Origin of the sequence: Streptomyces sp. Y7 (genome assembly GCF_043195415.1) — a bacterium.
In the GTDB taxonomy this organism is placed as follows: Bacteria; Actinomycetota; Actinomycetes; order Streptomycetales; family Streptomycetaceae; genus Streptomyces.
This window is the reverse complement of the sequence record NZ_JBIDDQ010000025.1, coordinates 56,978-108,854: the sequence shown is the minus strand read 5'-3', so window position 1 is coordinate 108,854 and position 51,877 is coordinate 56,978. Positions and strand designations below refer to the sequence as shown.

Genomic DNA, 51,877 nt, shown 5'->3' with positions numbered 1-51,877 from the left:
GCCCACCCCTCACTCGCCCTCCCACTCAGCCCTCACGCCGCCTCGGCCCCTCGCACAATCCGAGTCGCCCACCACATCCCCAGCCCTTCCAGCACCCCGCCCACGACCAAGCACCCGAGCCCGGCCCCGGTGTGCAGCAGTACGTGCAGCGGGTCGGCTCCCATCGCGGCGCCGAGCAGCAGCCCCAGGACCGGCAACCCGGCGAGCATCAGCACCGTCGATCTGGCTCCCGCCAACTGGGCGCGCAGATCGGCACGCTGGTCCCGCTCGGCCCGCAGTGCGGCTTCCAACCGGTCGAGCCCGGCCGCGAGCCCCGCGCCCTGGTCCACGGCCACCCGCCAGCACGCCGCCAGACCCAACAGGCCCTCGGCACCCGGGTGCCGTGCCGCCGAGGCGAGCGCACCCGGCACATCTCCGCCGAACTTCGCCGCAGCCAGCACCGCGGGCTGCGCCTCTCCGAGCCCACCGGAGTCCCACGCCGCCCGCAGCAGCGCCTCACCCGGCTGCCGGCCGGCCCGTACCTCCCCGGCGAGCGTCGCGCACAGCACGATCACCGCCGCCATCCGACGCTCCCGCGCCCGGCGTGCCTCCCGTGCCAGCCGCACCCTCCGAAGCAACGGCACCCCGGCCGCCCCCGCGACGACCGGCAGCACCGACGAACCCAGCAGCGCCAGCACCAGCCCGACAGCAGCCGCCCACCATTCGGCACGGATCCGCGCCCGCAGCCGCCGCAGCTCCCCTGCCAACCGCCGCCAGTCGGCGGGCCCGGCGCCCACCGCACCGCCACCGGCCAGCAGCAACTGCGCCCGTCGAGCACCGGAGTCCGGCCCGCCCAGCAGCCAGACCGCGACACCGAGGAACAGCACGGCCGCGCCGGCCGACATCTCACCCACCCCCATCACCTCGTCCCTCACGTTCACCGGGCCTCGGCGCTCCGACGCCCTCGCCCAGGAGCAGCGCCCGCAGCCGCTCCCACCCCCGCTCGTGCGCGAACGCGTCCGGGCCCCACCGCAGCGCGGGCACGGTCCGCACCAACCCCGACGGATCCCGCTCCAGGACATGCACCTCGGCGATCCGCCGACGCCCTGTCCGGTCCCGCATGAGGTGAAGTACGACCGACAGGGCAGCCGCCAACTGGCTGTGCAGCGCAGCCCGGTCGAGCCCGGCCGCCGTGCCGAGCGCCTCCAGCCGAGCCGGCACATCGGCCGCCGCGTTGGCGTGGACGGTGCCGCACCCGCCTTCGTGGCCCGTGTTCAACGCGGCCAGCAGGTGGACGACTTCAGGTCCGCGCACCTCGCCCACGACCAGGCGATCCGGCCGCATCCGCAGTGCCTGGCGCACCAGGTCCTCAAGGCTGACGAGCCCGGCTCCCTCCTGGTTGGCGGGCCTGCTCTCGAGCCGTACGACATGCGGATGGTCGGGTCGAAGCTCCGCGGAGTCCTCGGCGAGCACGATCCGCTCGCCGTCCCCGACCAGTCCGAGCAACGCGCTCAGCAGCGTGGTCTTGCCGGTGCCTGTGCCTCCGCTGATCAGGAACGACAGCCGTGCGCCGATCAGCGCGCGCAACACCCGGTCCCCGCCCGGCGGCACCGTGCCGGCCGCGACCAGTTCGTCGAGCGTGAACGCCCGCGGCCGTACGACGCGCAGCGACAGGCACGCGCAGCCGACCGCGACGGGTGGCAGCACAGCGTGCAGCCGAGTCCCGTCGGGCAGCCGGGCGTCCACCCAGGGGCGCGCGTCGTCCAGTCGCCGCCCGGCCACCGCGGCCAGGCGCTGCGCGAGACGCCGTACGGCAGCCGCGTCAGGGAAGGACACGGACGTCAGCTCCAGGCCGCCGCCCCGGTCCACCCACACCCGGTCCGGCGCCGACACCAGCACGTCCGTCACCGAGGGGTCGGTGAGCAGTGGTTCGAGGGGCCCGCTCCCGATCAGTTCGGACCGCAACTGCTCGGCGGCCCCGAGGACTTCGGCGTCCCCCAGCACCCTGCCCTGCTCCCGCAGAGCCTGCGCCACCCTCGCGGGAGTCGGCTCGGCCCCGCTCTCGGCCAGCCACTGCCGCACCCCGTCCAGCAGCTCCGACGGCACGCCTCCCTCGACTGTCGGCGCCTCCGCCCAGTTCCCGGCCGACGGACCGGTCCGTACCACCGCCCCTCTCCGGCCGCCCGCACCCAGCGCGCCCTGCGGAACCTGCCACCCGGCAGCGGCGCCACCAGAGCCACCCGTACTCGCCTCGCCTTGCGACACCTGCCACCCGGCAGCAACGCCTCCCGAGCCGTCCGCACTCACCGCCCCCTGCTGCACCCGCCACCCGGCAACAGCGCCACCAGAGCCACCCGCACTCACGTCCGCCTGCGGCACCCGCCACCCAGCAGGCGCGCCACCCGAGCCACCCGCACTCACCGCCCCTTGCGACACCCGCCACCCCTCAGCGACGCCACCCGAGCCACCCCTCGCAGCCGTTCCCTCCCGAATCCCACGACCCGACCGCCCCTGTTCAGGCAACCCACCACCCGACGGCCGCCGCCCCGACGCGGCCCGCACCACCCCGGCCTCGCCCTCACACACCCGGCCCAGCCCCGACGTCGTACTCATACCGCCCTCGCCTCAAGCAGTGAGCGCTCCCAGAACTCCCGGCAGAAGCGCGCCAGCGGTCCCCGTCCGGCCGCGCCCGGCGGTTCGTCGGTGTCGTGCGGTCGCGTCAGCCCGGGTTCGACCGGTACCTCGCCCACCAGCGGCAGGTCCAGCAGCCGAGCCACCTCGCGGTCGTCGAGTCCGGGGGCGTAGGGGCCGCGTACCGCCACCCGCAGGTCCCGTAGGACGAGCCGGACCGCCGAGGCCACCTGCCGGGCGGCTGCGACGGCGCGCAGTTCGGCGGGGACCACGAGGATCCCGACGTCGAGTTGGGCGAGGGCTTCGGCGACCCCGTCGTCGATACGGCGGGGCAGGTCGACGACGACCGTGCCGCCCCGGCGCCGTGCCGCAGCGAGCACCGCTCGCATCGCCTGCGGCGGAACGGCGACGGATTCGCCGCGATCCCAGCTCAGGACCCGCAGGGAGTGCAGCTTCGGCAGTGCCTCCTCCAGCGCGCCGCTGCCGAGCCGCCCGCGCGAGCCGGCGAACGAGGGCCAGCGCAGGCCCTCGGTGGCCTCGCCCCCGAGGAGGACGTCGAGTCCGCCGCCCAGCGGGTCGCCGTCCACGAGCAGGGTGCGCAGTCCCTCGTGCGCGGCGGTGACAGCGAGAGCGCACGCGAGCGTGGAGGCGCCCGCACCGCCTCGGCCACCGATGACCCCGACGGTGAGAGCGGGGCGGCCGACACCCTCGACGACATCGGCGATGCGGTCGACCAGCCACTGCTCGCCGTCGGGCAGCATCAGGACGTGGTCCGCGCCGATCTCGACGGCCCGACGCCAGACCCCTGCGTCGTCCTGGTCCCGGCCCACCAGCACCACCCCGCTCCTGCGCCCGGCGGCGCGCACACGGCGTGCGGCGTCGTCGCCGACCAGGACCAGCGGTGCGGCCTCCCAACTGCCTCTGGGCTCGGGCACTCCGTGGTGGACCTCGGGCGTGGCACCGGCCGCGGCGCACAGGCGCAGCAGGTCGTCCAGCAGTTCGGCGTCTTCCGTGACGATCAACGGCCTGCCCGGCCGCCCGGAGGCGGCGGGCGGCGGATCGTGTGTGACGACTGCGGTCACGGTTTCCGTCCCCCTTCGCTGCATCACTCGCGCAGCCCTGCGGCCCCGCGATTCCCAAACGTGTGAAGAACCGGCAAACGGCCTCCATATGAACGGCCGATACGAACCGGCCAAACGCACCCGACTAACCAGAACCGGCCATCAAGTCGGCCCGAGCGGACGCGCTGGAATCACGGTGCAGCGATCCCGGAAATCGTGTGGATCTTGGTCGATAACTGTGGACAACTCGGTAGTTGTGAATATCGCCGTCACCCAAACCGGTGACCCCTGCACCGACCCCTGTGCGACTCCCGCAGAGCAGCGCGACGACTACACACCGTAACCAATCATGAGCATGCCGAACAGGCGGCCGCAGCCGCCTCGCCACAGCCCTGCGGCCGTGCTGGAAAGAGGAAAACCCACCCGGACATGCGACGACCCCCGCCGGGGGGGAGAGCGGGGGTCGTCTCCACGGCCGACTCGGGGGGGGAGGAGTCGGACCGGGTTAGCACGGTCGCGAACGATCCGTGACTTCCATGGTGTACCCGAGAGCCCTCTCAGGCAAACCCACGCGCCCACCTTACGCCGAATGGGCTCCGCCTATGCTCAGGGTCGTGGAAAACCACTCCTTGCCCCGCACAGCGGCCTTCTTTGACCTGGACAAGACGGTCATTGCGAAGTCGAGCACGCTCACCTTCAGCAAGTCGTTCTACCAAGGCGGCCTGATCAACCGCAGGGCCGCCTTGCGGACCGCATATGCCCAGTTCGTCTTCCGAGTGGGCGGTATGGACCATGACCAGATGGAGCGCACGCGGAAGTACCTCTCCGCGCTCGTCCGCGGCTGGAACGTCCAGCAGGTCAAGGAGATCGTCGCCGAGACGCTGCACGACCTGATCGACCCGATCATCTACGACGAGGCCGCCTCCCTCATCGAGGAGCACCACATCGCCGGCCGCGACGTGGTGATCGTGTCCACCTCGGGCGCCGAGGTGGTCGAACCCATCGGCGAGCTGCTCGGAGCCGACCGCGTGGTCGCCACCCGCATGGTCGTGGGCGACGACGGCTGCTTCACCGGTGAGGTGGAGTACTACGCGTACGGCCCGACGAAGGCCGAGGCCATCAAGGAGCTCGCCAAGTCCGAGGGCTACGACCTCGACCGCTGCTACGCCTACAGCGACTCGGCGACCGACCTGCCGATGCTGGAGACGGTCGGACACCCGCACGCCGTCAACCCGGACCGCGCGCTGCGCCGCGAGGCACTCGCGCGCGGGTGGCCGATTCTCGATTTCCACCGCCCCGTCCGGCTCAAGCAGCGGATCCCCTCCTTCTCCGTACCGCCGCGTCCGGCACTGGTCGCGGCGGCCGCCATAGGAGCCGCGGCGGCCACGGCGGGCCTGGTCTGGTACGCGAACCGACGCCGTGCGGCGCCTGCCTGACCTGCGCCTTCCGCTATCCGCACAACCCTCTCGACAAACCGGTGCCCGTTTGCAGCGATTTGAGAGCAAAAGTAAAGAACTGCGGGCAGGCCTTCCGCTTGGTTGTGACCTGGAGTACAAAGGAGTCAACGGCCCGCGAGACCAAGGACATCCGAGAGGATCACCTTAAATACGCATTTGGCCCCACGGACCGAGCATGAACATTGGGCACCCACGCGACGTCGACCCGTCGATTACGGGCCAGCCGCACCAGGTGACGGGCAAAGTTCCCGACCTGATGGGCAACATATCGAGGACGCCTGGTAACCCGGTGAACATGCCAGCGGCGGTACGAATACTCGTACCGCCGCAACTCTTGTGGGCACCGCGCGGGATTCCCGGAACTCGACGAAGCCTCACGCGCGCGTGCGCCGAGCCCCGCCGAGACGCCTCCCGCTACGCCGCCCCGCGCTGAAGCGCCTCGCACACCGCCGTCGACTCGCGCGCCCCGAGCTCGACCGCCTTGCCGCAGTGGGCGATCCACGCGGCCACGCCGTCGGGAGTGCCGGAGACATAGCCTTCGAGCGCCGCCAGATAGGCCGCGCGGCCGAGTTCCGCGTGGCCGACCTCCGCCGGGCAGACGGACTTGGGGTCGAGACCGCTGCCGACCAGGACGATCCGTTCGGCCGTACGGGCGACGAGGCCGTTGTGGGAGGTGAACGGGCGCAGCGCGAGGAGTTCGCCGTGCACGACGGCCGCCGTCACCAGGGCGGGCGCCGAGCCGCCCGCGATGATCAGCTCCGCGAGTCCGTCCAGTCGGCCGTGCACCTCCGCGGCACTCGGCAGCGGAAGCTCGATCAGAGGCTCGTCGACCGGCTCGCCGGCCTGGCGCGGACGCCCGACCTCGTCCTCGTTGTTCGCCGCCGCCACCAGATGCAGCCGGGCGAGCACCCGCAGCGGTGACTGCCGCCAGATGGACAGCAGTTGGCCCGCCTCGGCCGTCAGCCGAAGGGACGCTCCCACGACGCGCGCCTCGTCGTCGCCGCTGAAGTCGGTACGCCTGCGCACCTCTTCGAGCGCCCAGTCCGCGCCCGAGAGGGCAGCCGAGCCGCGAGCGCCGCGCAGGGCCGCCTCGGAGGTGATCTCGTTGCTGCGGCGTCGCATGATCCGGTGCCCGTAGACCCGGTCCACCGCCTTGCGCACGGACTCCACGGACTCGGGCACCCCGGGCAGCGAACCGAGGGCCGCGAGCGGATCGGCGGACGCACCTGTCGTACTCATGAGTACGACATTACGCGCCCACCCCTCAGGCGCCCGCCGCCCCCAACGAGCCGCGCGCCCCTTCGGTCGCCCGCACCCCTCGATCGAGTGGCCTTCTCCACCCGATTGCCACTTACAGCTATTGCTCGACTACCGTTGGTGAACATGAAAATTGCTTTCGTCGGGAAGGGCGGCAGCGGCAAGACGACCCTGTCCTCTCTGTTCATCCGCCACCTCGTGGCCACGGGCGCGCCGGTCGTGGCCGTCGACGCGGACATCAACCAGCATCTGGCTGCCGCACTCGGCCTGGACGACGCGCAGGCCGCCGCGGTGCCGGCGATGGGCGAGCAGCTGGCGCTGATCAAGGATCATCTGCGCGGCGCGAACCCGCGGATCACCTCGGCCCGGACGATGATCAAGACGACACCGCCCGGCGAGGGGTCACGGCTGCTGCAGGTGTGCGAGCCGAACCCGGTGTACGACGCCTGCGCCCGACCGGTGGAACTCGACGGCGGCGCCGTCCGTTTGATGGTCACCGGGCCCTTCACCGAGTCCGATCTCGGGGTCGCCTGCTACCACTCCAAGACCGCGGCGGTGGAGCTGTTCCTGAACCACCTGGTGGACGGCCCCGGTGAATACGTCGTGGTCGACATGACAGCGGGCTCGGACTCCTTCGCCTCCGGCATGTTCACCCGTTTCGACATCACGTTCCTCGTCGCCGAGCCGACCCGGAAGGGGGTCTCCGTCTATCGCCAGTACCGGGAGTACGCCCGCGACTTCGGAGTCGTCCTGAAGGTCGTCGGCAACAAGGTGCAGGGACAGGACGACCTCGACTTCCTCCGCGCCGAGGTCGGGGACGACCTGCTGGTGACCGTCGGGCACTCGGACTGGGTGCGCTCCATGGAGAAGGGCCGTCCGCCCCGGTTCGACCTCCTGGAGGAAGAGAACCACCTCTCCCTGCGCCGGCTGCGCACGGCCGTGGACGCGACGTACGAGTTGCGGGACTGGGAGCGCTACACCCGCCAGATGGTGCACTTCCACCTGAAGAACGCCCGGTCCTGGGGGAACGAGCGCACCGGGGCCGACCTGGCGGCGCAGATCGACCCCGGATTCGTGCTCGGGGAGAGCGTGTGCGCCCTGCCCGGGGGCAACGCCTCCCTGACGCCTACCGCTTGAGCGGCGGAGCCCCGGGCACACCCTTCGGGGCGGGTGCGGGGTGTGCCGACAGGAAGGACGCCCAGCCCTCCTGCGGGGCCTCGCCGACCTCCAGGGTGCGCAGCTTCCGCAGGGTCGCCGGGTCCTGGGCGTCGAGCCAGTCGGCGAGCTGCCGGAAGGACACGCAGCGCACGTCGGGCTTGTTGCAGACGGCCTCGACGACCTCCTCGACGGCGCGCATATAGGTGCCGCCGTTCCAGGACTCGAAGTGGTTGCCGATGATCAGGGGCGCGCGGTTGCCCTCGTAGGCACGGCGGAAGCCCATGAGCAGGCCGTCCCGCATCTGGTCGCCCCAGAACCTGTGCTTGGTGGGGTCACCCTGGCTCGTGGTGCCCGACTGGTTGACCATGAAGTTGTAGTCCATGGTGAGCTGCTCGTAGGAGTGCCCCGGGAACGGCACGAGCTGCATCGACAGATCCCACAGGCCCTCTCTCTTCAGGGGCCAGAGCTGGTTGTTGACGCCGCTGGAGTCATAGCGGAAGCCCATCTCGCGGGCCGCCTTGACGAAGTTCTTGCGGCCTTCCAGACAGGGCGTGCGGGCTCCGATGAGCTCCTTGTCGTAGTCGAAGGGCAGTGGAGACGCCGTCTTCGCACCGATGTTGGTCTTCCAGGACTTGACGAATCGTTTCGCCTGAGTGATCTCGTCCTTCCACTCCTCCACCGACCACTCGCCGACTCCACCGCCGCTGCCGCAGAAGTGGCCGTTGAAGTGCGTCCCGATCTCGTTGCCCTCCAGCCACGCCAGGCGCAGCTGCTTCACGGTGTCCCTGATTCCCTCCGCGTCGTTGAAGCCGATGTCGGAGCGGCCCGGGGAGTGCTGCGGGGGCCGGTACAGGTCACGCTTGTGGTCCGGAAGCATGTACACGCCGCTGAGGAAGTACGTCATCGTCGCGTTGTTCGCCCGGGCGACCCCGCGGAAGTGGGAGAACAGTTTCTGGCCGTCCTCACCGGCGCCGTCCCAGGAGAACACCACGAACTGCGGGGGCTTCTGACCGGGCTTGAGCCGTTCGGGCCTGGGCAGATGCGGCTGCGCGCCGGTGTAGGCGGTGGAACCGTCGCCGATCAGCCGGACCGCGTTCTGCGGCACGGGTGCCGCGGGCTTCGCCTTCTGCGGACCGGGTGCCGACTGCCCGCCCGTGTCCTGGCTCGCACATCCGGCGAGCGATACGGCGCAGACCGCTGCGGCGGCGGTACCCGCAGCAATTCGGTGTGTCGCGGCGGTTCTTCGTGGGGCGGCGAACCTGCGAGTGGCAGCCATGTTCGGTCCACCTACTTCCTTCTCTTGGAGGGCGACAGCGCCGCCAAGGTCGCACGGGACCCGAGAAGGAATTAATACGACAAGCCGACTAATTAGCCACTTCACTCATCAGGGGGATTTATTAGTCCATTTGCTCGGAAAAACTATTCCGGGCCTTTACTCTGCATTACGATCCGTTTACCGACAGTTGATGCATCCCGCCGCTGTACGCCGTGACCACACGGCCGCGACCCGACCCCCGCCCCGAGCGGGGGGACCGCCAGATCCGCGACCGCGCTGCCCGGAGGAGACGGGAAACATGTCAGCCTGCGTTCCGACCCGCGCCGACGAACCACGACGAGAAGAGCACAGCCACGATCCACACAGCCCCCCGACCCGGCCCCGCCGCCCGCACCTCGCGGGGGCCGACGTCTCGGCCTCCATTGCGGTCTTCCTGATCGCACTCCCCCTGTCCCTCGGCATCGCCCTCGCCACCGGCGCGCCCCTTCAGGCCGGCCTTGTCGCCGCCGCCGTCGGAGGCCTCGTCGCCGGACGGCTCGGCGGAGCCCCACTCCAGGTCAGCGGCCCCGCCGCCGGACTGACCGTCGTCACCGCCGAGCTCATCCAGCGGTACGGATGGCGTACGACCTGTGCCATCACCGTCCTCGCCGGCCTCGCCCAACTCGGCCTCGGCCTCCTGCGCGTGGCACGCACCGCGCTCGCCGTCAGCCCCGCGATCGTGCACGGCATGCTCGCCGGCATCGGCGTCACCATCGCCGTGGCCCAGCTGCACATCGTCCTCGGCGGCATCCCGCACAGCTCGGTCCTGGACAACTTGCGCGAGCTGCCCGCCCAGATGGTCCGTGTCCACCCCGCCGCCCTGTCGGTGAGCGTGCTGACCCTGGCCCTGCTGGTCCTCTGGCCCAGACTCCCCGGCCGGGCCGGGAAGCTCCTGCGCAAGGTGCCGACCCCGCTCGTCGCCGTCGCCGTCGCGACCACGACCGCCTCGCTCGTGGGCCTCAGCCTGCCCAAGGTCGATCTGCCGTCCTGGAGCAGCCACGCACTGGCCACGCTGCCCGAGGGGCCGGTGCTCGGGCTCGTCGCCGCCGTCCTCACCATCACGTTGGTGTGCAGTGTGCAGTCACTGCTGGGCGCGGTCGCCGTGGACAAGCTGGTCGCCGGCCGGCGCGAGTTGTCCGCCCAGGTCGAGCGCTCCGACCTGGACCGCGAGCTGCTCGGCCAGGGCGCCGCCAATGTCGTCTCCGGCGCGCTCGGCGGGCTGCCCATCGCGGGTGTGGCCGTGCGCAGTTCCGCGAATGTGCAGGCCGGTGCCGTGAGCCGGAACTCCACGATGCTGCACGGCGTTCTCGTAGTAGTCGCCGCGCTGCTGATGGTCCCGATCCTGGAGCTCATCCCGCTCGCCTCGCTCGCCGCCCTGGTGATGGCCGTCGGCATCCAGATGGTGTCCCTGCACCACATCCGCACGGTGACCCGCCACCGAGAGGTGCTGGTGTACGCCGTCACCACCCTCGGCGTGGTGTTCTTCGGCGTCCTGGAGGGTGTGGCCGTGGGCATCGCCATGGCCGTCGGCGTCGCCCTGCACCGCCTCACCCGCACCCGGATCACCTACGACGAGACGGAAGGAGTCCATCACGTCCATGTACGCGGGCAGTTGACCTTCCTCGCGGTGCCGCGCCTGAGCCGGACCCTGCATCTCGTGCCCCGAGGCGCCGACGCCGTCGTGGAGTTGGACGGGTCGTTCATGGACCACGCGGCGTACGAGTCCCTCCAGGACTGGCAGAACACGCACACCGTGCACGGCGGCAGCGTCGAGCTGGTCGGCCGCAGGTCCGGGGTCCGCATCGGTGAGCCGACGGGACCGGCCGGCCTCCAGGCCCTCACCGGGGCCGCCGCTGACGGGACGCCCGACTGCCGCTGCCACCCCTGGACGCCCTGGCGCAACCACCAGTGCGAGATCCCCGACGCCGCCCTGCCCCATGACGGGCAGCCCCGGGACGCCCAGTCCGCCGTGACCGACGGCACCACAGCACCGTCCGACGCCGCCTCCTCCGACGGCACCATGCGGACCACTGGACCCGACGACCGTACGGGCGAACCCGACAGGGTCACCGGGCCCGGCGTCCCCGACGGGCCTCACCAACTCGCCCGCGGCATCAGCGCATTCCAGCGCAACACCGCGCCCCTGGTACGGGGCGAGCTGGCGAGGCTGGCGCGTGAGGGGCAGCAGCCCTCACAGCTGTTCCTCACCTGTGCGGACTCACGGCTGGTCACGTCGATGATCACCTCCAGTGGTCCCGGCGACCTGTTCGTGGTGCGCAACGTGGGCAATCTCGTTCCGCTGCCCGGGCGGGAGAGCGGGGACGACTCGGTGGCGGCGGCGATCGAGTACGCGGTGGACGTGCTCCAGGTGCGGTCGATCACGGTGTGCGGGCACTCCGGGTGCGGGGCCATGCAGGCGCTGCTGACCTCCGAGCCGGGCGCCGCGCAGACTCCGCTCAGGCGGTGGCTGCGGCACGGTCAGCCGAGTCTGGAGCGGATGTCCGACGAGAGCCGGCCCTGGACCAGGCTCGCCGGGCGGGCACCCGCCGACGCGGTCGAGCAGCTCTGCCTGACCAATGTGGTGCAGCAGTTGGAGCATCTGCGCGCCCATGAGTCGGTGGCCCGGGCGTTGCGCGCGGGTGCGCTGGAGCTGCACGGGATGTACTTCCACGTGGGCGAGGCGCAGGCGTACCTGCTCACCGAAGGACACGAGGACAGGGTGTTCGACCACGTGGGTGTGGCGGATCTGTCGGCCTGACGCAGACACGTGCGCGCGGCCCCGCTCCCTCGCGGGGCCGCGTTTATGTGCGGGCCACGCTTCCGTGTGGGGCGCTCTTCCGCGCTGGCGGCACTTCCGTGCCGCTGACGCTTCCGTGCCGCCGGCGCTTCCGCCTCCCCGGCGCTTCCGTGTCCCCGCGTTTCGGTGTGGTCCGTGTTTCGCCTGCGTCCGGCCAGGATGTGAGAGGGGTTACAGACCTGAACCGCCCTCGTCCGGTGTCCGTGGAAACGGATGACCCCGGCATGGAGAGCGGCTCGGGCCTCACCCTGCTGACAGGTCTAAACCAATTTTCCGTCGACCCTTGTCATCGGACCCCCGGGTCTGATGAGCTGTGGCCTGGGACACAACGGACACCCTGGGAAAGGGAGATGTCGTGAGCAACGAAAGCCTGGCCAACCTGCTGAAGGAAGAGCGCAGGTTCGCACCCCCCGCCGACCTGGCCGCGAACGCCAACGTCACGGCGGAGGCGTATGAACAGGCCAAGGCTGACAGGCTCGGCTTCTGGGCCGAGCAGGCCCGTCGGCTGACCTGGGCCAAGGAGCCGACGGAGACACTGGACTGGTCGAACCCGCCGTTCGCGAAGTGGTTCAAGGACGGCGAGCTCAACGTCGCGTACAACTGCGTGGACCGGCATGTGGAGGCCGGGCACGGCGACCGCGTCGCCATCCACTTCGAGGGTGAGCCCGGCGACGGCCGCGCCATCACGTACGCCGAGCTCAAGGACGAGGTCTCCAAGGCCGCCAACGCGCTGCTGGAGCTGGGCGTCCGCAAGGGCGACCGGGTCGCCGTCTACATGCCGATGATCCCGGAGACCGCGGTCGCGATGCTGGCCTGCGCGCGCATCGGCGCCGCGCACTCGGTCGTCTTCGGCGGCTTCTCGGCGGACGCGCTGGCCACGCGCATCCAGGACGCGGACGCCAAGGTCGTCATCACCTCCGACGGCGGCTACCGACGTGGCAAGCCGTCCGCGCTCAAGCCGGCCGTGGACGACGCGGTCGGCAAGGTCGACAACGTCGAGCACGTGCTCGTCGTGCGCCGCACCGGCCAGGACGTGGCCTGGGACGACAGCCGTGACGTGTGGTGGCACGAGATCGTCGAGCGGCAGTCGGCCGAGCACACCCCCGAGGCCTTCGACGCCGAGCACCCGCTGTTCATCCTGTACACGTCCGGTACGACGGGTAAGCCCAAGGGCATCCTGCACACCTCCGGCGGCTACCTCACCCAGACGTCGTACACCCACCACGCGGTCTTCGACCTCAAGCCGGAGACGGACGTGTACTGGTGCACGGCCGACGTCGGCTGGGTCACCGGCCACTCGTACATCGTGTACGGGCCGCTGGCGAACGGCGCGACGCAGGTGATGTACGAGGGCACGCCGGACACGCCCCACCAGGGCCGCTTCTGGGAGATCGTGCAGAAGTACGGCGTGACGATCCTGTACACGGCGCCGACGGCGATCCGCACGTTCATGAAGTGGGGCGACGACATCCCCGCGAAGTTCGACCTGAGCAGCCTGCGGGTGCTGGGTTCCGTGGGTGAGCCGATCAACCCCGAGGCGTGGATCTGGTACCGCAAGCACATCGGCGCCGACCGGACCCCGGTCGTCGACACCTGGTGGCAGACCGAGACCGGCGCGATGATGATCTCGCCGCTGCCGGGCGTGACCGAGGCCAAGCCCGGTTCGGCGCAGCGTCCGCTGCCCGGCATCTCCGCGACCGTCGTCGACGACGAGGCGAACGAGGTGCCCAACGGCGGTGGCGGCTACCTGGTGCTGACCGAGCCGTGGCCGTCGATGCTGCGCACCATCTGGGGCGACGACCAGCGGTTCCTCGACACGTACTGGTCGCGGTTCGAGGGCAAGTACTTCGCCGGTGACGGCGCGAAGAAGGACGACGACGGGGACATCTGGCTGCTGGGCCGGGTGGACGACGTCATGCTCGTGTCGGGCCACAACATCTCCACCACGGAGGTCGAGTCCGCCCTGGTCTCCCACCCGTCGGTGGCCGAAGCGGCCGTCGTCGGCGCCGCCGACGAGACGACCGGGCAGGCGATCGTCGCCTTCGTGATCCTGCGCGGTACGGCGAACGCCGAGGACGAGAACCTCATCGCCGACCTGCGCAACCACGTCGGCGCCACCCTCGGCCCGATCGCCAAGCCGAAGCGGATCCTGCCGGTGGCCGAGCTGCCGAAGACCCGCTCCGGCAAGATCATGCGCCGGCTGCTGCGGGACGTCGCCGAGAACCGCCAGCTCGGTGATGTGACGACGCTGACCGACTCGACCGTCATGGACCTCATCCAGGCGAAGCTGCCGGCGGCGCCGAGCGAGGACTGAGCGAGGAACGTGTCCCGGAGGGCACCCGGCGACCGCGCCGGGTGCCCTTCGCGTACGTACGGTGGAACTGGACGGATGCGATCCGGCGCACCCTTAGGTAAACTAAACAAAGCAACATCACTCAAAGGTGCGCCGGGAAGTCTGGTCGGCAAGTGTTCCGTCCTGCCCACCGACCGGAGGTCTCCCCGTGGCCGCGCCCCGCACCCCCGCTCCCGTCCGCAAGGCCTTCGGACGGCTCTCGCTCCCCGAGCGGACCTTCGTCGCGGACGCGCTGCGCACCGAGACCGTCGGCGGCGTCCTGCTGCTGCTCGCCGCGATCGCGGCGCTGATCTGGGCGAACGTCCCCGCACTGCGCGACAGCTACGAGACCGTCGGCCACTACCACCTCGGTCCCGAGGCGCTCGGACTGAACCTGACGGTCCAGCACTGGGCGGCCGACGGGCTGCTCGCGATCTTCTTCTTCGTCGCCGGCATCGAGCTCAAGCGCGAGCTGGTCGCCGGCGACCTCAAGGACCCCAAGGCGGCCGTACTGCCGGTCGTCGCCGCGCTGTGCGGCATGGCGGTGCCGGCGCTCGTCTACACGCTGACGAGTCTCACCGGACACGGCTCCTCGGCCGGCTGGGCCGTGCCCACCGCGACGGACATCGCCTTCGCGCTCGCCGTGCTCGCTGTCATCGGCACCTCCCTGCCCAGCGCCCTGCGCGCGTTCCTGCTCACGCTCGCCGTGGTCGACGACCTGTTCGCGATCATGATCATCGCGATCTTCTTCACCTCGCAGATCGACTTCGCCGCGCTCGGCGGCGCCGTGGTCGGCCTCGGCGTCTTCTGGCTGCTGCTGAGGAAGGGCGTACGCGGGTGGTACGTGTACGTGCCGCTCGCCCTGGTGATCTGGGGCCTGATGTACAACAGCGGCGTCCACGCCACCATCGCGGGCGTCGCGATGGGCCTCATGCTGCGCTGCACCCGGCGCGAGGACGAGCAGCACTCCCCCGGCGAGCACATCGAGCACCTCGTACGCCCCCTGTCGGCCGGCCTGGCCGTCCCGCTGTTCGCGCTGTTCAGCGCCGGTGTCGTGGTCTCCGGCGGCGCCCTCGGCGATGTGTTCGCCCAGCCGGAGACACTCGGCGTGGTCCTCGGCCTGGTGGTCGGCAAGACCATCGGGATCTTCGGCGGCACCTGGCTGACGGCACGTTTCACCAGAGCCTCGCTCAGCGACGACCTGGAGTGGGCCGACGTGTTCGCCGTCGCCACCCTCGCCGGCATCGGCTTCACCGTCTCGCTGCTCATCGGCGAGCTCGCCTTCGCCGGCGACGCCACGATGACCGACGAGGTCAAGGCGGCCGTACTGATCGGGTCCCTCACCGCGGCGGTCCTGGCGACGGTGCTGCTGAAGATACGTAACGCCAAGTACCGCGGGATGGTCGAGGCCGAGGAGCGCGACGAGGACGCCGACGGCATTCCGGACATCTACGAGCAGGACGAGCCGGAGTACCACCTGCGCATGGCCGCCATCCACGAGCGCAAGGCCGCCGAGCACCGCCGCCTCGCCGAGGAGAAACTCGCCGCACGCCACGCGCTTGCCGAAGTGACGGGCAGGGCAGGCGAGGAGGACCACCGTCGGGCATGATCTGACGGGACGGTACAAAAGACGGAACCGTACTCAGTCAGGCAGAAGACGGATCCGTACACGACGAGGGAGACCGCGATGAGCGCACCCGACGGCAGCCCGGTCGGCGCCGAACGCAGCATCGGCCAGCTGTTCGCCTCGGCGACGACCGAGATGTCGGCGCTGGTGCATGACGAGATCGCACTGGCGAAAGCGCAGCTCAAGCAGGACGTCAAGCGCGGCGCGACGAGCGGAGGCGCGTTCACGGTGGCGGGCGCCGTGCTGGTGTTCTCGCTGCCGATGCTGAACTTCGCCCTCGCGTACGGCATTCGGACCTGGAGCGACTGGAACCTCGCGCTCTGCTTCCTGCTGTCCTTCGCGGCGAACGTCCTCATCGCCCTCGTCCTCGCGCTGATCGGCGTCGTCTTCGCCAAGAAGGCCAAGAAGAGCAAGGGCCCGCAGAAGGTCGCCGCCTCGATGAAGGAGACGGCGGGCGTCCTGCAGAAGGCCAAGCCGCACCCGCGTCCGGCCACGCAGCCGGCGCTGGAGGACCGGGCGCCGGCGGCCATCGAGGCTGTGGCACGCTCATCGTCATGACGGATCCCGACACCCCCTTCTCGGTCGTACGGCTGGACGTCCCCGGCGGGAGAGAGGTGACCCACCGGGACGTCGCGGCGAACGGCGCGCGTTTCCACATCGCCGAGCTGGGCGACGGTCCGCTGGTGCTGCTGCTGCACGGCTTCCCGCAGTTCTGGTGGACCTGGCGGCACCAGCTGGTGGCGCTCGCCGACGCGGGCTTCCGGGCGGTGGCGATGGACCTCAGGGGCGTCGGCGGCAGCGACCGTACGCCGCGCGGTTACGACCCGGCCAACCTCGCCCTCGACATCACCGGCGTGGTCCGCTCGCTCGGCGAGCCGGATGCCGCGCTGGTCGGGCACGACCTGGGCGGATACCTGGCGTGGACGGCGGCCGTGATGCGCCCCAAGCTGGTCCGCCGGCTCGCGGTCGCGTCCATGCCGCACCCCCGGCGCTGGCGCTCGGCGATGCTCTCGGACGTCAAGCAGACCAGTGCCGGTTCCTACATCTGGGGGTTCCAGCGGCCCTGGATCCCCGAGCGGCAGCTGACGGCCGACGACGGCGCGCTCGTCGGCCGGCTCGTACGGGACTGGTCCGGGCCGCGCCTGCCGGACGACGACGCGGTGGAGACGTACCGCCGCGCGATCTGCATCCCGTCGACCGCGCACTGCTCGATCGAGCCGTACCGCTGGATGGTGCGCTCGCTGGCCCGCCCCGACGGCATCCAGTTCAACCGCCGCATGAAGCGGCCGGTGCGCGTACCGACCCTGCATCTGCACGGCTCCCTGGACCCCGTCATGCGCACCCGCAGCGCGGCCGGTTCGGGCGAGTACGTCGAAGCCCCCTACCGCTGGCGCCTGTTCGACGGCCTCGGCCACTTCCCGCACGAGGAAGATCCGGTCGCTTTCTCCACGGAACTCATCAACTGGCTGAAGGATCCCGAACCCGATCGGTGACGCGCCGCCACGCCGAAGACTGCCGGGGGTCCGGGGGTCGCCCCCGGGTCAGCACAGCCCGCACGAGGAAGATCCGGTCGCTTTCTCCACGGAACTCATCAACTGGCTGAAGGATCCCGAACCCGATCGGTGACCGGTTCGATGCGCCCGGTATCCGGAGAACTGAACACCTGTCCTACGAACAGCCAATTGCCTGGCGCATAGGCCAATTGGGGGCCCTGGGGGCGGTTATCGACCTTGGGGCAGGGGCAGACGTCGGGGTATGGGCTGGACGCACGACTACAGTGACGCAGCACGCAATCGCCGCTCGGCCAGCGGGCTGAGCTCCCACCAGCGGGGCAACGCCCCGCAGATGCCGGGCGCGGATCTCCGGGTGGGTATTCCGCGCATCCTGCGCCGCCGGGCCCGCTGGGTCTCGGTGCGCCTGCGCCACCCGCGCGGCTGACCGGCCGCCGCTTCTCCACCGTCTCCACCGTCCGGGGCAGGCTCTCGTGCCTGCCCCGGCCTCACGGGCTCACAGCGCGCAGCTGTCGCTGTCCACCTGCTGGTTGGCGGTACGGCCCTTGACGATGTCCTCCTGGATCTCGTCCGCGGTCAGCGCGTACCCGGTCTCGGCGTCGTCGAGGGACTTGGCGAACACCACGCCGTAGACCTTGCCCTCGGGCGTCAGCAGCGGGCCGCCCGAGTTGCCCTGACGGACGGTCGCGTACAGGGAGTAGACGTCACGGCGCACGGTGCCGCGGTGGTAGATGTCGGGGCCGTTGGCCGGCAGGCGCCCGCGCACGCGCGCCGCCCGCACGTCGTACGCGCCGTTCTCCGGGAAGCCCGCGATGATCGCGCTGTCGCCGCTCTCGGCGTCGGTGGCGGTGAACTTCAGGGCGGGCGCGTCCAGGTCGGGCACGTCCAGGACGGCGATGTCGCGCTCCCAGTCGTAGAGGACGACCGTCGCGTCGTAGCGCTTGCCCTCGCCGCCTATCTGGACGGTGGGTTCGTCGACGCCGCCCACGACATGCGCGTTGGTCATGACTCGGCGCTCGGCGAAGACGAAGCCGGTGCCCTCCAGGACCTTGCCGCAACTCGTCGCCGTGCCCATGACCTTGACGATGGATCGCTGCGCGCGGGTGGCCACGGGGCTGTTGGCGAGCGCCGGGTCGGGCGGCTGGACCTCGTTGATCGGCTCGTTCGAGAACGGGCTGAAGACCTGTGGAAAGCCGTTCTGCGCAAGGACGGTGGAGAAGTCGGCGAACCAGGTGTCGGCCTGGTCGGGCAGCGCGCGCGAGACGCCGAGGAGCACCTTGGAGCTACGGACCTCCTTGCCGAGCGTCGGCAGGGTCGTCCCGGCGAGGGCGGAGCCGATCAGCCAGGCCACGAGGAGCATGGCGACGACGTTGACGAGCGCGCCGCCGGTGGCGTCCAGGGCGCGGGCCGGGGACCAGGTGATGTACCGGCGCAGCTTGTTGCCGAGATGGGTGGTCAGCGCCTGGCCGACGGACGCGCAGACGATCACGACGACGACCGCGACGACGGCGGCGGTGGTGCTCACCTCGGCGTTGTCGGTCAGCGCGTCCCAGATGACCGGGAGGAGGTAGACGGCCACGAGACCGCCGCCGAGGAAGCCGATCACCGACAGGATGCCGACGACGAAGCCCTGGCGATAGCCCACGATCGCGAACCACACGGCGGCGACCAGCAACAGGATGTCCAGCACGTTCACCGGTTCGAGCCTCGCCTCGTCACTCTTCGCTCACCACAGGTCGGCCACGGGCCCGGCCCGCAACACAGCGGCTTTCGGACACGACGGCCCCCGGGAAGACACAGCACGGCAGACACCCTGTCATGACCGCCAGTCGAGCGGGACCTGCTTCCCCCGGTCCCAGGGCCGCTCCCAGCCCGAGAAATGGAGCAGGCGGTCGATGATCCCGGCCGTGAAGCCCCACACCAGTGCCGATTCGACCAGAAATGCCGGACCTCTGTGGCCGCTGGGGTGCACGGTGGTGGCGCGGTTGTCCGGATTCGTGAGATCCGCCACGGGGACGGTGAAGACGCGGGCCGTCTCGTTCGGGTCGACGGCGTCGACCGGGGTCGGCTCGCGCCACCAGCCCAGCACGGGCGTGACGACGAAGCCGCTGACCGGGATGTACAGCCTCGGCAGGACACCGAAGAGCTGGACGCCGCTCGGATCGAGCCCGGTCTCCTCCTCGGCCTCGCGGAGAGCGGCCCGCAGCGGCCCGTCGGCCTGCGGGTCGCCGTCCTCGGGGTCGAGGGCACCGCCGGGGAAGGAGGGCTGCCCGGCATGGGACCGCAGCGAGCTCGCCCGCTCCATGAGCAGCAGCTCGGGGCCCTGCTCGCCCTCACCGAACAGAATCAGCACGGCGGACTGGCGTCCCGCGCCGCTCTCCGGCGGCAGGAAGCGGCTCAGCTGCAACGGCTCGACGGTCTCCACGACCCGCACCACCGGCTCCAGCCACTGCGGCAGCCCGTCCTTGCTGACCACCACCGGCCCGTCCTGCGTCTCGCTCGCCCTCGTCATCGCCACCCCCGTCGTCCTGCCGAGTCCAACGCCCGAGGACCCCGAGATCGTTCCGCGAGAACGCCACAACCACCCGCCCGAAGCCACGAGAACCGAGTCCTCGCGACCGTACGGCCACCCGGCGGCGCCCCCGCCCTTCCCGCTCGCTCCGTCATCCGGCCCCCAGCGGCGGGGCCGGCTTGCCGCCCGCGTCCAGATAGGACTGCGGCGGGTTGAGCCGCTGCCCCGGGAAGCCGCCCTTCTCGTACTTGAGGAGCTTCTTCGCCTTCTCCGGATCCGTCTCGCCCTCGCCGTACGCCGGGCAGAGCGGGGCGATGGGGCAGGCGCCGCAGGCGGGCTTGCGGGCGTGGCAGATACGGCGGCCGTGCCAGATCACGTGGTGCGAGAGGTCGGTCCAGTCGCTCTTGGGGAACAGCGCGCCGATCTCGGCCTCGATCTTGTCCGGGTCCGTCTGCTCGGTCCACTGCCAGCGCCGCACCAGCCGCTGGAAGTGGGTGTCGACGGTGATACCGGGGCGCCCGAAGGCGTTGCCGAGCACGACGAAGGCGGTCTTACGGCCGACCCCCGGCAGCTTGACGAGCTCTTCGAGCCGCCCCGGGACCTCACCGCCGTAGTTCTCCACCAGCGCCTTCGAGAGCCCCATGACCGACTTGGTCTTGGCCCGGAAGAACCCGGTGGGCCGAAGGATCTCCTCGACCTCCTCGGGGTTGGCGGCGGCCAGATCCTCGGGGGTGGGGTACTTGGCGAACAGCGCGGGCGTCGTCTGGTTGACGCGCAGGTCGGTGGTCTGTGCCGACAGCACGGTGGCGACCACGAGCTGGAAGGGGTTGGTGAAGTCCAGCTCCGGGTGGGCGTACGGGAAGACCTCGGCGAGCTCGCGGTTGATACGGCGGGCACGGCGCACGAGAGCGGTACGGGACTCGCCGGCGGGCACCTTGGCGGCGACGGTCTTCACGGCGGAGGCGCCTTTCACGGCGGTGGAGGCCGCCTCGGTGACGACGGCGGGCGTCTTCTTGATCGCCTTCTTACTGATCGCGCTCTTGCCGGCGGCCTTCTTGGCGGGCGCTTTCTTGGCAGCGGCCTTCTCAGCGGTCTTCTCAGCGGTCTTCTTGGCGGTCTTCTTGGCGGGCGCCTTCTTGACAGCGCCCGATTTCACCGCGGCGGCCTTTTTCACCCCGGCAGCCCCGCTCGCGCCGGCGGCCTTCTTCGTACCGACCGCCCTCTTGGCGGCAGCCGATTTCCGGCCACCACCCCCACCCCCACCCGGCGCCTTTTTCGCCGCTTCTGTCGTTTTCCTTCCGCCACCGGGGTCCTGTTCGCCCACAGCGGAATCGCGACGTACAACCACCCGTCCAGCTCCCTTGGCCTGTGCTCTCACCGGCGATTTGGACACCCGGCCAGCCTAAAGCCCGGCACTGACATCCGCCCCGGACCCCGAAGATCGGCCCCCAATTGGACCCCTGCCGCTTACCTCGGGACACCTGTGCGGCATCCTTGTGACAGATCACACTGTTTGGACCGTCCGGCAAAATGGGGAACACGGTCCCCTGGTACACAGGGGAGTGATCCCCTGAGCAGGTCGACAAGGAGAGAACTCGTGGACGACGTTCTGCGGCGCAACCCGCTCTTCGCGGCGCTCGATGACGAGCAGTCCGCGGAACTGCGCGCCTCCATGAGTGAGGTGACGCTCGCGCGTGGCGACTCCCTGTTCCACGAGGGCGACCCGGGCGACCGGCTCTATGTCGTCACCGAGGGCAAGGTCAAGCTCCACCGCACCTCCCCCGACGGCCGCGAGAACATGCTCGCCGTCGTCGGCCCCGGAGAGCTCATCGGCGAGCTGTCCCTCTTCGACCCGGGCCCGCGCACGGCGACCGCCACCGCGCTGACCGAGGTCAAGCTGCTGGGCCTGGGCCACGGCGACCTGCAGCCCTGGCTGAACGTCCGCCCCGAGGTGGCCACCGCGCTGCTGCGCGCCGTCGCCCGCCGGCTGCGACGCACCAACGACGCGATGTCCGACCTGGTCTTCTCGGACGTTCCCGGCCGCGTGGCACGTGCGCTGCTCGACCTCTCCCGCCGCTTCGGCGTGCAGTCGGAGGAGGGCATCCACGTCGTCCACGACCTCACGCAGGAGGAGCTGGCCCAGCTGGTGGGCGCGTCCCGCGAGACGGTCAACAAGGCCCTGGCCGACTTCGCTCAGCGTGGCTGGCTGCGGCTGGAGGCTCGCGCGGTGATTCTGCTGGACGTCGAGCGTCTGGCGAAGCGCTCCCGCTAGGCCGTCCGGCCCGTACGACACCGGGGTCCCGCCTCATCAGGAGGCGGGGCCCTGTTTTGCGTACCGCGCGGATTCTCGCCCCCGCCGCCCCTACCCGTCCCTTCCTCAGGGGCTCCGCCCCTTCAACCCCGCCACGCCTGGGGCTGCCGCCCCAGACCCCGCTCCGGCCCTGAACGGGCCCCGTCCTCAAACGCCGGACGGGCTGAAAAATGGGCGAACCGGCGCCGAGATTGAGGCGTAGCCCGACGCGCCCACGACATCAGAGGGACCCGCACCCGCCCACGACGGCAAGGCAAGGGATGCGCCCGCACCCGCCCACGACGGCAGGGGACGCACCCGCACCCGCCCACGACGGCAGGGGGGCCGCACCACCACCCGGCCGGCACCCGCCCACGGCGGCAAGGGGCCGTGCCGGGGGGTGTCCGCCCGCAGCGGCCGGCGTCAAGAAACAGCACCCCTTGATGCCGGGCACCCGCCGGACCGAGGACGGACACCCCCCGGCGCGGCCCCGACCCACCCCCACCCGCAGGCGCTACGCGAACCCCCACACACCCGCGCAGGCCGCCGCAGGCACCACGGCCCCCAGGACCCCTCTCGAACATCCGCGCACCACGAGATAGCCTCCGCCCATGGCAAACGGGCAGTGGTACCCACCGGAGTGGCCGGACCGCATCCGCGCGCTCGCGGACGGCACTCTCACCCCCGTAGAACCAAAGCGGGCGGCCACCGTCATGCTGCTCAGGGACACCGACACCGGCCCGGCCGTACACATGCTGCGCCGCCGCAGCTCCATGGCCTTCGCCGGCGGCGCCTACGCCTACCCCGGCGGTGGCGTCGACCCCCGAGACGAACAGCAGATCCGCTGGGCCGGCCCCACGCGCGCGTGGTGGGCACAGCGGCTCGGCCTGGAGGAGGCCGCCGCCCAGGCGATCGTCTGCGCGGCCGTACGCGAGACGTACGAGGAGGCCGGTGTCCTCCTCGCCGGCCCCACCGACGACTCCGTCGTGGGCGACACCACCGGCGACGACTGGGAGGCCGACCGCGCCGCCCTCGTCGCCCGCGACCTCTCCTTCGCCGAGTTCCTCGACCGCCGCGGCCTCGCCCTCCGCTCCGACCTCCTCGGCGCCTGGACCCGCTGGATCACCCCGGAGTTCGAACCCCGCCGCTACGACACCTGGTTCTTCGTCGCCGCCCTCCCGGAGGGCCAACGCACCCGCAACGCCTCCACCGAGGCCGACCGCACCGTGTGGATCCGCCCCACGGACGCCGCCGCCTCGTACGACAAGGGCGAGCTCCTGATGATGCCGCCGACCATCGCGACGCTGCGGCAGCTCACCCCGTACGACAGCGCCGCGCGCACCCTGGCCGCCGCGCCCGACCGCGACCTCACCCCGGTCCTCGCCCAGGCCCGCCTCGAGGACGGCGAGATCGTCCTCGCCTGGCCCGGCCACGACGAGTTCACCAAGCACATCCCGACCGGCCCGACCGGCCCGACCCCCGCATGATCCCGCCCATGGCACCCACGCCGCCGCCCACCGCCCCGGAAGGCCCCCTCGCATGACGGACGCAGCAGCCCTCCCCGGCCAGCCGCGAGGCGAGGTCCTCTCCGGTCCCGCGACCGCGCGCGCCGTCAACGTGCTGGCCCCCAACGCCTCGGCGATGACCCTGGACGGCACCAACACCTGGCTCGTCTCCGAACCCGACTCCGACCTGGCCGTGGTGATCGACCCCGGCCCACTGGACGACGGCCATCTGCGCAACGTCGTCGCCACCGCCGAGAAGGCCGGCAAGCGGGTCGCCCTGACCCTGCTCACGCACGGCCACCCGGACCACGCCGAGGGCGCCGCCCGCTTCGCCGAACTGACGGGCACGCACGTGCGTGCCCTCGACCCGGTACTCCGGCTCGGCGACGAGGGCCTGGCCGCCGGGGACGTGGTCACCGTCGGCGGCCTGGAGCTGCGCGTCGTACCGACGCCCGGGCACACCGCCGACTCCCTGTGCTTCCACCTCCCGGCCGACCGCGCCGTCCTGACCGGCGACACGATCCTGGGCCGCGGCACGACGGTCGTGGCGCACCCCGACGGCCGCCTGGGCGACTACCTGGACTCGCTGCGCCGCCTCAGGTCCCTCGCGGTCGACGACGGCGTGCACACCGTCCTGCCGGGCCACGGGCCGGTTCTGGAAGACGCCCAGGGCGCGGTCGAGTTCTACCTGGCCCACCGCGCCCACCGGCTCGCCCAGGTCGAGACGGCGGTCGAGGACGGCCACGGCACGCCGGGCGAGGTCGTCGCCCATGTGTACGCGGACGTGGACCGCTCGCTGTGGCCGGCCGCCGAACTGTCGGTCCGGGCACAGCTGGACTACCTGCAGGAACACGGCATCATCTAGCCGAAAACAACCAACAGCCCGCCCACCACCGACCGAAGACGGCCCACCGCCCCCTCAATCGGGCCTGGCCGCTTTGATCCCGTGCACGCGCGTGTGCTGCTCCGCGAGCCACGGACCCAGATCCTCGACGTACGACCGCGGGACGCCCGCGCCCCACCCCCCGGCCGGCTCGTACCCGAGCACGGGCCACCGCCCACAGCTGCACGGCCCGCGCGGTGCCCCGCGCCCCCAACAAAATTCAGCCTGCCCGGGCCACCCCGGACAGGCTGCTGTGAAACACCGGCCGTACGACAACCACCGCGCAAGGGCCGCCGCGCAAAGGCCGCCGCACGAGAACCGCCCCACGGGGGCCGCCGCACAACTACCGCCCCACAAGAGCCACCGCACGAAAGCGCCGTACACCGGCTGAATCGCCGAAGGCCTACGCCCCCGTCAGTTCCACCTGCACCTCGACCTCGACCGGCGCGTCCAGGGGCAGGACCGCCACGCCCACCGCGCTGCGCGCGTGGACGCCCTTGTCGCCGAGGACCTCCGCCAGGAGCTCGCTCGCGCCGTTGATGACGCCGGGCTGGCCGGTGAAGTCGGACGCCGACGCCACGAACCCGACGACCTTCACGACACGCGCGATGCGGTCCAGGTCGCCCGCCACCGACTTCACGGCGGCAAGGGCGTTCAGGGCGCAGATGCGGGCGAGGTCCTTGGCCTCCTCGGCCGTCACCTCGGCGCCCACCTTGCCGGTGACCGGAAGCTTGCCGTCCACCATGGGGAGCTGGCCGGCGGTGTAGACGTACACGCCCGACTGGACCGCCGGCTGGTAGGCGGCCAGCGGCGGCACGACCTCCGGAAGCCTCAGGCCCAGCTCGGCGAGCTTCTCCTCGGCCGCGCTCACGCCTTCTCCCGCTTCAGGTAGGCCACGAGCTGCTCGGGGTTGTTCGGCCCGGGCACGACCTGGACGAGCTCCCAGCCGTCCTCGCCCCAGGTGTCCAGAATCTGCTTCGTGGCGTGGACGAGCAGCGGCACGGTTGCGTATTCCCACTTGGTCATGTGGCCGACTTTATCCGCTGCCCGCGGGCGGCCACGCGGCCGACCACCCTCAGGTTGTCCACAGGCTGTCGCGTGACTGGCGGACCGACTGGTTAGGCTCGAAGACGTGAGCAGGCTCCAGGTCGTCAGTGGCAAGGGCGGGACCGGAAAGACCACGGTCGCCGCCGCGCTCGCGCTCGCTCTCGCGACCGAGGGGAAGCGGACGCTTCTCGTCGAGGTCGAGGGCAGGCAGGGCATCGCGCAGCTCTTCGAGACGGAGGCGCTGCCCTATGAGGAGCGGAAGATCGCCGTCGCTCCCGGGGGCGGGGAGGTGTACGCCCTCGCCATAGACCCCGAACTGGCCCTTCTGGACTACCTCCAGATGTTCTACAAGATGGGCGGCGCGGGCCGGGCCCTGAAGAAGCTCGGCGCGATCGACTTCGCCACCACCATCGCGCCGGGGCTGAGAGACGTACTCCTGACCGGCAAGGCGTGCGAGGCGGTGCGGCGCAAGGACAAGTCCGGGCGGTTCGTCTACGACTGCGTCGTCATGGACGCGCCTCCCACGGGGCGCATCACCCGCTTCCTGAACGTGAACGACGAGGTCGCCGGGCTCGCCCGGATCGGCCCGATACACAATCAGGCGCAGGCCGTGATGCGGGTGCTGAAGTCGGCGGAGACGGCCGTGCACCTGGTGACGCTGCTGGAGGAGATGCCCGTCCAGGAGACCGCGGACGGGATCGCCGAGCTGCGGGCGGCGCGGCTGCCGGTGGGCCGGATCATCGTGAACATGGTGCGTCCCGAGGTGTTGGACGCGACCGATCTGGAACTCGTGCGCAGTGTCCCGCGCACGGCCGTCGCCAAGGCACTGTCCTCGGCCGGACTCGGCGGGGCTCGGCGCGGCGGGAACGCCGAGAAGCTGGTGACCCCGCTGCTGGCGCAGGCCGACGAGTACGCCGAGCGGTACGCGCTGGAGCAGGAGCAGCGGGCGGCCCTGGACGAGTCGGGGCTGCCGGTGCACGAACTGCCCCTGCTCGCGGAGGGCATGGATCTGGCGGGCCTGTACGCACTCGCGCGCGAACTGCGGGAACAGGACCTGTCATGAGTCCGTTCACTAGTCGGGAGCCGTACACGGAACGTCAGCGGCCGTACGCGGTACGTCGGAAGCAGGGGATGTCATGAGTCGTCCAGAACCGGCCCAGGCACAGGCCGCCGCCCACCGGCCCCACCGTCTCTCCGCCACGCGCGTGCTCGACCTCGATCCGCTGCTCGACGATCCGAAGACCCGGATCGTGGTGTGCTGCGGCTCGGGAGGCGTGGGCAAGACCACGACCGCGGCGGCGCTGGGGCTGCGGGCGGCGGAGCGCGGGCGCAAGGTCGTCGTGCTCACCATCGACCCGGCCCGCCGGCTGGCCCAGTCGATGGGCATCGACTCCCTGGACAACACCCCGCGGCGGGTCAAGGGCGTGGACGGCGACGGCGAGCTGCACGCGATGATGCTGGACATGAAGCGCACCTTCGACGAGATCGTCGAGGCGCACGCGGACCCCGAGCGGGCGGCCGCGATCCTGGGGAACCCCTTCTACCAGTCGCTCTCGGCGGGCTTCGCGGGCACGCAGGAGTACATGGCGATGGAGAAGCTGGGCCAGCTGCGGGCCCGGGACGAGTGGGACCTCATCGTCGTGGACACCCCGCCGTCCCGTTCCGCGCTGGACTTCCTGGACGCCCCCAAGCGGCTCGGCTCGTTCCTGGACGGCAAGCTGATCCGGGTCCTGCTGGCCCCGGCGAAGGTCGGCGGACGCGCGGGGATGAAGTTCCTGAACGTCGGCATGTCGATGATGACGGGCGCGCTCGGCAAGCTGCTCGGCGGGCAGCTGCTGAAGGACGTACAGACCTTCGTGGCCGCCATGGACTCGATGTTCGGCGGGTTCCGTACCCGCGCGGACGCGACGTACAAGCTGCTTCAGGCGCCCGGCACGGCGTTCCTGGTGGTGGCGGCGCCGGAGCGGGACGCGCTGCGGGAGGCCGCGTACTTCGTGGAGCGGCTGGCCGCCGAGGACATGCCGCTCGCGGGTCTGGTGCTCAACCGGGTCCACGGCAGCGGCGCCGACCGGCTGTCGGCCGAGCGGGCGCTCGCCGCCGCGGAAAATCTTGAAGAGCCCCGCATTGTGGATCAGGAGGGCGGGAAAGCTGGACTTCGTAACTCCCCCGACACGTACGACAGTTCAGATTCAGCCGCATCCGAGGCACCGGCTCCAGACGCAGGCTCCCCCGCCGTCACGGACATGGAGCGAACCCCGGCCTCGGACAAGTCGGAGTCCGTCGACTCGGAATCCGCCGCTCCGCACGTGGAGCGCTCCGTCGACCAGCTCACCGCGAGCCTGCTGAGGCTGCACGCCGAGCGCATGCAGCTGCTCTCCCGCGAGCAGCGCACGCGTGACCGCTTCACCACGCTCCACCCCGAGGTGGCGGTGGCCGAAGTGGCCGCGCTGCCCGGTGACGTGCATGACCTCACGGGGCTGCGGGACATCGGGAACCGGCTCGCGGCCCATCGGCACGAGCTGCCTGATCCCGAGGTCTGACAGCAGACCCGCCGGATCCGACCGAGGGACGACCTCGTGGCCCCTCAGCCCACCGCCGCGAGGTTCTCGTACACCTCGTCGTCGTCGAGCGGGAGCAGACCAGCTCCGCGCTCGTACTCCGTGCGTGCCGTCTCCAGCAGCCGGCGCCACGAGGTGACCGTCGGCCTCCTGCGCAGCAGAGCGCGGCGCTCGCGCTCCGTCATTCCTCCCCACACGCCGAACTCGACGCGGTTGTCCAGCGCGTCCGCCAGGCACTCCGTGCGCACCGGGCATCCGGTGCACACCGCCTTGGCCCTGTTCTGCGCTGCTCCCTGAACGAACAGTTCATCCGGATCGGTAGTGCGGCAGGCCGCCTGCGCACTCCAGTCGGTTACCCAGCCCATACCGGCGCCGTCCTCTCCCGAATCGAGGCTCCCCCACGGCGGCAGCGGCATATTCACCGCCGCCAGTTGAGGACGTTACGGAAGGTGGGCACAGCGCAACACCCCCTTCGGGCCCAATCTTGAATGGCCCGAACGGACTATGCGTAAGCGGCAGATCACCCGGGGGAGTGAGCTGGCGACATGCGTGACTTTCCCGGCAAACCGGGACAGTTCTGTTGAGTCACAACGGACGCCGAATGACACACAAGGCGGATTCGGACACGCCCCCACCAAAAAAGTGGGCTACCGCCAGAACGATTCGGGGTCGCCGGACGTATTGATACGTGGCCGCACTGCTGTGACAGTTGAGAGCAGCTTAGGCCAAGGCCTGTACGCCTGTCCGGCGAATGGGCCGCATCCGTCGTGCGAGCTCCGCTCGCGGGCGGACGGCCGGCTGTGCCGTGCCGTGGTTCACGTGCCCCACCCGCGCGCACGGCATGTCCCACGTCGCCGTGCCGGGCTCGCGCGCGATCGGCTCTCGGTTCGCTCATGTCTACGGTTTAGGCTGCCCCCATGCCAAAGAACCGCTCGGGCGGTGGTCTGTCGCCGACTCAGCAGGCCGCCAAGTTCCTCGGTGTCAGTGTGCTCGCCGGAGCCGTGCTGGCCGGTATCGCGCTGCCCGCCGTCGGCGCGCTGGGGCTCGCGGCCAAGGGATCCGTCGAGAGCTTCGACGAACTCCCGGCCAACCTCAAGACGCCACCGCTGAGCCAGCGCACCACGATCCTGGACGCCGAGGGCGGCACGATCGCCACGGTCTACTCGCGTGACCGTACGGTCGTCGACCTCAAGGACATCTCGCCGTACATGCAGAAGGCGATCGTCGCGATCGAGGACGCCCGCTTCTACCAGCACGGCGCGGTCGACCTGAAGGGCGTCCTGCGCGCCCTCAACCGCAACGCCCAGAGCGGCGGCGTCAGCGAGGGCGCGTCGACGCTGACCCAGCAGTACGTGAAGAACGTCTTCGTGGAGGAGGCCGGCGACGACCCGACGAAGGTCGCGCAGGCCACCCAGCAGACGCTCGGCCGCAAGATCAAGGAGCTGAAGTACGCGATCCAGGTGGAGGAGGAGCTCGGCAAGAAGAAGATCCTCGAGAACTACCTGAACATCACGTTCTTCGGCCAGCAGGCGTACGGCGTCGAGGCCGCGGCCCAGCGCTACTTCTCCAAGTCCGCCAAGGACCTCAAGGTCCAGGAGGCGGCGCTGCTCGCCGGCATCGTCCAGTCGCCCAGCCGCTACGACCCGGTCAACGACGAGGCCGAGGCCACCAAGCGGCGCAACACCGTCCTCCAACGCATGGCGGACATGGGTGACATCCCGCAGGAAGAGGCCGACAAGGCCAAGGAGACGCCGCTGGGGCTGAAGGTCAGCAAGCCCAAGAACGGCTGCATCACCGCGGTCAAGGGCGCCGGCTTCTTCTGCAAGTACGTCGAGAAGGTCTTCAAGAGCGAGCCGGTCTTCGGCAAGAACCGCGAGGCCCGCGCCAAGATCTGGAACCAGGGCGGCCTGACCATCACGACGACCCTGGACCCGCAGTCGCAGAAGTCGGTCCAGGCCTCGCTCAAGGATCACGTCTACCAGGACGACAAGGTCGCCGCCGCGGCCACCCTCGTCGAGCCCGGCACCGGCAAGATCCTCGGCATGGGCCAGTCGAAGCCGTTCGGCTACGGCAAGAACGAGACCGAGTACAACTACTCGGTCGACGCGGCATACGGCGGCTCCAACTTCGGCTTCCCGACCGGTTCGACGTTCAAGCCGTTCGTCGCCGCGGCCGCGCTGGAGGAAGGCCGGCCGCCGACGCAGGAGTACTCGTCGCCGTACGAGATGGAGTACCCGAGCCCGGTCCAGACCTGCGAGAGCGCGCCGTGGACCAACCGCAACGGCGAGAAGCTGGAGAACGAGAGCGAGTCGGAGCACGGCCCCTACCGCCTGCGGAAGGCGATGGAGCTGTCGGTCAACACCTACTTCGTGCAGATGATCGCCGACATCGGCCTGTGCCCGGTGGTCAACATCACCGACAAGCTCCGGGTCCGCCAGGGCAACGGCGAAAAGCTTCCCGAGCGCCCGGCCATCGCCCTCGGCTCGGTCGGCCTGTCCCCGCTGACGATGGCGAGCGCGTACGCCGCCTTCGCCTCCCGCGGCATGTACTGCACGCCGATCGCCATCGAGTCGATCTCGCAGAAGGTCGGTGACCAGCAGAAGTCCCTGGAGGTGCCGAAGTCGACCTGCTCGCGCGCGATGTCCGAGCAGACCGCGGACACCATCAGCACCCTGCTGCAGGGCGTGGTCGACTCCGGTACGGGTAAGGAAGCCGGCCTCACCGACCGCGACAGCGCCGGCAAGACCGGTACGACGGACGAGCGCCGCAACGCCTGGTTCGTCGGCTACACGCCGAACCTCTCGGGCGCCGTCTGGGTCGGCAGCGCCACCCAGAAGGTCAAGATGCGCAACATCTACATCGGCGGCGTGTACAACGACCTGGTCTACGGCGGCCGGGTGCCGGGCCCGATCTGGCGGGACGCCATGCTCGGCGCCCTGGAGGGCAAGCCGGTCGAGAAGTTCAACACCGTCCACATCCCGGAGGACCGCGAACGCGACAAGGGCCGGGGCGACGAGGACGGCGACGACAACGGCAATGACGACGGCAACAACGGCGACGACAACCTCATCGGCGGCCTGATCGGCGGCGGGGACAACGGCGGCGGCAACGGCGGGAACGGCGGCTCCGACGGAGGCACGGTCCCGACCCCGACCTTCTCCATCCCCGAGGGCTGGTGGCAGGGCCAGACGAACGGGACCGGAAACGGAGGGCGTGACTGAGATGCCGGCACCCGCTCGGTCCGCCTAGCACACACAACGGCGAAGGCCCCTGTCCCCTCGTACGGAGGGGACAGGGGCCTTCGCCGTCGATACAGGCCGGTGCCGCACCCGCGGGAGAGACACTCCCCGGGCGGCTGCCGCGCGCCGGGCGAGGTCAGCCCGCGAGCATCTTCTTGACCGCCGCGGCCACCCGGCCGCCCTCGGCCAGACCCGCGACCTTCGGGTTCACGATCTTCATGACGGCACCCATGGCCCGCGGGCCCTCGGCGCCGGCCGCCCTGGCCTCCTCGACGGCCTGGGCGACGATGTCGTTCAGCTCGTCGTCGCCGAGCTGCTTCGGGAGGTACGTGGCGAGCACCTCGCCCTCCGCCTTCTCCCGCTCGGCGGACTCGGGTCGACCACCCTGCGCGAAGGCCTCGGCCGCCTCACGGCGCTTCTTCGCCTCGCGGGTGATCACCTTCTGCACCTCGTCGTCGGAGAGCTCGCGCTTCTCCTTGCCCGCGACCTCCTCCTTGGTGATCGCGGCGAGCGTCAGCCGGAGCGTCGAGGAGCGGAGCTCGTCGCGCTCCTTGATCGCGGCGTTGAGGTCTTCCTGGAGCTTCGACTTGAGCGTGGTCATGACGTCGATTGTCGCAGGTGTGGTGACGGGAACGCCCGTTGATTTCAAGGGGCGTGCGCGAGGGCGCCGTACGGCGGTCGGCGGGGCCGGCCGGAGGCGGGCCGGGGGACGGCCTGGCACGAGGGACTTCGCCGGTCTGACACGATGGTCGTATGCGCGCGCGATACGGAGTACCCCTGGGAATCACGGCGGTTGGCGCCGCCGGACTGCTGTACTCGGCGGGATTCGAGGCCCGTTCCTTCCGCCTGCGACGGGTGACGGTCCCCGTCCTGCCTGCCGGTATGCGGCCGCTGCGGGTGCTCCAGGTCTCCGACATCCACATGGTCGGCGGCCAGCGCAAGAAGCAGCGCTGGCTGCGGTCGCTGGCGGGCCTGCGCCCCGACTTCGTGATCAACACCGGCGACAACCTGTCGGACCCCGAGGGCGTGCCGGAGGTGCTGGACGCGCTGGGCCCGCTGATGGAGTTCCCGGGCGCGTACGTCTTCGGGTCGAACGACTACTACGGCCCCACGCTGCGCAACCCGGCCCGCTATCTGCTGGAGAAGGCGCAGGGCCGCCACGGCCTGAACGGCAACGCGCCCGCCGTCGGCGTGACCCACAACCCGTGGGAGGACCTGCGCGACGGTTTCGACACCGCGGGCTGGCTGAACCTGACGAACACCCGGGGCATGCTCAAGGTCGAGGGCGTGTCGGTGGAGCTGACCGGCGTGGACGACCCGCACATCAAGCGGGACCGCTACGAGCGGGTGGCCGGCGGTCCGTCGGACGACGCCGACTTCTCGATGGGCGTGGTGCACGCGCCGTACCTGCGGGTCCTGGACGCGTACACGGCGGACGCCTACCCGTTGGTCCTGGCCGGTCACACCCACGGCGGCCAGATCTGCATCCCCTTCTACGGCGCCCTGGTCACCAACTGCGACCTGGACACCGACCGGGTGAAGGGCCTGTCCCGGCACAGGGCGGAGGGCCGTACCTCCTACCTCCACGTCTCCGCGGGCTGCGGCGCCAGCCGCTACACCCCGTTCCGCTTCGCCTGCCCACCGGAGGCGACGTTGCTGACGCTGGTGGGGCGGGAGTAGGGGCAGGACGCGGGGAGGCGGGTGGCCGGGAGGCTGGGGAACGACCCCTCCTGCCGTAGGAGCCTCCGGCGTCGTGCCGCGTCGTGCCCGGGGCCGCAATCCGGGCGCCTCGCCACCGGGTCTGCAACCGGGTCCGTAACCCACCCAGACCACCCATATCGCCCGTTTCGCCCACGCTGCTTAGCGTGAGGGCATGACCGCCCCGATACCCAGGGACATCCCGGACCTCCCCGCGATACCGGGCATACCCGTCCTGTTCCCGTCCCACGTGCCCGCGACGGCGGTGGTGGCCCCCACGCCTCGCCGCCTGGCCGCCGTGTTCCGTCTGCTGGTGGCCCTGCTGGCGGCCGCGGCCGTGGCCGTGGAACTGGCTCTCGGCAGCCCCCTGCGCACCCTGAGCCACTTCGCCATCCAGAGCAACATCCTGCTGGCCCTGGTCTTCGCTCTCTCGGCCCGCCTCGCCTGGACCGCGCGCCGCCCGCTCCCCTCGACCCTGACGGGCGCCACGCTGCTGTACGCCGTGGTCAACGGCCTCGTCTACCACCTGCTGCTGGCGAACGAGGGCGGCTCCTACGCACTGCCGGGCGTCCTCACCGGCACCGCGACCGCCCCCACGGGCTGGCACGCGATCACCAACCAGGTCCTGCACACGGTCACCCCCGTCGCCGCGCTGCTGGAATGGCTGCTCCTCACGCCCTCCGGCCATCTGCACCTGCGCCAGGCCACGACGTGGCTCCTCTACCCCCTCACCTACCTGGCCTTCTCCCTCGCCCGAGGTGAGCTGCTCGTCCCCGGCGCGCCGGCCCGCTACCTCTACCCCTTCCTCGACGTGGCCCGGCACGGCTACAAGGGCGTCCTCGGCAACGCCCTCCTCATCGGCCTCGCCATCTACGCCCTGGCCATCCTGCTCGTGGCCCTCGACCACGTCCGCCCCAACCCCTTGCGCCACCGCGCCCACCACGCCCCGAAAACCGGATTTCGTCTCCAGCCACCAGTGGGCTAAAGTAAACGTCGTCGCCGCGACAAGCAGTGACATCGGGGTGTAGCGCAGCTTGGCAGCGCGCTTCGTTCGGGACGAAGAGGTCGTGGGTTCAAATCCCGCCACCCCGACAGTGAAGTACCAGGTCAGGGGCCTGATCCGCATAGCGGGTCGGGCCCCTGAGTGGTTCCGGGGGCCATTCTGGGAGCCATTTGGGAGCCGACTTCGGAATGCGGCTCCCAAACGGCTCCCATCACCCCATCGCCAAGGCCGCTCGATCACTCACCGAGCGCGGTGGGCGGGAAGCCGTGCTCTTCCTCCCTCACAACCGTCCGAGCGAGCATCGGCGCGCCGCACGGGGCAGACCTCTCACACCCCCGCATCCGGCCATTGCCAAACGGCCGCGTCGGCATCCGCGTCACGTACGCCCTTCAGCTTCACGTCAGCCATGGATTCGACCTCGAAGAAGTACAACGGATCGGTGATGATCCGCAGTGTCGGAGTCCCTCTGCCCTCTTCCAGGTTCGAAGCGATGACGAGCGAGTAGTTGCTTCCCTCTGCAAGCGCACGCGTGAGTTCCGCGCTGGTGAGAGAGACGTCGGCGGGCTCTGGTCCGCCATGAGCCTTGATCTCGTAGAAATGGCCTGTTGAGTCGACGGCATCCGCCCCCAGTCGTTGGAGACCTCGCTGATCTTCCAGTGTCCGACCACTCGCGCTAAGAATTTCGGCAAGCAGTGCCAGGACGGTCTTCTCCTTGTCCCGGTCCTGATAGCCGAGCAGTCCGAAACGCTCGTTGGGCGCGGCCCCGCCCTGACGCGGTTGCGGCAGTGAGGCGGCACGTCGGCTTCCCGAGGAGGACGCAGAGCGAGACTGCGACGAGGAAGCAATACGGGTGGCCTGAGGGGTACGCGCCTGTAGTTCGGCCAAGGAGACCAGCTTGCGAGGCTCAGCCGGCCGCGGGGTGGGTGGGGGCCCAACGCCGGAAGGCGTGGGCGTCGATGGGGGAGCAGGGATCGACGGAGGTGACGGGACTCCTGTGGGTGAGTTCACCGGGCCGCTCGGCTGAGCCGGCACAGTGGAGCCCGAAGGCCGCGACAATTGCCGCTCCCGCAGCTGCGAGGCCAAACGCTCGCGCTCCTCATGATCCTGCTGACCAGATGGGACGAGGGGAGTGGTGGGAGCATCCTCAGGCCAGTCCGTCTCCCAAAGATCGCGCCAACGGTGGCCGACGTGCGCGCGCTCCGCTGCGAATAGGGAAGCGACGGCCAACCCTCCTCCCCGCGTGGTTTTCAGAGCCTCGGGGCTACTGACGAAGAGCGCCTTGGCTTCCCGATCGACATGCGCGTCGACCGGGACGTCGATCACGTCTTCGTCCTCGCCCGGGTTCAGCAGGATTCGCAGCCCCGGCAAGACCCGTACCTCAAGCTCCATCAGCCAGGCCCAGTCCGTGAAAGCCTCGGCGGCAGCTGGCTCGTCCCGTACGAGGATGTCCTGCAAGCTGGTCACGGCCCACCGGTAGTCCTCGGTCAACTGCCGATCAGGACGTGCGCGGTCCGGGGCGACGACAGACGCTTCCGAAGCCTCCAGTTTGTGCACCTTGAGGACACCCAACAGGCCGGCGAATTGCTGCAGATCTCCGCCTGGCTGCCAAACATGCAGACGCTCGCCGAGCGTGCGCGCGATGGCGGGGTGGTCTACCGCGTAGACGGGCCGCTCCTTCGTCCAGCCGAGGGTGGTGCGCAGCGGCAGCCAGCGCAGCTTGGAGCGCAGGCCAGGAGAGATGGGGCCATCAGCCGACGTGACCGTGTTGGTGAGAGACCTCAGCGCCTCCAGCATCACACGCTGTTGGTCCGCGTGGAGCTGGGTGCCGGACTGCGCTATCTCCTTTTGCACATCAGCGAGGTCCTCGGGCCTCGGCTCCTGGATCCAGAGAGCGTCCCAGAGCGGGTTCAACTCAGGGTCAGGGATGGTGAAGGGCCGGAAGCCGCGAAGGATTGTGGGACCGCGGAAGCAATCGCGCGCCCTCTGCCATCCCTGGTCGGTGAGCACGAAGTCGGTGCCACTGAAGGCATCCCGCACCTTCTTTCGCAGCTCGCTGTGGGCCGTTCCCGCCGCCTCGCTCCTCAGCCGCCCCGCCAGAGCCTGATAGACGAGATAGACCTCGGCCTTGAGACGGTCGTCCACCGAGCCGGGACCCGTGGAACGTTTCCGAAGATCCCGCAATCGATTGATCAGCTGAGGAACGTCGGGGTCTCCATTCACTCCTAGAGCTGCCAGGACATCGATACGATTGGACGTGGTCTGTTGGATCGCAGGGTGCAGATACCCAGGGTCATCCTGGCCGTAGAGCGCCTGCGCGTCGCGCGTGCACAAATGAACTTGCCGCGGAGTGCGAAGTTTGCCGCTGCTGTCCTCCAACCAGGCCGTTTCCCGGATCCGCCAGACCCAGAGGGCTGCCGTCTGGCCACGCACGTTCCATCGGTGGTACGCCTCCGCCGCCTGTACGTCCGCGTGTTCGGAGGAGGTGATCATGCCGGGCCTGCCAAGCGTCTGCAGCAAGGCCGCCGTACGACGTCTGCGATCCTGCGGGTTGTGCTCGGCGACAATGTGCTGGACCACGGCGTCCAAGTCCGGGCTGCTGCGGTCATCTAGCGTGTAGTCGGCGCCCAATCGGCGCAGCTCCCTCGTGCGCGCAATTGGCGACAGCCAGCAGTCGCGCGACAGACCGATGCGGGAGTCCGCCTCGTACCCCTTGGTCTCCCTGCCTGGCTGAGGCTCCTTAAGCCGGGGTGCATCCGCCACCCCGAGGAGACGCAGGAAGGCTGTACGGCTCAGGCCGCACTGAGCTTGGGACAGAAGGGTGCGGGTATAGGAGCGATGCACCCACTTGATGCCAGGAGTCTTTCCCGCGGCGACGGCGAAACGATCTCCTTCAGTGCTTTGGAGCGCTTGGGGAAGGTAAGCGTCTACCGGCTGCACCTTGCACGGCTTTTCGTTGCCGTCGGAGTCGTACTCGTAGCCGTCGAGGAGGACGGCCCGTCCGATTCCGGGACCGAGTCGCTCCCGCACCTTCTTCGAGACTTCTCCCAAGGCCGTCTGGATGGCCACGAGTTGCTCGACTCCGCATCCCGTGTCACCTCCGACTCGTCTACCCGCGCGTCCCATCCGTTCGACTCGGCGCAGTACAGCTGCGGTGTCGTCGCGCCGTACGAGACAGTCCTGTTTCCGCAGCCAGTCGAGGACACGTCGGGACCACTGCGAGTTCTCCGCGTAACTGGCATGGAGGTTCACGACGATACCCAGGGCGTCCAGCGGGCTGGTGCCGCGTGGTTCGGCGTCCTGGGGCTCCGCGAACGCCACGCCGGGTGCCGTCGGCCGCAGACGCTGACCGTCGACTGCAATGACACACGGCCGACTGCACAGCAGGAAGTCGAGGTCCGCCTCAATGGCGACTGCTGCGAGACGCATGGTCTGCGCGATGTCGTATTCCGTGTCGTCGAGCGAAATGAGCGCGTCACGCACCCGCACCTCATCAGCGAGTTCCGCGGTGCCTGCAGAGCGCCAGTCCGTCAGGACTTCGCGCCACTGGTGGGCACCGTCGCGGGCGCGTCGCGGAAACGTACTCGGCAGCCCGGCCAGCCGGGCGATGTCCTCGTCATCCAACACCCCCGACAGCTGCGGCTCCTCGACTGCGAGCGCCGACAGTGGCTTCGAGGTCCCGTCCGGGCAAGGCAGGGAGATCTGGGATGCCAACCACGTGCGGGAACGGTCGACCAGCGCCGCACGGATACTGTCCTGGAGCCGGGAGGGCGACGAGGGGTCGGAGGGCGAAGGCAGCGGGATGAGGTGCCAAGCCGACGGTTCGACAACGCTGAGTACGTTGAGGGCAGAAGCGGCCCAGAGGTCCGCGACAAGCGGGACCAGATCCTCGTTCCATCGGCTGGCGGCGAATCCTTCACGGCTGACGACGGGGTCGAACTGGGCGTGCACACGAGCTGCGGCTCTCAACTCGGCCACCGGTAGCCCAGCGTGCACACTCCCCAGTTCCGGTCCGTGCACCGGCAGCGCGACGGCGACCGGCATAGAGGCTCCCACCGCCTTGTGCCGACGGGTACTCGTGCCGTGCGGTGCGACGTGGGCGTCGTAGACCCGCCACAGTGCCCCACTGGTTGTCCGGGCCTCACGTACCCGGACATCCGCTTCCTCACCGTCGATACGAAGCCTTCGCTGGTCGATCTCCGTCCAAGTCAGCCTGAGCATCACAGGCGGCGTCTCGTCATCAGCTCCCTGCTCACCCTGGCGGTCGCTCAGTGCTTCGACCCGCCTCACGTGCCGCAGAAAGAGCAAGGAGCTGTCGTTCCACGTCTCGAACCACTCGAAGAGCTCCGAGGCGGAGAGTACGTCGAGGGCAAGAGGGATTCGGAAGACCGTCCACTCGGGCCCCGCGACTTGCTCCGGCACCACCAGCGGCTCGACCGCCCGAATGGACAGGTCGGCAAACCGCACGTGGAAGGGGTGACAGTGCACCTCCCAAGTGGTCGCGAGGGCCCGCAAGGTCGCCAGGCCGATGCCGAATCGCCCTGTGGCCTCCGCGTCGGAGGTCTTCCCGCTGAGCCATGGCAGGCCGAGCAGCAGGATGTCGGCCAGTCGTACGCCCTTGCCATCATGGGCGATCAACAACTCTTCGGGGCGCCAGATGAACCGGACTTGGGAAGCCCCCATGTCATCGGCGTTCTGCACCATCTCAGACAGGACTTGCAGGCGGTCCGATGACAGCGTTTCGGCGCCTCTCTGCCCTCCCTCGGCCATCAGGCGGAAGACGCCGGGCCCATTCTGAAGTCCGTCGTCGAGGAGCCCCACCGCGCGAGCGGCTTGTTCAGCGGTCTCGACATCGATGCCCGGATCCGTACGCGGATCCGACAGCAGCGCTTCCACCGCCGCGATGAGTTCCTCGTCCTCGTTCACCCGGATCTCCTCCCCATGGGCTGTTTTCGAGAGCGCCCCCGCGCCCTGGCAAAGCCTCCAGGGCAGATGACGCTCTGTCTGGCCACGACCGGCGAAATCGCGCCAAAGGCCAGTAACACAGAGCCGCAAGTCAGCCCATGAGCCACAGCGCAGACCGTGCGCTGCGGTCCGCACAAGCACACAGGCGTCAGCTCACACCCGGCAGGTGAACGACCGGAATCGCCTGATCCTGGGGCCTGATTGTCAGACCGGCATGCTAGAGGCGCCGGACGCTGACGCACTCGTACCCGTTGAACTCGTGGGTCCCCAGGACGGATATCCCTGTACGGCTTGTGCCGAGGTGACTACAGACGGTACGACGATCGCCATGCACCCTTGGTCTCCACTAAATGACCGGCAGCTCGCGCTCCTCACCCGCATCGGGGCCGGAACTGACCCCGTCACGTCGGACAGCCCCGAGCTCGCCATCACAGCCCGTGCGCTCAGGGACCGGGGCTTGATCACTATGCCCAGAAAGAGCGGGAGGTGGCAGGCGGAGATCACCGACGCGGGACGCTTCTACTTGGAGCACGGGCATCATCCCGACCGCCCCGAGCCAGCTCCACGCAAACCTCGTTCGGCGGCGCCTGAAGCCGAGGCGCCAGTTGCCCCTCGCCCTCAGCAGGATGCCGCTCCCTCGCCCGAGACGAAGCCGACCCCACAGCGTGCCGTGAAGCAAGCACGCCCGTCACCAGCGAAAGTCGGGCCGGCGCTGATCGCGCAGGTGCAGGAAGCCGGACGATTCCTTCGAATCCCGGACCCCAGCGACGCGGAACGGGCTCGGTATCGCAGAGCCTTCGACGCGGCGCGGCAGTGCGCTCCGGAGGGATACCACCTGAAGTACAGCGGGCGGGCGAAGGGGGACTTCTTCCTCGGCCTGCTCCGGGTGACCGGTGAGGACGACACCGAGTGGAACCGGATCCGCCTGGCACGCAGCCGTGTGATCACCGACGTCAAGGACGTGCTCGCCGCAGTCACCGCGGACCACAGCGCCTTCGAGATCTCCGAGGAGGTCCTGCCGAGAGTGCTCGAGCTGCTCCGGCTCCTCGCCGAGCAGGCTCTCGCACGGTACGGCGAGATCGCGGTGTCCAAGAAGCGCAAGCAGCCCAGGCCGCTGCTTACCGTCCACGGCAGAACGTACGAGATCAGCTTCCGCGAGCGGCAGAAGCAGGTCCGGTACGTGCCCAAGCAGCCCGGGCGACGTACGTACGACTGGCAGCGGGTCACCCCGGCGCACACGTTCGAGCCGTCCGGCGAGCTGGAGCTGGTGGTTGGCCAGCACTCGGGCTACGGCTACGGCCACAGCTACGGCTGGAAGAAGGAGTGGGCCGACATCGCCAAGAAGCCCTTGGAGGAGCAGATCGGCTCAGTCTTCCGGGCGTTGAAGGCGCGCGCGGAGGAGCAGGAGCGGGCTCGGCTGGAACGTGAGGCGGAGCAGCAGCGTCTGCGAGAGGAACGAGAGCGGCAGGAGGCAGAGCGCCGGCGGCTGGAAGCGGAGCGGGAGGAACGCGAACGGCGGGAGTGGGAGGCCGCCGTCAGTGTCGCTTCGATCAAGGCCGTTCGCGCGGCACGGGCCGAGCACTTCGGCACGGCCCTTGAGCGGTGGCGGGCCGCAGGGGAGATCAGGGCTTTCTGCGCCGCTCTGGATGAAGCCGCCGTCGCGTCGCAGGATTCCTTCGAAGCCGAGAGACTGCGAGAGTGGTCGGCTTGGGGAAAGGCGGAGGCCGACCGGCTCGACCCCACCATGAACGGCAGGGGCCTGGCCTCGCTCAATTTCCATGCGGAGCCGACAGGAGATCAGCTGCGACCGTTTCTCGACGGCTGGCACCCGCACCGGCCGGAGAAGGAGAAGCCGCCGGCGCAGCCCGCGCCGCCCAAGCCGGAGCCGGACCCGTGGCGAGGTGTCATCGACGCACATCAGGGTCAAGGCTGGAGATATGGACGCCAAGGTCGCGCTCAATGGTGGAGGCGATGACGCCGTGGCCGCGGTCGCGTAGGGCCTTGACCGCCTTCTCGACCAGCTCCCCGAGCCTGATGACCTCGGCGCGCAGAGCAACCAACTCGTCGTAGCGGTCTGCCTTATCTTCGCCGCACCACGCCCGGACGGTCCGTAGGACGGCTCCACCCGGGTCCAACTTGCGATCGTCCCGGCGGTCGTAGGAGTACCAGGAGGACTGGGTGCGCTCCTGCTCGATGTCCTGCTGCTTGCGATCCACCTCAGGGAGGATCTCTTCAGCGAGGCGGCCGGCCACCTGACGGGCGACGCGTTCGGTAACCGCCCATCCGGCCAAGCACGAGCCGTCGCTCTTCTCGTAGACCATCGGGTCGGCACGTAGTTCAGCGGTGTCCATGCCGATGACCGGTGCCGCGTCGTCAAGGCGGCCCAGCTCCAGGACTCCTGCGTCCGCAACGCCCCTGCGCAGACGCAGCCTGTTCTTCGGCCGGACGAACCCGAGGATCATGCGCGCGGCCTCGAACTCTGTGCTCCCCCGCACCTGGCGTGACGCCTCGGCCAGTGCCAACTCTCCCGCGTCGTCCGCGCGGAACACGTTGACGTCCGCCCTCAGTGTTACGAGGGAGTTCGGATTGACCCACTCCTTCTGGCCCGCGTCGTCGCCGTCGAGGAACCGCACATGGATCCAACCGGACCTGCCGGAGCCGCCCACTCGAACGATCTCCACCCGACGAACCGCGCCGCCCAGCTCCTTCGGCCTGGCACGGTATGCCCAGTGCTCACCCATCTCCATGTGCCTATTTAGTCAGGTCAGTTGGCGCCATGACGCGGCATTCGCCGCAGTCACCTCGAAGAAATGACTGCGCCAGACTGAATTTGTCCCATGGCGTCGGAAGATTGCGCCCGGTGGTTGGTCACTCTGGTTGCGCCGCTTACACCCCGAGCCTGTAGGGCGCGAGAGAGGAGGACTCGCACAGCTGGGGCGATGGTCCATGGCCAGCAGCCGTAGCAGCGAAGGCCAAGCTGATTCAAGAGCCGGGGCTCGCAAAGTCGCAGGTCAGAAGCCGTGAATGGGCGCGGCGAGCAGTCCATGCTGAGGGGGCAACGCAGCGGCTGCCAGCCGATTCGCGAGAACTCGAATCGGCTCCCCGCGCGGTGCAGTCTCCTCCGTGTCCGGGGGCGCCACCGGACACGACCAGCGGACTTGCGCGGCTAACTCCCCGCCGGTCCAAGGTCTGTTCACCCATTCACCGCGTGCTGCCGCACGCACCAGAAGCGAAGGCTTGCCATGTCCACCACAAACGACCACTCGGATGACCTGCAGCCGCACGGAACTCCGCCGAGCGAGCTGCAGACGCCGGAGCAGGCCCCCTCGGAGCCCTCGCGCGCACAGAACGCCCTCGTCTGGGCCACGGTCGGGCTGTCCGTAGCGTTCTGCACCACCGGTGCGGTAGCAGCGCGAAGCCCGCACGCTGGGCCTCACGGAATGCCCGGTCCTCGCGAGCGCGTCGAAAGAACAAGATCTCTTCCTCTCGGTCATCTGGCAGGCACGGGAACGTGTCTCTGCTCGGGGAGACTGGCGACGAGCCGCGCACCAGCGGCTCCAATGGGGCAGAGGTCGTCAGCTGCGGCGGACGACGGTGAGCCGACCCTCGGCGCTCTCGGGCACGGTGCGACGGGGCACCGGGACAGGCGAGGCGAGCGAGGAGGCGAACGCGGCGACCAGGTCGTGGGGGGCGCTGGCGCTGAAGCTGGCGCACCACAGGTAGGCGGCGCCGGGAACGGGGTCCGCCCACGCCTGCCAGCCCACCAGGTCCGGACGCGGGTCGGCGTCCTCGATGAGCGGCGGAAGCATCTCCAGGGAAACGCTGCAGGAGAACCCAGGGTCCACCGCGGTGGTACGAGGTCGATCCACGTCGCGAGCCCAGCCACGGGCACAGAGCGCGTTGAGGACGGTCTCGGGCTCCGTGAAGCCGACGTCGGGCTTCTTACGGCTGTCGATCTCCACGAGGAGGTCGGCGAGCGCCTCGTACGGAACGTCGGTGGTGAAGTACGCGTTCCACTCCGTCATCACGGACGTGGCATGCGGGCGGGCGCTCAGCTGCCAGGCCACCGGCAGTCCGCCCAGCTCGAACGGGTAAGCCGCGAGGACCCATTCGGCGCCGCACAGCCCGTTGGGGCTCACGTACAGCAGGGTGTGGCGGGCGGTAGGCCACATGCGCCAGCCCAGATCCGACAAGGTGTCGCTGATCCGCTCGGCGAGCGCGTGGTCGTCTCCGGCCAAGTGGCGCGGGGTGACCCAGTCCACCGGGTCAGGCGAGTCAAGGCGGGAGGGTTCGCTGGGGTGGTGCGGATGCAGGGGCGCCTCCGTGGGCTCGGGGGTGGTGTCCAGCAGGCGTTGTACGTTGACATGGCTTGCCGCCGCGCACCAGTCCTTCAGGGGGTCTTTCCTGTCTGCCCCCGGCGAACTTGTCCTTTTGGCAGTGAAGTTCCTCGGTGGCAGCGCTCTGACCTGGGGCTACCAGCTTCCCTGTCAAAGGACACCATCGACTGGGCCGCTCACGATCCCACCTCGGTGTCTGTTGTCAGCGAAGCCAGCCGCTTTGCCATCCAACCCAGTCGAATAGCGGTGATCTCTCGGTGTTGCTGCAACGGACGCCGCGGCCATGCCGTTACCCGTGAGCTGCGCACTCTCGGATGGGACACTTGTACACATGAAAGAGGTGCGCTGCGAGCGATGCGACAACATCATCGGCATGGGGTGCGCCTGCCCTCCTGATGGCAGCGTCCCCAAGGCACACCCGGAGGAAAGGCGTGTTCGACAGGAGTGGCGGCGGTTCCCCGGCAACGCCATCTTGATCAAACAGAATGGTAAGGCGCACGTTCCAGGCGCCTGCGATCACATGACAGAAGACGAGGTGCGGCCCCCGAAGTGGGGTTGGATCCTCGATCCGTCCCCCGGAGATTGGGACCGCATCAGCGAAAGCAGCCCAGCCATCGCCACTGGAGGAAACGCGCGGCTGCGGGCGACGAGCCGGTGCATGACGTGCATGGGGACTCTCGGCGGCTGATGAGCTGCAGGGCGCGCTGTGCTGTGGGATAGCTGACCAGAGGGCCGACGGCGTGCCGTCGGCCCTCGTTCGCTTCGTGGTTCTAGCCACGCCGGATGCGGCACGACTCGGTTCGATGGCAAAACGACTGGGTTCGATGTCAACGGACACTCGGGACGGCGGACTGCTCCCAACCCCCGTGCTTCGGGCGGTGTCTGATCTGCCAGGTCCTGCCGCCTCGCCCCAGCGAAAAACTGCGGGCGCACGCCGACAAGCACGAGAGATCATGAGGCATGCGTCCGGATGGCTGGCACCTCACCGAAGACCTCGACGGCTTTCTTGCCCGAGCCGGAGACTTCCTGCGCTCGCGCCCTGCCCTGCACACCGTCACGCTGACGGTGACCGAGGCACTGCGTACGCGCGGGGCGGACGCGTACGGCGCTGAAGCCCCCGTCTTCGGCAGCCTTGAGCGGGCGGGCGAGGTCCGCGCGGCCTTCTTCCGCACCCCGCCCCGCCGCCCGTACCTCACCCCGCTCACCCTCGAGGAGGCCGACACCCTCGCCGCCCACCTGGCCCGCCTCGGCCACCGCCTCCCCGGCGTCAACGCGGACCACGACACCGCCACCGCCTTCGCCGGTGCCTGGGCACGGCACACGGGCGCGACGCCGACACTGCATGAGCGGGAGCGTCTGTACCGCCTCGGCACGCTCACACCCCCGGAGCCACTCCCGCAGGGCCGAAGCCGACTCGCGGGCGAGCAGGACCGTGAGCAACTCATGCTCTGGCACCGCGAGTTCGTCACCGCCATCGGAGGAACCCCCGCTGCGGACAACGGCTCATGGGCGGATACCCGCATCGCCCAAGGACGCGTCAGGCTCTGGGAGACCCCGGACGGCACTCCCGTCTCCATGGCGGGCGTGACCCCGATGGTCGCCGGCCAGGTCCGGGTGACTCCCGTCTATACCCCGGCCCACCTGCGTGGCCGCGGTTACGCGGGCGCCGCGACGGTCGAGGTGAGTCGGGCCGCGCTGGCCGCGGGCGCGGCGGAGGTCCTCCTGTTCGCGGACCTGGCCAACCCCACCAGCAACGGCCTCTACCAGAGGATCGGGTACCGCCCGGTTACCGACTTCGCGGTGTACGACTTCTCGTGTGACGGGCCGGAAATTCGTTGAAGAACTCATGTCGAAGGGGCCCCGCAGAGGCAGAGCGATCCGTGCTGTCGGAGAGCGGCCGTAGGCTTCCCGTATGAGTTCGGTGCGCGCCCGGGTGTGGCGCTTCACGGTCGAAAAGGGAAAGGCTGGCGCTGAGGCCGTCCAGGCTGTCGAGATCGGCCAAGGCCCTCTGCCGGTGTCCTTGGCCGCAGTGGTCAACATCAACGCCCTTGCCTGCGACTTGCGCAAGACGGTCGACCAGCGTGTGCGCGACCACGAAATCAGCCTCCTACTCAGCTACATCGCCGACGGCCCGGGCGCCGGTTCGCTCGGCGTCGACTGCCCCGCCCTCGACTCCAGCTCCGGCCACATCCGACGCTTCGTCAGCGAGTGCACCGGGCTCGGGGTGATGACCGCCGCCAGCGAGGCCCTCTTCGACTGGAAGCCCGGGGCTAACGGCCTCAGCAGCTTCGACGTCCTGCCCGGGAAACTTGTCGGGACCTACGCGAAGAAGGGCGTGCGGCCCGACCTGCTGTATGACCTGGCAACCGGTCCGCTTGCTGGGGAGGCGCGGGGTCGGCGTCGCGATCACAAGCAGATGTTCCCGGCCGGCAAAGGCACCCCGGCGCAGAAGGCGCGCCTGGAGAAGCTCGCGCAGTGGTCCGTCGACCACGATGATCACGCCTACTTCATGAGCTGGGTCTGGCTCGGCACGGGCGGCATCTACGTCGACATCTTCCTGCCCGACGACGCCCCAGCCACGGCCGGACTCAAGACCGGGTGGATCGACATGCCGGGCAGCGCACAGCCCTGGCGATTCCGCGTTCCCCGGCCTGATCCCCGTCGGCGCGAGGACCTGGAGCCGGAGGGACCCCTCGGGGTTGGGGCTGATTCCGCGCCGTCCGACGTGGAGGGCTCGGCCGACGTAACCGGGGCCCACGTCAGGACAGCGATCAGCCTGGCCGAGCCGTTGGTCGAGGCGGCGATGAACCGGTCCTTCAGCCGCGAGGACACACTCGGCACGTTCTCCGGCGTGGAGGTCCGCGGCCGTTGGATCCGCGGCGATGCTGTCGGCCAAGCACGCCACGAGGTGCTGCTCGGCGTCCTGGAAGAGCACGTGCCGGTGGACCACCGGGCTCAGCGCCGCCAACTGGCCTCTCGGACGGACGACCGGCTCGATGTGTTCCTCGAAGGCCGCCTGCTCACCATCGTGCACCCGGTCGACAGTCCGCGACCGAGCTGGGACCGCGTCCAATCAGAGCTGCTGGGGTAGGTAGGGGCCGGTCAGCTGCTGACACAGCGACTGACTTCACTGGCAACGGACAGTTGGCACCCTCGCTGGCTTCCAACTACGCCACGTACTGATTTCTCGATCGCCGGAGAGGGCAAACAGAACGGCGCCGACTCACGCAGGTGAGTCGGCGCCGTTCCTGATCTCAGACGTCGATACGAGCGACTTTACGACCCACCTTGAGGTACAGCTCGGCACCTTCCAGGGCCCCGGCCTCCCCGACGACCTCGCCGAGCGTCTGCTGAACAGAAGCCTCCATGAGCGGCGTCGGCTGCTGCTCTCCGTTCGACTCGCGGATCAGGCGAAGGCCCTTCTGCTGAGCCACACGGCGCACGGCGGAGATGCTGGGAGCGAAGTCCAGCGTCCGGCTGACCAGCGCGCCGAGCGTCTCCTCGGCGTGGTCCTTCAGGGAGACGACGGGGAGGTTCTGCGTGTCCCCGAAGGAGCGCTTGGAGAAGCGCGCCGTGAACTCCGCGCGGGCGGCGGCAGCGGCGTCCAGGCCGTGGAGCGCGGCCACCACCTCGCCGGCCAGGATGCGCTTGATTGCCATCGGGTGCGCGGTGCCGGCCTCCAGGCGCTTGGTGACCACGCGGATCTCGTCGTCCGTCCACTCGGAGAGCAGCTGGAGGTACTGCTCGGTCAGGTGGTCGGGGATGGACATCAGCCGGCCGTAGACGTCATCGGGCGACGCCGTCAGGCCCACGTAGTTGCCCTTGCTCTTGCTCATCTTGGTGCCCGTGCCGTCGGTGCCCTCGATGAGCGGGGTGGTGATGACGACCTCGGGGGCCTGGTCGGAGATCTCCATGACCTTGCGGCACATTTGGAGATTCAGCAGCTGGTCCACGCCGCCGAGTTCGACGTCGGCGTCGATGGCCACCGAGTCCCACGCCATGACGACGGAGTAGACGAACTCGGCGACGGACAGCCCGTGGCCCTCGGCGAGCCGGGTGCGGAAGTCCTCGCGCTGGAGGGACATGGAGACCGGCACCCGGGCGAGGACCCCGACGAGCTCCGGCAGGGTGACATTGTTCAGCCACTCGCCATTGAAGCGCAGGTCGGCACGCTCGAAGTCGATGAACGGCGTGACCTGCTGCTGGTAGCCGCTCAGGTTGCGGGCGATGTCCTCGTCGGTGAGGGGCGGACGCTCCGAGGAGCGTCCCGACGGGTCACCGATCTTGGCCGTGACGTCGCCGATGATGAAGACGACGTGGTGTCCCATCCGCTGGAACCGGCTGGCGAGGATGATCGGCACCGCGTGTCCGAGGTGGACGTCGGGCGAGGTCGGATCGATGCCGTACTTGACGACGAACGGCCGTCCCGCCGCCTGCGCAGCCTCGATCTTCTCGGCGAGCACCGCAGCCGAGGGGATCAGGTGATTCGCGCGCCCCTCGACCAGGGCGGCCTGTTCCTGGGGGGAGAGGTCGGAGAGGTCGAGGGAGCGCCTTGCTGTTGTCTCGCCCAGCAGCTGCGCGACCGTATAGTCCTCGCCCAGGTCCGCTCCATCAAGGATGTGCATGACACGGGTGACGGCCTCACTCAAACGGCTCATGGCGCCTATACGCTCCTGGGTCGGACAACTGGCCTGACCAGTAAGGGATTGGAAGCAGCGATTTTATCATCGCCACCCCCGACACATCGTCGGAATGATCACGAATCAGCCTGCCGTTCCTGGTCCGACAGTCGCACCAGTGGCCGCCCCGCGATCGTGCTGAAGAGGGACCTGAGCCACGGCGCTATCGGGCCATGTGCGCGGAGCGTGCCGATGAGCATGCCAGGAATCAGGAGCATTGCGGACACCCGGCTCTTTCTCTGCATGGCGGATTCCACCTTGTGACCGGAAGCGAGTGCCCGGAAATGCCAGGAGATCCTTCTGAGCTGGCGGGTGCCCGCCCACGCGGGAGGATTTGCGTACATCGCGCGGAGGTGATCCGAGAGCGCGACGCAGACGTCAGCCCGATAGTCCTGTGACACGCCGGGCGTGCTGCGGTCGGTCATGCTGCGGGGGTGGACCCTGTAGAAGGTCAACGGGTTCCGGAGCGCGATGCCTCGGCCAGCCTCACGCAATGCGTGGAAGAAGATCTCGTTGCTCGCCGGCAGGAGGCTGAGGGCGGCATCGCGGTGGACCACGAGTGTGCTCGTGTTTCCGCCCGGATGCGGTTCGTTCAGCATCGGGTTCCCGTCGGCGTCGACCACGTTTTCCCAGTGCTCGATGAACAGCGTTTCATCCCTCATCGCCTCGGCGCATGTGCGCAGCTTCGACGGGTGGAACCAGTCGTCGGCATCGAGCGGAGCCACCCAATCGCCGGAACTGAGGAGAAATGCATCGGTCAGGGATTGACCGAAGCCCTGCTGGCTTCTCCGAATGACCTTGACCTCGCCTTCGTGACGCAGACACACCTCTTCGGTTTCGTCGGTGGAGCCGTCGTCGATGACAATGATTTCGTGAAGGATGAAGTCTCCTGGCTCCTGTTCCAGGCAGCTCGTTATGGCCAGGTCGAGATATCGGCCGTAGTTGTGGCAAAGGATCACGCACGAAATACGCGGAGGGGTGCTCATCCGTCACCTCCATACACTCGGGCGTAGTCGTCCAGGATCGTCCTGTGTTCCTGGACCCTGTATTCGAGGAACTCGCGGTCGAGGCGGCGGGGCTTGGTGTCGAGCCGCGCTGCCGCTTTCTCCAGCGCGGTCAGGAACTTCTCTCCGAAGAGGTTGGGATGCCCCTGCGACCAGTCGAACCATTCGGGTTCTTCGACGAGCCCCTTGTGCCGCTCGTACTGCTCGGGCAGGTGGCCGGTGAGGGAGCAGACCGGAAGCAGGTTCAGGTCGAAGGCCAGTTCCAGCTGCCCGGAGTGGCTGCCCCAGAGGTACGGCAGCAGCAGCGAGTCCGAAGCCAGCCCGGCTCTGACCACTTCCTCGTCCGTGGGGTAAGGGCGCATGGTGAGGCGGATGCGGGGATCGCGCCGGGCTGTCTCCAGGAGCAGCGGAGCACGGCCGCCGTCGGCGAAGTCGGCCGGGCTGAACGCGCGCAGAAGGACGTGGAGAGTGCTGTGGGGGTCCGTGATTCCCAGGCTCCAGTTGGCCATGGTGGACAGCTGGTCCCGGCTGGCCCGTGAGGCGCCGAACATGAGGTACCGGGCCGCCGAGCTGCTCGACTCGCGCTCCAGGCCGGCCAGCGACTCCGGGGCCGCGACGTACCCATGAGAGATGACCCTTGCCCGCGGGCGCTCGCCGAGAACCTCGGCGAGCGCTGCCACAGAGCCTTCGGTGAGACAGACCCAGCTGACCTCGGCGGAGTGGAGCATTCGCAGCCGCGCGGTGAAGTCCTCGTCGCTGCCGACCATGGGGCGTGTGTCGTGGGCCGTGAAGACCACGTTGACTCCGTGGTTGAGGCACTCATCGAGCAAGCGTTCCAGCGTGGAGAGATCCTCGAAGTCGATGTGGTGCAGGTGCAGGACGTCGAGCCATGTGAGCGGGCCGCGTTCGAGGAGCCAAGCGGCGGTGACCGCCGCCGGCAACGTGTCGCCGCTGGGGATCTCGGTCCCGTTGAGGATGTGGAAGTCACGGCTCTGCAGCTTCCACGCGTACGGAGTGCGAGCCGGGAGGTGGACGACACGCATGCCCTCGGACCGGGGAACCGCACTCACCGCTGTCCCCCCTCCACCTCTCCCGCAGCGACGAGGAGCAGCTGGGTGGACAAGCCATTCGAGGCGTCGTCGCTCCGGGTGAGCCCGGCGTAGTGGATCTCGAACCCGGACGCCCGCAGCAGTGCCTGGAACTCGTCGCTCGCCCATTCCTGGACGTGGCTGGGGTTGCGGGGCGGCCCGGGGGCGTCGTAACCGCTGCGGCACTCACGCGCCGGCGTGGACAGCACGGCGGCGGCGCTGCCCTCCATGAGGAGGCCACGGATCAGGGACAGGGCCGGCATCGGATTCATCAGGTGCTCGATCACGTCGGAGCAGACCACGATGGACCGGCGCACCAGGGCGGGGGCGATGGGCAGCCGCTCGGCCGACTCAAGGTCGACGTCGATCCACTCCCCAAAGGGGTGGTTGTCGCGGCACCACACGAGGTTGTCCCCGAAGTCCACGCCGATGTAGGACCAGGCCGGGTACTCGCCGGCCAGCGAGGCCAGTTTGCCCGCACGGCCGCAGCCGATGTCGATCACGACGTCGCGGCCGAGTTCCTGCGCCCGGGTGGCGGCGTAGGGGTAGACGTCGGGCTGCCAGATCACGGTGTCGTCCGTCTCGTCGAGGAAGTACTCCACCTCGGTGCGGCTGCGGTAGCCGCTCCTGATGAAGTAGGTCTCGGCGCCGCCGATGGGCTGGCGGGAGGTCGCGGTGTTTGTGTCCACGAGGGACTCCTTGCTTACTTCGGCCAGTGGGAGAACAGCGAGAGCATCCGCTCGACCAGCTGCTCGCGTACGGTGCGCCATTCGGGGCTTCCGTCGCGGCGCGCGGCCGAGGCCCGGTCGTATGCCCGTCCGTCGACCTCGGGCAGGCACGCGTACATCTGGAGCAGTGCCGAGCCGTCGTCGGTGGGGGCGGTGTCGGTGTCCGTCTTGAGCAAGGCTCGGATGTCCTCGGCGCACATGGAGGCGTCGATCCCGGAGCCGGGGATGCTCTTGCTCATCTTCGGGAGGCGGCCGAGGCCGGGGATCATCTTGGTGTAGATGCCGGAGAGACGGTCCGCGGGGAGGCCCCAGCGTTCCGCTCCGCGCCGGGCGAGGGCGACGTACTTGTGCTCGTCGACCCCGAGGGAGACCAGGACGTGACGCCCTTCGCGGAGAAGGTGCACGAAGTCCGCGGCCATGAGCAGTGTGGCCTGCTTCATGCCGTAGTTGAGGCGGTCGAAGACCCCGTGGTTGCGGTAGAGACCGGCGAGGTCCTCCTCCGCCCAGTGGAAGTCGTCGTCGTCCAGGTGGCGCGACAGCAGGAACGCGGTGGCCAGGACGTCGGTCTCGCCCTCCTGCCTGCGCAGCACGCCGCGCTTGGCGTCGAACCCGAGGCCCAGGACGAACTCCTCGTACTGGTCGGCGAGTTTCCGCACAGAGCCCAGGGGCGTACGGCGGGCGTTGTAGGAGTCGAGGTCGCCCAGCACGATCTGTACGTCGAGGCCGCACTGCTGCAGCTTGATCGCGCGCAGCAGCTGGAAGAGGGTGCCGGCGTGGGGCGGCCCTCCGAGACCGACGCCCGTGGTGACGATCGCGGGCTGCCCGTCCGCGACCGCCTCCGCGAACCCGCGCGCTCCCGTGTGGCACACCCACTTCGTTCGCAGGTCGTCGGGGCTCATCCCCGCGAGGGCGAAGTCGATGGCGCCGAGCCCCAGGCGTTCGTAGCGGTGCTGGTCGATGACGCTCTCGTAGTACGCGGTGTCGAACTTCATGAGATTCCTTCCAACTGTGTCTGCTCGCGGAGGGCGAAGGCCCGGCGGACCAGCGGCTCGAAGCCGTCGACCAGGAGGTCGCCGAGCACCTCGTTGCGGGGAGCTGCGACGCTGCCGAGGTCTGCGGTGACCGTTCCGTCGGCGAGGACCCAGACCCGGAACGGGTACTGGTCCTCCGGGGCACGCGTGGGCTGGGGGTAGATCTCCACCCCGTCGACCATGTCGCG

The 51,877-nt window shown here is 69.6% G+C and carries 40 protein-coding genes and 1 tRNA gene (1 of these 41 only partly in view); 20 read left to right on the top strand and 21 right to left on the bottom strand.

What is annotated here, in order from left to right; translation table 11 throughout:
* Positions 1 to 32: 32 nt before the first annotated feature.
* From ACGFW6_RS37185 to ssd, 3 genes are all read right to left on the bottom strand, one after another.
* Positions 33 to 899 (bottom strand): type II secretion system F family protein, encoded by an 867-nt coding sequence (locus ACGFW6_RS37185; protein ID WP_393520329.1) that lies wholly within the window; start codon positions 897 to 899, stop codon positions 33 to 35.
* The gene (locus tag ACGFW6_RS37180; protein WP_393520327.1) at positions 886 to 2,085 is read right to left on the bottom strand and encodes a TadA family conjugal transfer-associated ATPase; all 1,200 of its coding nucleotides are present in this window, start codon (positions 2,083 to 2,085) and stop codon (positions 886 to 888) included. The genes ACGFW6_RS37185 and ACGFW6_RS37180 overlap by 14 nt, the downstream gene beginning before the upstream one ends.
* A gap of 503 nt (positions 2,086 to 2,588) precedes the next feature.
* Entirely contained in the window at positions 2,589 to 3,716 is a 1,128-nt protein-coding gene (ssd, locus tag ACGFW6_RS37175) for a septum site-determining protein Ssd (protein ID WP_393520337.1), read from the bottom strand.
* Between the two features lie 557 nt (positions 3,717 to 4,273).
* On the opposite strand from ssd, the gene ACGFW6_RS37170 reads away from it, so the two are divergent.
* Positions 4,274 to 5,107 (top strand): HAD family hydrolase, encoded by an 834-nt coding sequence (locus tag ACGFW6_RS37170; RefSeq protein WP_393520325.1) that lies wholly within the window; start codon positions 4,274 to 4,276, stop codon positions 5,105 to 5,107.
* A gap of 435 nt (positions 5,108 to 5,542) precedes the next feature.
* Here ACGFW6_RS37170 and ACGFW6_RS37165 read toward each other — a convergent pair whose 3' ends face one another.
* Positions 5,543 to 6,367 (bottom strand): oxidoreductase, encoded by an 825-nt coding sequence (locus tag ACGFW6_RS37165; RefSeq protein WP_393520323.1) that lies wholly within the window; start codon positions 6,365 to 6,367, stop codon positions 5,543 to 5,545.
* 144 nt (positions 6,368 to 6,511) lie between these two features.
* Here ACGFW6_RS37165 and ACGFW6_RS37160 point away from each other — a divergent pair, with 144 nt between their 5' ends.
* A complete protein-coding gene (locus tag ACGFW6_RS37160) occupies positions 6,512 to 7,522 on the top strand; it encodes an ATP-binding protein (protein WP_393520321.1) in 1,011 nt (336 codons plus the stop codon).
* Here the strand turns inward: ACGFW6_RS37160 and ACGFW6_RS37155 are convergent.
* The gene (locus ACGFW6_RS37155) at positions 7,512 to 8,819 is read right to left on the bottom strand and encodes a hypothetical protein (RefSeq protein WP_393520319.1); all 1,308 of its coding nucleotides are present in this window, start codon (positions 8,817 to 8,819) and stop codon (positions 7,512 to 7,514) included. The two genes, ACGFW6_RS37160 and ACGFW6_RS37155, sit on opposite strands and share 11 nt — an antisense overlap.
* A 298-nt stretch (positions 8,820 to 9,117) precedes the next feature.
* Here ACGFW6_RS37155 and ACGFW6_RS37150 point away from each other — a divergent pair, with 298 nt between their 5' ends.
* The 6 genes from ACGFW6_RS37150 to ACGFW6_RS37125 all read left to right on the top strand — a co-directional run bounded on the left by ACGFW6_RS37150 (position 9,118) and on the right by ACGFW6_RS37125 (position 17,552).
* Positions 9,118 to 11,616 (top strand): SulP family inorganic anion transporter, encoded by a 2,499-nt coding sequence (locus tag ACGFW6_RS37150; protein WP_393520317.1) that lies wholly within the window; start codon positions 9,118 to 9,120, stop codon positions 11,614 to 11,616.
* A gap of 394 nt (positions 11,617 to 12,010) precedes the next feature.
* Positions 12,011 to 13,969 carry an acetate--CoA ligase gene (gene acs / locus ACGFW6_RS37145; protein ID WP_393520315.1) on the top strand — a complete coding sequence of 653 codons (1,959 nt, stop codon included), beginning with the start codon at positions 12,011 to 12,013 and terminating at the stop codon, positions 13,967 to 13,969.
* A gap of 187 nt (positions 13,970 to 14,156) precedes the next feature.
* Positions 14,157 to 15,596 (top strand): Na+/H+ antiporter NhaA, encoded by a 1,440-nt coding sequence (nhaA, locus tag ACGFW6_RS37140; protein ID WP_393520313.1) that lies wholly within the window; start codon positions 14,157 to 14,159, stop codon positions 15,594 to 15,596.
* A 78-nt stretch (positions 15,597 to 15,674) separates the two neighbouring features.
* The gene (locus ACGFW6_RS37135) at positions 15,675 to 16,172 is read left to right on the top strand and encodes a phage holin family protein (RefSeq protein WP_393520311.1); all 498 of its coding nucleotides are present in this window, start codon (positions 15,675 to 15,677) and stop codon (positions 16,170 to 16,172) included.
* Positions 16,169 to 17,107, top strand: coding sequence for an alpha/beta fold hydrolase (locus ACGFW6_RS37130; RefSeq protein ID WP_393520309.1), 939 nt, complete (start codon positions 16,169 to 16,171; stop codon positions 17,105 to 17,107). The genes ACGFW6_RS37135 and ACGFW6_RS37130 overlap by 4 nt, the downstream gene beginning before the upstream one ends.
* Before the next feature lie 262 nt (positions 17,108 to 17,369).
* Entirely contained in the window at positions 17,370 to 17,552 is a 183-nt protein-coding gene (locus tag ACGFW6_RS37125) for a hypothetical protein (RefSeq protein ID WP_393520307.1), read from the top strand.
* A gap of 69 nt (positions 17,553 to 17,621) precedes the next feature.
* On the opposite strand, the gene ACGFW6_RS37120 is transcribed toward ACGFW6_RS37125, so the two are convergent.
* The 3 genes from ACGFW6_RS37120 to nth all read right to left on the bottom strand — a co-directional run bounded on the left by ACGFW6_RS37120 (position 17,622) and on the right by nth (position 20,793).
* Positions 17,622 to 18,821 carry a MarP family serine protease gene (locus tag ACGFW6_RS37120; protein ID WP_393520305.1) on the bottom strand — a complete coding sequence of 400 codons (1,200 nt, stop codon included), beginning with the start codon at positions 18,819 to 18,821 and terminating at the stop codon, positions 17,622 to 17,624.
* A gap of 120 nt (positions 18,822 to 18,941) precedes the next feature.
* A complete protein-coding gene (locus tag ACGFW6_RS37115) occupies positions 18,942 to 19,637 on the bottom strand; it encodes an NUDIX hydrolase (RefSeq protein WP_393520303.1) in 696 nt (231 codons plus the stop codon).
* Positions 19,638 to 19,788: 151 nt separating this feature from the next.
* Complete coding sequence (nth, locus tag ACGFW6_RS37110) at positions 19,789 to 20,793, bottom strand: endonuclease III (protein WP_393520301.1); 1,005 nt, start codon at positions 20,791 to 20,793, stop codon at positions 19,789 to 19,791.
* Positions 20,794 to 21,234: 441 nt separating this feature from the next.
* On the opposite strand from nth, the gene ACGFW6_RS37105 reads away from it, so the two are divergent.
* The 3 genes from ACGFW6_RS37105 (at position 21,235) to ACGFW6_RS37095 (ending at position 24,297) form a co-directional block, all read left to right on the top strand.
* Positions 21,235 to 21,909 (top strand): Crp/Fnr family transcriptional regulator, encoded by a 675-nt coding sequence (locus tag ACGFW6_RS37105; protein ID WP_030943409.1) that lies wholly within the window; start codon positions 21,235 to 21,237, stop codon positions 21,907 to 21,909.
* A gap of 629 nt (positions 21,910 to 22,538) precedes the next feature.
* Entirely contained in the window at positions 22,539 to 23,414 is an 876-nt protein-coding gene (locus ACGFW6_RS37100; RefSeq protein WP_393520298.1) for an NUDIX hydrolase, read from the top strand.
* A gap of 52 nt (positions 23,415 to 23,466) precedes the next feature.
* Positions 23,467 to 24,297, top strand: a complete 831-nt coding sequence (locus tag ACGFW6_RS37095) for an MBL fold metallo-hydrolase (protein ID WP_393520296.1) — start codon at positions 23,467 to 23,469, stop codon at positions 24,295 to 24,297.
* Positions 24,298 to 24,718: 421 nt separating this feature from the next.
* Here the strand turns inward: ACGFW6_RS37095 and ACGFW6_RS37090 are convergent, their stop codons facing one another.
* On the bottom strand, positions 24,719 to 25,186 hold the full coding sequence (locus ACGFW6_RS37090; RefSeq protein WP_393520294.1) for a RidA family protein: 468 nt from the start codon (positions 25,184 to 25,186) through the stop codon (positions 24,719 to 24,721).
* Positions 25,183 to 25,341, bottom strand: coding sequence for a DUF4177 domain-containing protein (locus tag ACGFW6_RS37085; protein WP_003967454.1), 159 nt, complete (start codon positions 25,339 to 25,341; stop codon positions 25,183 to 25,185). The genes ACGFW6_RS37090 and ACGFW6_RS37085 overlap by 4 nt, the downstream gene beginning before the upstream one ends.
* Before the next feature lie 106 nt (positions 25,342 to 25,447).
* On the opposite strand from ACGFW6_RS37085, the gene ACGFW6_RS37080 reads away from it, so the two are divergent.
* Both ACGFW6_RS37080 and ACGFW6_RS37075 read left to right on the top strand, forming a co-directional pair.
* Positions 25,448 to 26,425 (top strand): ArsA family ATPase, encoded by a 978-nt coding sequence (locus ACGFW6_RS37080; protein WP_393520292.1) that lies wholly within the window; start codon positions 25,448 to 25,450, stop codon positions 26,423 to 26,425.
* Positions 26,426 to 26,498: 73 nt separating this feature from the next.
* The gene (locus ACGFW6_RS37075) at positions 26,499 to 27,902 is read left to right on the top strand and encodes an ArsA family ATPase (protein ID WP_393520290.1); all 1,404 of its coding nucleotides are present in this window, start codon (positions 26,499 to 26,501) and stop codon (positions 27,900 to 27,902) included.
* Between the two features lie 44 nt (positions 27,903 to 27,946).
* Here the strand turns inward: ACGFW6_RS37075 and wblA are convergent, their stop codons facing one another.
* Complete coding sequence (wblA, locus tag ACGFW6_RS37070) at positions 27,947 to 28,285, bottom strand: transcriptional regulator WblA (protein ID WP_393520288.1); 339 nt, start codon at positions 28,283 to 28,285, stop codon at positions 27,947 to 27,949.
* Between the two features lie 552 nt (positions 28,286 to 28,837).
* Between wblA and ACGFW6_RS37065 the strand changes: the two genes are divergently transcribed.
* Entirely contained in the window at positions 28,838 to 31,141 is a 2,304-nt protein-coding gene (locus tag ACGFW6_RS37065) for a transglycosylase domain-containing protein (protein WP_393520286.1), read from the top strand.
* A 154-nt stretch (positions 31,142 to 31,295) separates the two neighbouring features.
* On the opposite strand, the gene ACGFW6_RS37060 is transcribed toward ACGFW6_RS37065, so the two are convergent.
* Entirely contained in the window at positions 31,296 to 31,760 is a 465-nt protein-coding gene (locus ACGFW6_RS37060; RefSeq protein ID WP_393520284.1) for a GatB/YqeY domain-containing protein, read from the bottom strand.
* 152 nt (positions 31,761 to 31,912) lie between these two features.
* On the opposite strand from ACGFW6_RS37060, the gene ACGFW6_RS37055 reads away from it, so the two are divergent.
* From ACGFW6_RS37055 to ACGFW6_RS37045, 3 genes are all read left to right on the top strand, one after another.
* Positions 31,913 to 32,839 (top strand): metallophosphoesterase, encoded by a 927-nt coding sequence (locus ACGFW6_RS37055; protein ID WP_393520282.1) that lies wholly within the window; start codon positions 31,913 to 31,915, stop codon positions 32,837 to 32,839.
* A 193-nt stretch (positions 32,840 to 33,032) separates the two neighbouring features.
* A complete protein-coding gene (locus tag ACGFW6_RS37050; RefSeq protein ID WP_393520280.1) occupies positions 33,033 to 33,842 on the top strand; it encodes a Pr6Pr family membrane protein in 810 nt (269 codons plus the stop codon).
* Positions 33,843 to 33,875: 33 nt separating this feature from the next.
* Positions 33,876 to 33,949 (top strand) — tRNA-Pro (locus tag ACGFW6_RS37045).
* 238 nt (positions 33,950 to 34,187) lie between these two features.
* Here ACGFW6_RS37045 and ACGFW6_RS37040 read toward each other — a convergent pair.
* Entirely contained in the window at positions 34,188 to 38,783 is a 4,596-nt protein-coding gene (locus tag ACGFW6_RS37040; RefSeq protein WP_393520278.1) for an ATP-binding protein, read from the bottom strand.
* A gap of 505 nt (positions 38,784 to 39,288) precedes the next feature.
* Here ACGFW6_RS37040 and ACGFW6_RS37035 point away from each other — a divergent pair.
* Positions 39,289 to 40,797 (top strand): PE-PGRS family protein, encoded by a 1,509-nt coding sequence (locus ACGFW6_RS37035; RefSeq protein ID WP_393520335.1) that lies wholly within the window; start codon positions 39,289 to 39,291, stop codon positions 40,795 to 40,797.
* Here the strand turns inward: ACGFW6_RS37035 and ACGFW6_RS37030 are convergent.
* Together ACGFW6_RS37030 and ACGFW6_RS37025 are read right to left on the bottom strand one after the other, a co-directional pair.
* A complete protein-coding gene (locus tag ACGFW6_RS37030) occupies positions 40,727 to 41,569 on the bottom strand; it encodes a PE-PGRS family protein (protein WP_393520276.1) in 843 nt (280 codons plus the stop codon). The genes ACGFW6_RS37035 and ACGFW6_RS37030 overlap by 71 nt on opposite strands.
* An 828-nt stretch (positions 41,570 to 42,397) precedes the next feature.
* On the bottom strand, positions 42,398 to 43,084 hold the full coding sequence (locus ACGFW6_RS37025; protein WP_393520274.1) for a DUF317 domain-containing protein: 687 nt from the start codon (positions 43,082 to 43,084) through the stop codon (positions 42,398 to 42,400).
* A gap of 1,035 nt (positions 43,085 to 44,119) precedes the next feature.
* Here ACGFW6_RS37025 and ACGFW6_RS37020 point away from each other — a divergent pair.
* Together ACGFW6_RS37020 and ACGFW6_RS37015 are read left to right on the top strand one after the other, a co-directional pair.
* Entirely contained in the window at positions 44,120 to 44,998 is an 879-nt protein-coding gene (locus tag ACGFW6_RS37020) for a GNAT family N-acetyltransferase (RefSeq protein ID WP_393520272.1), read from the top strand.
* 73 nt (positions 44,999 to 45,071) lie between these two features.
* Entirely contained in the window at positions 45,072 to 46,250 is a 1,179-nt protein-coding gene (locus tag ACGFW6_RS37015) for a hypothetical protein (RefSeq protein ID WP_393520270.1), read from the top strand.
* 163 nt (positions 46,251 to 46,413) lie between these two features.
* On the opposite strand, the gene tyrS is transcribed toward ACGFW6_RS37015, so the two are convergent.
* The 6 genes from tyrS to ACGFW6_RS36985 all read right to left on the bottom strand — a co-directional run.
* A complete protein-coding gene (gene tyrS / locus ACGFW6_RS37010; protein ID WP_393520268.1) occupies positions 46,414 to 47,817 on the bottom strand; it encodes a tyrosine--tRNA ligase in 1,404 nt (467 codons plus the stop codon).
* 98 nt (positions 47,818 to 47,915) lie between these two features.
* Entirely contained in the window at positions 47,916 to 48,824 is a 909-nt protein-coding gene (locus ACGFW6_RS37005) for a glycosyltransferase family 2 protein (RefSeq protein ID WP_393520266.1), read from the bottom strand.
* Positions 48,821 to 49,912, bottom strand: a complete 1,092-nt coding sequence (locus ACGFW6_RS37000; RefSeq protein WP_393520264.1) for a hypothetical protein — start codon at positions 49,910 to 49,912, stop codon at positions 48,821 to 48,823. The genes ACGFW6_RS37005 and ACGFW6_RS37000 overlap by 4 nt, the downstream gene beginning before the upstream one ends.
* Positions 49,909 to 50,619, bottom strand: coding sequence for a methyltransferase domain-containing protein (locus ACGFW6_RS36995; RefSeq protein ID WP_393520262.1), 711 nt, complete (start codon positions 50,617 to 50,619; stop codon positions 49,909 to 49,911). The genes ACGFW6_RS37000 and ACGFW6_RS36995 overlap by 4 nt, the downstream gene beginning before the upstream one ends.
* A 14-nt stretch (positions 50,620 to 50,633) precedes the next feature.
* Positions 50,634 to 51,650 carry a hypothetical protein gene (locus tag ACGFW6_RS36990; RefSeq protein WP_393520260.1) on the bottom strand — a complete coding sequence of 339 codons (1,017 nt, stop codon included), beginning with the start codon at positions 51,648 to 51,650 and terminating at the stop codon, positions 50,634 to 50,636.
* A protein-coding gene (locus tag ACGFW6_RS36985; protein WP_393520258.1) for a radical SAM protein crosses the window boundary here: on the bottom strand, positions 51,647 to 51,877 show its final stretch. It continues 666 nt past the right edge of the window; the window shows 231 of its 897 coding nt (coding positions 667-897); the start codon falls outside the window, past its right edge; its stop codon occupies positions 51,647 to 51,649. Before ACGFW6_RS36985 ends, ACGFW6_RS36990 begins: the two co-directional genes overlap by 4 nt.

Excerpts from the sequence above, each read along its gene's own strand:
- ACGFW6_RS37095 (WP_393520296.1), top strand. The coding sequence starts at position 23,467 with ATGACGGACGCAGCAGCCCTCCCCGGCCAGCCGCGAGGCGAGGTCCTC.
- ssd (WP_393520337.1), bottom strand. The coding sequence starts at position 3,716 with ATGCAGCGAAGGGGGACGGAAACCGTGACCGCAGTCGTCACACACGAT.
- tyrS (WP_393520268.1), bottom strand. The coding sequence starts at position 47,817 with ATGAGCCGTTTGAGTGAGGCCGTCACCCGTGTCATGCACATCCTTGAT.
- ACGFW6_RS37185 (WP_393520329.1), bottom strand. The coding sequence starts at position 899 with ATGGGGGTGGGTGAGATGTCGGCCGGCGCGGCCGTGCTGTTCCTCGGT.
- ACGFW6_RS37160 (WP_393520321.1), top strand. The coding sequence starts at position 6,512 with ATGAAAATTGCTTTCGTCGGGAAGGGCGGCAGCGGCAAGACGACCCTG.
- ACGFW6_RS37115 (WP_393520303.1), bottom strand. The coding sequence starts at position 19,637 with ATGACGAGGGCGAGCGAGACGCAGGACGGGCCGGTGGTGGTCAGCAAG.
- ACGFW6_RS37060 (WP_393520284.1), bottom strand. The coding sequence starts at position 31,760 with ATGACCACGCTCAAGTCGAAGCTCCAGGAAGACCTCAACGCCGCGATC.
- ACGFW6_RS37150 (WP_393520317.1), top strand. The coding sequence starts at position 9,118 with ATGTCAGCCTGCGTTCCGACCCGCGCCGACGAACCACGACGAGAAGAG.
- ACGFW6_RS37165 (WP_393520323.1), bottom strand. The coding sequence starts at position 6,367 with ATGAGTACGACAGGTGCGTCCGCCGATCCGCTCGCGGCCCTCGGTTCG.
- ACGFW6_RS37030 (WP_393520276.1), bottom strand. The coding sequence starts at position 41,569 with ATGGAGATGGGTGAGCACTGGGCATACCGTGCCAGGCCGAAGGAGCTG.
- ACGFW6_RS37055 (WP_393520282.1), top strand. The coding sequence starts at position 31,913 with ATGCGCGCGCGATACGGAGTACCCCTGGGAATCACGGCGGTTGGCGCC.
- ACGFW6_RS37130 (WP_393520309.1), top strand. The coding sequence starts at position 16,169 with ATGACGGATCCCGACACCCCCTTCTCGGTCGTACGGCTGGACGTCCCC.
- ACGFW6_RS37015 (WP_393520270.1), top strand. The coding sequence starts at position 45,072 with ATGAGTTCGGTGCGCGCCCGGGTGTGGCGCTTCACGGTCGAAAAGGGA.
- ACGFW6_RS37065 (WP_393520286.1), top strand. The coding sequence starts at position 28,838 with ATGCCAAAGAACCGCTCGGGCGGTGGTCTGTCGCCGACTCAGCAGGCC.
- ACGFW6_RS37170 (WP_393520325.1), top strand. The coding sequence starts at position 4,274 with ATGCTCAGGGTCGTGGAAAACCACTCCTTGCCCCGCACAGCGGCCTTC.
- ACGFW6_RS37135 (WP_393520311.1), top strand. The coding sequence starts at position 15,675 with ATGAGCGCACCCGACGGCAGCCCGGTCGGCGCCGAACGCAGCATCGGC.
- ACGFW6_RS37035 (WP_393520335.1), top strand. The coding sequence starts at position 39,289 with ATGCCCAGAAAGAGCGGGAGGTGGCAGGCGGAGATCACCGACGCGGGA.
- ACGFW6_RS37155 (WP_393520319.1), bottom strand. The coding sequence starts at position 8,819 with ATGGCTGCCACTCGCAGGTTCGCCGCCCCACGAAGAACCGCCGCGACA.
- ACGFW6_RS37085 (WP_003967454.1), bottom strand. The coding sequence starts at position 25,341 with ATGACCAAGTGGGAATACGCAACCGTGCCGCTGCTCGTCCACGCCACG.
- ACGFW6_RS37050 (WP_393520280.1), top strand. The coding sequence starts at position 33,033 with ATGACCGCCCCGATACCCAGGGACATCCCGGACCTCCCCGCGATACCG.
- ACGFW6_RS37125 (WP_393520307.1), top strand. The coding sequence starts at position 17,370 with ATGGGCTGGACGCACGACTACAGTGACGCAGCACGCAATCGCCGCTCG.
- wblA (WP_393520288.1), bottom strand. The coding sequence starts at position 28,285 with ATGGGCTGGGTAACCGACTGGAGTGCGCAGGCGGCCTGCCGCACTACC.
- ACGFW6_RS37020 (WP_393520272.1), top strand. The coding sequence starts at position 44,120 with ATGCGTCCGGATGGCTGGCACCTCACCGAAGACCTCGACGGCTTTCTT.
- ACGFW6_RS37075 (WP_393520290.1), top strand. The coding sequence starts at position 26,499 with ATGAGTCGTCCAGAACCGGCCCAGGCACAGGCCGCCGCCCACCGGCCC.
- ACGFW6_RS37100 (WP_393520298.1), top strand. The coding sequence starts at position 22,539 with ATGGCAAACGGGCAGTGGTACCCACCGGAGTGGCCGGACCGCATCCGC.
- ACGFW6_RS36990 (WP_393520260.1), bottom strand. The coding sequence starts at position 51,650 with ATGAAGTTCGACACCGCGTACTACGAGAGCGTCATCGACCAGCACCGC.
- ACGFW6_RS37005 (WP_393520266.1), bottom strand. The coding sequence starts at position 48,824 with ATGAGCACCCCTCCGCGTATTTCGTGCGTGATCCTTTGCCACAACTAC.